The sequence below is a fragment of the Pseudomonas zhanjiangensis genome (assembly GCF_041027545.1).
In the GTDB taxonomy this organism is placed as follows: Bacteria; Pseudomonadota; Gammaproteobacteria; order Pseudomonadales; family Pseudomonadaceae; genus Aquipseudomonas; species Aquipseudomonas zhanjiangensis.
In genome coordinates this window covers 221532-278683 of record NZ_JBFTEG010000004.1, presented here as the reverse complement: position 1 = coordinate 278683, position 57152 = coordinate 221532, and the positions used below count along the sequence as shown (strand labels likewise).

At 67.2% G+C, this 57152-nt stretch carries 47 protein-coding genes (2 of these 47 cut by a window edge); 24 read left to right on the top strand and 23 right to left on the bottom strand.

Going from position 1 to position 57152, the window contains the following annotated elements:
- Positions 1-771 carry the 3' end of a dihydrolipoyl dehydrogenase family protein gene (locus tag AB5S05_RS08230; protein WP_369287019.1) on the top strand. 1371 nt of this gene lie to the left of the window's left edge, so 771 of the gene's 2142 nt are visible here — the last part of the coding sequence; its start codon lies off the left edge, out of view; the stop codon is at positions 769-771.
- On the top strand, positions 771-1487 hold the full coding sequence (locus AB5S05_RS08225) for a DUF3047 domain-containing protein (protein ID WP_369287018.1): 717 nt from the start codon (positions 771-773) through the stop codon (positions 1485-1487). Before AB5S05_RS08230 ends, AB5S05_RS08225 begins: the two co-directional genes overlap by 1 nt.
- A 1-nt stretch (position 1488) precedes the next feature.
- Here AB5S05_RS08225 and AB5S05_RS08220 read toward each other — a convergent pair whose 3' ends face one another.
- Genes AB5S05_RS08220 through AB5S05_RS08210 form a run of 3 tightly spaced genes read right to left on the bottom strand, consistent with a single transcriptional unit; the run spans position 1489 to position 3495 of the window.
- The gene (locus tag AB5S05_RS08220; RefSeq protein ID WP_369287017.1) at positions 1489-1653 is read right to left on the bottom strand and encodes a rubredoxin; all 165 of its coding nucleotides are present in this window, start codon (positions 1651-1653) and stop codon (positions 1489-1491) included.
- Positions 1650-2369, bottom strand: a complete 720-nt coding sequence (locus tag AB5S05_RS08215) for an NAD(P)H-dependent oxidoreductase (protein ID WP_369287016.1) — start codon at positions 2367-2369, stop codon at positions 1650-1652. The genes AB5S05_RS08220 and AB5S05_RS08215 overlap by 4 nt, the downstream gene beginning before the upstream one ends.
- Before the next feature lie 55 nt (positions 2370-2424).
- A complete protein-coding gene (locus AB5S05_RS08210) occupies positions 2425-3495 on the bottom strand; it encodes a fatty acid desaturase (RefSeq protein ID WP_369287015.1) in 1071 nt (356 codons plus the stop codon).
- A 103-nt stretch (positions 3496-3598) separates the two neighbouring features.
- Here AB5S05_RS08210 and AB5S05_RS08205 point away from each other — a divergent pair, with 103 nt between their 5' ends.
- From AB5S05_RS08205 to AB5S05_RS08190, 4 genes are all read left to right on the top strand, one after another.
- Positions 3599-4612, top strand: coding sequence for an AraC family transcriptional regulator (locus tag AB5S05_RS08205; RefSeq protein ID WP_369287014.1), 1014 nt, complete (start codon positions 3599-3601; stop codon positions 4610-4612).
- On the top strand, positions 4609-5688 hold the full coding sequence (locus AB5S05_RS08200) for an FAD-dependent oxidoreductase (RefSeq protein WP_369287013.1): 1080 nt from the start codon (positions 4609-4611) through the stop codon (positions 5686-5688). The genes AB5S05_RS08205 and AB5S05_RS08200 overlap by 4 nt, the downstream gene beginning before the upstream one ends.
- A gap of 130 nt (positions 5689-5818) precedes the next feature.
- Complete coding sequence (locus AB5S05_RS08195; RefSeq protein ID WP_438943554.1) at positions 5819-7480, top strand: methyl-accepting chemotaxis protein; 1662 nt, start codon at positions 5819-5821, stop codon at positions 7478-7480.
- Between the two features lie 472 nt (positions 7481-7952).
- Entirely contained in the window at positions 7953-9266 is a 1314-nt protein-coding gene (locus AB5S05_RS08190; RefSeq protein WP_369287011.1) for an NAD(P)/FAD-dependent oxidoreductase, read from the top strand.
- A 103-nt stretch (positions 9267-9369) separates the two neighbouring features.
- On the opposite strand, the gene AB5S05_RS08185 is transcribed toward AB5S05_RS08190, so the two are convergent.
- Together AB5S05_RS08185 and AB5S05_RS08180 are read right to left on the bottom strand one after the other, a co-directional pair.
- Positions 9370-10113 (bottom strand): hypothetical protein, encoded by a 744-nt coding sequence (locus AB5S05_RS08185; RefSeq protein WP_369287010.1) that lies wholly within the window; start codon positions 10111-10113, stop codon positions 9370-9372.
- Positions 10114-10254: 141 nt separating this feature from the next.
- Positions 10255-10881 carry a class I SAM-dependent DNA methyltransferase gene (locus AB5S05_RS08180; RefSeq protein WP_369287009.1) on the bottom strand — a complete coding sequence of 209 codons (627 nt, stop codon included), beginning with the start codon at positions 10879-10881 and terminating at the stop codon, positions 10255-10257.
- A 152-nt stretch (positions 10882-11033) separates the two neighbouring features.
- On the opposite strand from AB5S05_RS08180, the gene chrA reads away from it, so the two are divergent.
- Positions 11034-12383: a chromate efflux transporter gene (chrA, locus tag AB5S05_RS08175; RefSeq protein ID WP_369287008.1), complete on the top strand. Its 1350-nt coding sequence runs from the start codon at positions 11034-11036 to the stop codon at positions 12381-12383.
- Positions 12384-12413: 30 nt separating this feature from the next.
- Here chrA and gfa read toward each other — a convergent pair whose 3' ends face one another.
- The 12 genes from gfa to AB5S05_RS08115 all read right to left on the bottom strand — a co-directional run bounded on the left by gfa (position 12414) and on the right by AB5S05_RS08115 (position 32587).
- Positions 12414-12992 (bottom strand): S-(hydroxymethyl)glutathione synthase, encoded by a 579-nt coding sequence (gene gfa / locus AB5S05_RS08170; protein WP_369287007.1) that lies wholly within the window; start codon positions 12990-12992, stop codon positions 12414-12416.
- A gap of 86 nt (positions 12993-13078) precedes the next feature.
- The gene (locus AB5S05_RS08165) at positions 13079-14431 is read right to left on the bottom strand and encodes a glutamine synthetase family protein (RefSeq protein WP_369287006.1); all 1353 of its coding nucleotides are present in this window, start codon (positions 14429-14431) and stop codon (positions 13079-13081) included.
- Between the two features lie 22 nt (positions 14432-14453).
- Positions 14454-15011, bottom strand: a complete 558-nt coding sequence (locus AB5S05_RS08160; protein ID WP_369287005.1) for a helix-turn-helix domain-containing protein — start codon at positions 15009-15011, stop codon at positions 14454-14456.
- 71 nt (positions 15012-15082) lie between these two features.
- Positions 15083-16372, bottom strand: coding sequence for an NAD(P)/FAD-dependent oxidoreductase (locus tag AB5S05_RS08155; RefSeq protein WP_369287004.1), 1290 nt, complete (start codon positions 16370-16372; stop codon positions 15083-15085).
- A 108-nt stretch (positions 16373-16480) separates the two neighbouring features.
- A complete protein-coding gene (locus tag AB5S05_RS08150; protein ID WP_369287003.1) occupies positions 16481-18139 on the bottom strand; it encodes a diguanylate cyclase in 1659 nt (552 codons plus the stop codon).
- Positions 18132-18518, bottom strand: a complete 387-nt coding sequence (locus AB5S05_RS08145) for a response regulator (protein WP_369287002.1) — start codon at positions 18516-18518, stop codon at positions 18132-18134. The genes AB5S05_RS08150 and AB5S05_RS08145 overlap by 8 nt, the downstream gene beginning before the upstream one ends.
- Positions 18511-21426: a CHASE domain-containing protein gene (locus AB5S05_RS08140; protein WP_369287001.1), complete on the bottom strand. Its 2916-nt coding sequence runs from the start codon at positions 21424-21426 to the stop codon at positions 18511-18513. Before AB5S05_RS08140 ends, AB5S05_RS08145 begins: the two co-directional genes overlap by 8 nt.
- Entirely contained in the window at positions 21423-23411 is a 1989-nt protein-coding gene (locus AB5S05_RS08135) for an ATP-binding protein (RefSeq protein WP_369287000.1), read from the bottom strand. Before AB5S05_RS08135 ends, AB5S05_RS08140 begins: the two co-directional genes overlap by 4 nt.
- Complete coding sequence (locus AB5S05_RS08130; RefSeq protein ID WP_369286999.1) at positions 23408-25339, bottom strand: ATP-binding protein; 1932 nt, start codon at positions 25337-25339, stop codon at positions 23408-23410. The genes AB5S05_RS08135 and AB5S05_RS08130 overlap by 4 nt, the downstream gene beginning before the upstream one ends.
- Positions 25336-29115 (bottom strand): PAS domain S-box protein, encoded by a 3780-nt coding sequence (locus AB5S05_RS08125; protein WP_369286998.1) that lies wholly within the window; start codon positions 29113-29115, stop codon positions 25336-25338. The genes AB5S05_RS08130 and AB5S05_RS08125 overlap by 4 nt, the downstream gene beginning before the upstream one ends.
- A 38-nt stretch (positions 29116-29153) precedes the next feature.
- Positions 29154-30287: an HDOD domain-containing protein gene (locus tag AB5S05_RS08120; protein ID WP_369286997.1), complete on the bottom strand. Its 1134-nt coding sequence runs from the start codon at positions 30285-30287 to the stop codon at positions 29154-29156.
- A gap of 11 nt (positions 30288-30298) precedes the next feature.
- The gene (locus AB5S05_RS08115) at positions 30299-32587 is read right to left on the bottom strand and encodes a putative bifunctional diguanylate cyclase/phosphodiesterase (RefSeq protein ID WP_369286996.1); all 2289 of its coding nucleotides are present in this window, start codon (positions 32585-32587) and stop codon (positions 30299-30301) included.
- A gap of 163 nt (positions 32588-32750) precedes the next feature.
- Between AB5S05_RS08115 and desA the strand changes: the two genes are divergently transcribed.
- The 9 genes from desA (at position 32751) to AB5S05_RS08070 (ending at position 41078) form a co-directional block, all read left to right on the top strand.
- Positions 32751-33935, top strand: a complete 1185-nt coding sequence (desA, locus tag AB5S05_RS08110; protein ID WP_369286995.1) for a delta-9 fatty acid desaturase DesA — start codon at positions 32751-32753, stop codon at positions 33933-33935.
- A gap of 186 nt (positions 33936-34121) precedes the next feature.
- On the top strand, positions 34122-35093 hold the full coding sequence (locus AB5S05_RS08105; RefSeq protein WP_369286994.1) for a GGDEF domain-containing protein: 972 nt from the start codon (positions 34122-34124) through the stop codon (positions 35091-35093).
- A 487-nt stretch (positions 35094-35580) separates the two neighbouring features.
- Positions 35581-36840 carry an OprD family porin gene (locus AB5S05_RS08100; protein WP_369286993.1) on the top strand — a complete coding sequence of 420 codons (1260 nt, stop codon included), beginning with the start codon at positions 35581-35583 and terminating at the stop codon, positions 36838-36840.
- A gap of 227 nt (positions 36841-37067) precedes the next feature.
- Positions 37068-37394, top strand: coding sequence for an ArsR/SmtB family transcription factor (locus tag AB5S05_RS08095; RefSeq protein ID WP_369286992.1), 327 nt, complete (start codon positions 37068-37070; stop codon positions 37392-37394).
- Positions 37391-37822: a YeeE/YedE family protein gene (locus AB5S05_RS08090; RefSeq protein WP_369286991.1), complete on the top strand. Its 432-nt coding sequence runs from the start codon at positions 37391-37393 to the stop codon at positions 37820-37822. Before AB5S05_RS08095 ends, AB5S05_RS08090 begins: the two co-directional genes overlap by 4 nt.
- Before the next feature lie 2 nt (positions 37823-37824).
- Positions 37825-38244, top strand: coding sequence for a DUF6691 family protein (locus AB5S05_RS08085; RefSeq protein WP_369286990.1), 420 nt, complete (start codon positions 37825-37827; stop codon positions 38242-38244).
- A gap of 13 nt (positions 38245-38257) precedes the next feature.
- Positions 38258-38449 (top strand): YgaP family membrane protein, encoded by a 192-nt coding sequence (locus AB5S05_RS08080; protein ID WP_369286989.1) that lies wholly within the window; start codon positions 38258-38260, stop codon positions 38447-38449.
- Between the two features lie 47 nt (positions 38450-38496).
- Positions 38497-39363 carry an MBL fold metallo-hydrolase gene (locus tag AB5S05_RS08075; RefSeq protein ID WP_369286988.1) on the top strand — a complete coding sequence of 289 codons (867 nt, stop codon included), beginning with the start codon at positions 38497-38499 and terminating at the stop codon, positions 39361-39363.
- Entirely contained in the window at positions 39360-41078 is a 1719-nt protein-coding gene (locus AB5S05_RS08070; RefSeq protein ID WP_369286987.1) for a SulP family inorganic anion transporter, read from the top strand. Before AB5S05_RS08075 ends, AB5S05_RS08070 begins: the two co-directional genes overlap by 4 nt.
- 43 nt (positions 41079-41121) lie before the next feature.
- Here the strand turns inward: AB5S05_RS08070 and aguA are convergent, their stop codons facing one another.
- The 5 genes from aguA to AB5S05_RS08045 form a co-directional block, all read right to left on the bottom strand.
- Positions 41122-42219, bottom strand: coding sequence for an agmatine deiminase (gene aguA, locus AB5S05_RS08065; RefSeq protein ID WP_369286986.1), 1098 nt, complete (start codon positions 42217-42219; stop codon positions 41122-41124).
- A gap of 77 nt (positions 42220-42296) precedes the next feature.
- A complete protein-coding gene (gene aguB, locus AB5S05_RS08060; protein WP_369286985.1) occupies positions 42297-43175 on the bottom strand; it encodes an N-carbamoylputrescine amidase in 879 nt (292 codons plus the stop codon).
- 253 nt (positions 43176-43428) lie between these two features.
- Positions 43429-44070, bottom strand: coding sequence for a TetR/AcrR family transcriptional regulator (locus tag AB5S05_RS08055; RefSeq protein WP_369286984.1), 642 nt, complete (start codon positions 44068-44070; stop codon positions 43429-43431).
- Between the two features lie 80 nt (positions 44071-44150).
- Positions 44151-45236 (bottom strand): extracellular solute-binding protein, encoded by a 1086-nt coding sequence (locus AB5S05_RS08050; RefSeq protein ID WP_369286983.1) that lies wholly within the window; start codon positions 45234-45236, stop codon positions 44151-44153.
- 164 nt (positions 45237-45400) lie between these two features.
- On the bottom strand, positions 45401-46780 hold the full coding sequence (locus AB5S05_RS08045; RefSeq protein WP_369286982.1) for a glutamine synthetase family protein: 1380 nt from the start codon (positions 46778-46780) through the stop codon (positions 45401-45403).
- A gap of 276 nt (positions 46781-47056) precedes the next feature.
- On the opposite strand from AB5S05_RS08045, the gene AB5S05_RS08040 reads away from it, so the two are divergent.
- The 8 genes from AB5S05_RS08040 to AB5S05_RS08005 all read left to right on the top strand — a co-directional run bounded on the left by AB5S05_RS08040 (position 47057) and on the right by AB5S05_RS08005 (position 56509).
- Positions 47057-47839 carry a gamma-glutamyl-gamma-aminobutyrate hydrolase family protein gene (locus AB5S05_RS08040; protein ID WP_369286981.1) on the top strand — a complete coding sequence of 261 codons (783 nt, stop codon included), beginning with the start codon at positions 47057-47059 and terminating at the stop codon, positions 47837-47839.
- A gap of 15 nt (positions 47840-47854) precedes the next feature.
- On the top strand, positions 47855-49213 hold the full coding sequence (locus AB5S05_RS08035; RefSeq protein WP_369286980.1) for a glutamine synthetase family protein: 1359 nt from the start codon (positions 47855-47857) through the stop codon (positions 49211-49213).
- A gap of 63 nt (positions 49214-49276) precedes the next feature.
- Complete coding sequence (locus tag AB5S05_RS08030; protein ID WP_369286979.1) at positions 49277-50650, top strand: aspartate aminotransferase family protein; 1374 nt, start codon at positions 49277-49279, stop codon at positions 50648-50650.
- Positions 50651-50813: 163 nt separating this feature from the next.
- Complete coding sequence (locus AB5S05_RS08025) at positions 50814-51908, top strand: polyamine ABC transporter substrate-binding protein (RefSeq protein ID WP_369286978.1); 1095 nt, start codon at positions 50814-50816, stop codon at positions 51906-51908.
- A gap of 551 nt (positions 51909-52459) precedes the next feature.
- Positions 52460-53602 carry a polyamine ABC transporter ATP-binding protein gene (potA, locus tag AB5S05_RS08020; RefSeq protein WP_369286977.1) on the top strand — a complete coding sequence of 381 codons (1143 nt, stop codon included), beginning with the start codon at positions 52460-52462 and terminating at the stop codon, positions 53600-53602.
- On the top strand, positions 53599-54510 hold the full coding sequence (locus AB5S05_RS08015; protein ID WP_369286976.1) for an ABC transporter permease subunit: 912 nt from the start codon (positions 53599-53601) through the stop codon (positions 54508-54510). The genes potA and AB5S05_RS08015 overlap by 4 nt, the downstream gene beginning before the upstream one ends.
- A complete protein-coding gene (locus AB5S05_RS08010) occupies positions 54507-55406 on the top strand; it encodes an ABC transporter permease subunit (protein WP_369286975.1) in 900 nt (299 codons plus the stop codon). Before AB5S05_RS08015 ends, AB5S05_RS08010 begins: the two co-directional genes overlap by 4 nt.
- 311 nt (positions 55407-55717) lie before the next feature.
- Positions 55718-56509 (top strand): gamma-glutamyl-gamma-aminobutyrate hydrolase family protein, encoded by a 792-nt coding sequence (locus AB5S05_RS08005; protein WP_369286974.1) that lies wholly within the window; start codon positions 55718-55720, stop codon positions 56507-56509.
- Positions 56510-56633: 124 nt separating this feature from the next.
- On the opposite strand, the gene AB5S05_RS08000 is transcribed toward AB5S05_RS08005, so the two are convergent.
- A protein-coding gene (locus tag AB5S05_RS08000) for a penicillin acylase family protein (protein ID WP_369286973.1) crosses the window boundary here: on the bottom strand, positions 56634-57152 show its 3' end. It continues 1872 nt past the right edge of the window; only the last 519 of its 2391 coding nucleotides appear in the window; its start codon lies off the right edge, out of view; its stop codon occupies positions 56634-56636.

Below are 57152 nucleotides of genomic sequence, written 5' to 3'. Positions count from 1 at the left end.
GTCGACCTGCGCCTGGGCTACCAGGCCGAGCGCATCGAGCAGGCCGGCGGCGAGGCGCGGCTGATCGCCCGCCGCCGCGACAACGACGAAGAGGTGGCCATCGGCTTCGACTGCCTGCTGCTGGCCCTGGGCCGGGTGGCCAACGTCGAGGGCTACGGCGCCGAGGAGCTGGGTCTGACGGTGCGCGACAACGGCACCCTGGAAACCGACGACTACCTGGCCACGCGCTTTCCCAACATCTATGCGGTGGGCGACGTCACCGGCCCCTACCAGTACACCCATTTCGCCAGCCATCAGGCCTGGTACGCCGCGGTCAACGCCCTGTTTCGCGGGTTCAGGCGCTTCAAGGCCGACTACCGAGTGATCCCCCACTGCACCTTCACCGCCCCCGAGGTGGCGCGGGTCGGCCTGTCCGAGGGCGAAGCGAAACAGCAGGGCATCGACTACGAGGTGACGCGCTACGACCTCGAGGATCTGGATCGGGCGATCGCCGACGAGGCCGCCCGGGGCTTCGTCAAGGTCCTCACCGACCCGGGCAAGGACCGCATCCTCGGCGTCTGCATCGTCGGCGAGCAGGCCGGCGAACTGCTCGCCGAGTATGTGCTGGCGATGAAGCACAAGCTGGGCCTGAACAAGATCCTCGGCACCATCCACAGCTACCCGACCCTGGCCGAGGCCAACAAGTACGCCGCCGGCCAGTGGAAACGCGCCCATGCGCCCGAAGCTCTATTGCGCTGGGTCGCGCGCTTTCACCAATGGCGCCTGGGCTGATGCGTGCGCTCTGGTTTGCGCTGTTATTGACGGCGCCCTTGGTTCAGGCGGCAGCGGACAATGCCCTGACGCCCTGGATGGCCGGACCGCCGGCCGGCGACTGGTCGGCGCCGTGGCACGTCGCCGACATTCCTGGGCTGGCCGCGCCGAGGCGCCAGCTGGTCGAGCAGGACGGCCGCCTGGTCCTGCACATCGAGGCCGATGATGCCGCCGGCGGCCTGCTGCACCCGCTGGACCTGCCCGGCGACCGACCCTGGGTTCTGAGCTGGCAGTGGCGCACCGAGCGGCGTCTGGAGCAGGCACGCTTCGCCACTCGCGAGGGCGACGACTATGCCGCGCGGGTCTATGTGCTGCTCGACTACCCGCTCTCCAGCCTGGCCTTCTTCGCCCGCCAGAAGCTGCGCCTGGCGCGCACCTTCTATGACCCCAAGCTGCCGGCCAAGACCCTGACCTATGTCTGGGACAATCGCCAGCCGCCTGGCAGCCAGGCGCCTAGCGCCTATGCCGAAACCGTCGAGATGCTGGTACTGCGCGGCCCCGAGGCGCCGCTGGGGCAGTGGCTGACGGAGAGCCGCGACCTGCGCAGGGATGCCATCGCCGCCTTCGGCAGCGCGCCGCGGCGCATCCTCGGCGTGGTGTTCGCCGCCGACAGCGACAACACCGGCGAGCGCGCCGACAGCTACTTCGCCGCGCCGCGCCTGGTCGAGGCGCCCTAGCTCAGAGCTCGCGCATCTCGAAGTCGGCCTTGCATACCCCGCAATCCGGGCACAGCCAGTCGTCCGGCACCTCGCTCCAGGGCGTGCCGGCGGCGATGCCCTCGTCCGGCCAGCCGCTGGCCTCGTCGTAGATCAGGCCGCAGACGATGCAGATCCAGGTCTTCATGCCGGTACCTCATGGTGCAGGGGGTGAAGGTGGTGGTCGAAGTCGGCCAGCGACGGCATCGCCAGCGGGGTCAGCCGGTCCAGATCGAGCAGGTGCTTACGGTACTCATCGAGGAGCTGGCGGCGCGCCGACTCGTCGATATAGGGCACGTGGTAGGCGGCGAACGGCGGCAGCACGCTGAGGCCGGTGTAGGCCAGGGTGCCGCGTAGCAGCGGGCGCAGCATCAGCTCCAGTTCGCCATGCACGGCGGTTTCACCGGCGAACATATGCGCCTGGGCGCCAAGGGTGAAGCTCAGCAGCGCGCGTTTGCCGGCCAGGCCGCCGCGATCGTAGAAGCGTCGGCCGCCGTAGCAGGCGCCGGAGACCAGCACCCGGTCGATCCAGCCCTTGAGCAAGGCCGGCACCGAGCACCAGTACAGCGGGAAGTTGAGGATCAGCAGGTCGGCCCAGAGCAGCTTGTCCAGCTCGGCGGCGATGTCCGCTGCCAGCGTGCCGTGCTCGACGGCATGGCGCTGTTCGAGGGCGTAGACCAGGTAGTCGGGGTCGCTGCGCTCAAGGAAGTCGGTGGCCGAGGCCAGCGGGTTCCAGTGCATCGCATGGAGGTCGGAGCACTGCACCGCATGGCCGGCATCGCTCAGCGTGGCGACGGCCAGGTCCTTCATGGCGCTGCAGAACGACCGAGGTTCGGGGTGGGCGTGGACGATCAGGACGTTCATCGGCAAATTCGCGTAAAGGCTGGGGGAGGGCGCGGCCGCGCGGCCGCGCCGCGGTTCAGGCGGCCTGGGTCTGCGCCGCCGGTTGCGCTTCGCTGGTGCGGGTCCAGCGGTTGGCCCGGGCGAAGGTGCCGACGTCGTTGAAGCGCACGCCCATCTCGCGCATTACCCGGTGGGCGAAGGGCACCGTCAGCTGGCGAATGTAGAAGGGCTCCTTGACCACGAAGTGGTGGATCGCGTGGCTGCTGCCGAAGTTGAAGCAGAACGCCTGCAGCGGCCACAGCCACCAGGGATTGAGCACCTGGGTCTGCTGGATCACGTTGCCCGGCTCGACGTCGCCGTAGTAGTGCATGTTGGAGCTGACGAAGTGCAGGCAGAAGGTGCGCAGCACGTTGGGCCCGACCAGCACCACCACGGCGCTGTCGACGATGTTCATGGTCTCCAGGGTGCTCGCCGACCAGGCGATAGGCGCGCCTAGGGCGCCAGCGGCGAAGTCGACCAGGTGGAAGCCGAGGAACAGATACCAGGTGCCCCAGTTGAGCAGCGCCAGCGGCGCATAGACGCGCAGGGTGCGCCACAGGATGGCGCGCTTGTGCGCCCAGGTCGGCGCCCGCAGCGTGCGGATCAGCGAGGCCATGACGTTGTCGCCGACCATCAGCAGGCGCGCCAGGCCCCAGGGCTCGCCGTTGGTGATGGCGCGCTCCTCCAGGTCCTGCTCGCTGCCGGAGACCTTGTGGTGGTTGAGGTGCAGGTGGCGGCGGATCCACGGGTTGATGGTGCTCGGCCGCGCCAGCCAGACCAGCGCCAGCATCAGGTTGTGCGGCACCCGGCGCTTGCGGAAGTACATCGAGTGGATCAGGTCGTGCTCCAGCTCGTGGGTCAGCGAGGCGAAGAAGGCATTGAGCAGCAGGCACGCCCACCAGGCCAGCACGCCGCCCAGGTACAGCGCCGCCGAGCCGAGCATGCCGGCCAGGGCGAAGGCCAGGATGCCGGCGCCGAGGGCGTCCTGATGCTGCAGGAGGGGGTAGCGCCGGCGCAGTTCGGCGCCGTGGGCCATCACCGTCTGGCGAATATGCGCGGATCGCTGCGCATCATTCATCGCGGCAACACTTGCGGGGGAAAGGGACATGCCTACATCCTCTGGTTCTTGGACAGTGACGCCACTGTGCCGCGCCGGCCGCCGTCGCGCCCGACCGAGCACGCCAACCTGTTGACCGGATGCGCCAACCTGCATGACTGCCGAACCCACCACCCTGGCCAGCTGGACCCGCGCCCTGCGCAAGCAGCTCGACGCCCTCGGCCTCGATAGCGCCGCGCTGTGCCGCCAGGCCGGGCTCGAGCCGGAGCTGCTCGATGCGCCCAACGCGCGCTGCCCGCTGTCGGCCACCACCCGCCTGTGGCAGCTGGCGGTGGCGGCCAGCGGCGATCCGGCGCTGGGACTGAAGACCTCGCAGTTCGTCAGCGCCACCACCTTTCACGCCCTCGGCTACGCGCTCAACGCCAGCAGCAGCCTGCGCGAGGTGTTCGAGCGCATCGTGCGCTATCACCGGGTGGTCAGCGATGCGATGGAGCTGGAGTTGCGCGAGTGCGCCGACTGCTACGAGTTCCGCTTCCGTGCGCCGCCCGGCAGCCCGCCGCCGGCACCCGAGGCGCTGGATGCCTTCGCGGCGATCTACGTGCGCAGCTGCCGCAACCGCCTGGGCCGTGATTTCGCCCCGTTGGCGGTCTACCTGCAGCGCCTGGCGCCTGCCGACCCGGCGCCCTGGCACGCGGTGTTCCGCGCGCCGCTGCACTTCGCCGCGGCGGAAAACCTGCTGCGTTTCCCACGCGCCGCATTGGAGCAGCACCTGGACGACGGCAACCCGGAGCTGGCCGAACTCAACGAGGCGGTGCTGGAGCGCAACCTCGCCCAGTTGCAGGCGGCTTCCTGGGCGCAGAAGGTGCGCGCCTGCCTGCAGGCGCAGCTGCCGGACGGCGAGCCCTCGGCCGAGCGGGTGGCGCAGAGCCTGCACCTGAGCCTGCGCAGCCTGCAGCGCCACCTGGCCGACGAGCAGTGCAGCTACGAGAGCCTGCTGGCCGACACCCGCCAGAGCCTGGCGCTGCAGCACATGCGCGATCCGCGCTGCTCGATCAGCGAGATCGCCTACCTGCTCGGTTTCGCCGACACCAGCAGCTTCAGCCGCGCCTTCAAGCGCTGGACCGGCCAGGCGCCGAGCCAGTACCGCGACGGCCTGGAGCAGCCATGAGCGACTTCGACCTGCTGCTGCTCGGTGCCGGCCACGCGCACCTCGGCGTGCTGCGGCGCTGGGCGCTGAACGAGCGCCCGCCAGGACGCATCGGCCTGCTCAGCTCCGGCTGGGAAGCCTGGTATTCGGGGATGCTGCCGGGCCTGCTGGCCGAGCGATTCAGCGCGGCGGACTGCCAGGTCGAGTTGCAGCCGCTGTGCCGCGCGGCCAAGGTCGAGCTGCTGATCGGCCAGGCCGAAGCGCTGGACACGGCGCAGCGCCGGGTGCGCCTGGCCGATGGCAGTACCCTGGCCGCGAGCTGGCTGTCGCTGAATGTCGGTGCCGACGTCGCCCGCCCGCCACAGCAGGGCGAGGCCATGCAGCTGCTGGCGGTCAAGCCGTTCGCCGACTTCCTCGCCGGCTGGCAGGCCTGGCAGGCCGATCCACAGCCGCTGGCGATTCTCGGCGGTGGCGCCGCCGGGGTCGAACTGGCCCTGGCCCTGGCCGACCGGGTGCCGCAGCTGGCGCTGTTCTGCGCCGGCCCACTGCTGGCCGGGCACAATGCCGGCCTGCATCTGCGCGCCCTCGGTCATTTGCGTCAGCGCCGGGTGCAGGTGCGCGAGCACTGCCCAATCGAGCTGATTGACGGCGACCAGCTGCTCAGCGGCGGGCAGCCGGTGTGGCGCGGCTCGCGCCTGCTCCTGGCCAGCGGCGCCGCGGCGCTGCCCTGGCTGGCGCAGAGCGGCCTGGACTGCGACGAGGGCGGCTTCGTGCGCATCGGTGCGACCCTGCAGAGCCTGTCCCATCCGCAGATCCTCGCCGTCGGCGACTGCGCCAGCCTGCCCGGGGCGCGCAAGAGCGGGGTCTATTCGGTGCGCATGGCGCCGGTGCTGGCGGCCAACCTCGGCGCCTTGCTGCGCGACCTGCCGTTGCGCCACTACCGACCGCAGCGGCACGCCCTGGCGCTGCTCGCCACCGGCGACGGCGGGGCCCTGCTCGGCTGGCGCCAGTGGAGCGCCGGCGGTCGGCTCTGCGGGCGCTGGAAGGACTATCTGGACCGCGGCTTTATCCAGCGTCACCGCCTTTGCGGTCAGTGATCTGCGACCAAAGTGTCATGGCCCCGGAGCGGTTTGCGTGATCGAATCGGCTCCTGCGCGAACCCTTTCCCCCGGCTTATCGCTCTGCTGAAACCGCGGCCCGGCGGCCAGCCGCGCGCTGGCATCGGTCATGCGCGCCCAGGGGCGCAGCGGCCGTTTGGCCGCCCCAAGAATAACGAGGTCTGCCATGAATTCTGCCTTTTCTCGCATCCCGATGGCCTGCCTGCTGCACGCGTTCGGTCTGGCCGCGTTGATGGCGGCCTATCAACAGCTGGCGCTGCCGGGATACGTGAGCATCCCGTCGTTCCTGCTGCTGGCGCTATGGCCCTGGTTCGGTCCCTGGCGCGCGCGCGCGGCCTGCGGACCGCAAGGGCAGGCCGAGGAGGCGGACTTCACCCGCCTGAGCCGCAGCCTGTCCCAGCACACCTGCCATAACGCCCTGTCCGCGGCCCAGGTCGGCGGCGCGGTGCAGCAGCTGGCCGACAAGCTCAAGTCGCAGCTGCTGGCGGTGGAGCAGATCAGCCAGGGCGCGGCGGCCATCACCGATACCGAGCAGGACAGCGCGCTGCGCGCCGAACAGACCCTGGCGGCGGCGCAGAGCGTGCGTCAGAGCAGCGCCGCCGGTCAGCAGGCGCTGCAGCAGACCATCGCCCGGATGCAGCAGCTGAGTGCGCAGACCGCCGCCAGCCGCGAACTGATCGACGGCCTGAGCAGTCGCACCGAGCAGATCGAGCAGGTCACCCTGGTGATCCAGTCGATCGCCAGCCAGACCAACCTGCTGGCGCTCAATGCCGCCATCGAGGCGGCCCGCGCCGGCGAGCAGGGCCGCGGCTTCGCGGTGGTCGCCGACGAGGTGCGCAGCCTCGCCGCGCGCACCGCCAGCGCTACCGAGGAAGTCGGCCAGATGGTCAGCGATATCCGTCAACAGAGCGCGGCGGTGGTGGCGCATATCCAGGAGCAGGCCCGCGAGCTGGATGCGGCCGCCCAGCAGGTCGAGCAGACCGGCGCGCAGTTGCACGGCATCGCAGAGCTCGCCGTGGATGTGGAGCAGCAGGTGGCGCAGATCAGCGCCGGTACGGCGAGCAATCACGAACGTCTGGCCGACCTGTCCGTCGCCGTCGGCCAGCTGCGCGGCGACGTGCACGCCAGCGAGGAACAGACCCGTCAGCTCGGCGTCGCCGCCGCCCAGTTGGTCGACCAGGCCGAGACGGTGAGCGAGAAGCTCGCCGAGGTGGGCCTGGACGACTATCACCAGCGCGTCTATGACCTGGCCCGCGAAGGCGCACAGGCCATCGCCGCACAGTTCGAGGCGGACATCCAGGCCGGACGCACCAGCCTTGGCGACCTGTTCGATCGTCACTACCAGCCCATCCCGGGCAGCTTCCCGGCCAAGTACAAGACCCGTTTCGACGGCTATGCCGACCAGGTCCTGCCGGCCCTGCAGGAGCCGCTGCTGGCGCGCCACGAAGGCCTGGTATTCGCCATCGCCTGCACCCCGGAAGGCTACGTGCCGACCCACAACAACGCCTTCAACCGGCCGCCCTGCGGCGACCGCGCCGTGGACACCGCCAAGAGCCGCGGCAAGCGCCTGTTCAACGACCGCACCGGGATCCGCTGCGGCAGCCACCAGAAACCGCTGCTGCTGCAGACCTATATGCGCGACACCGGCGAGCTGATGCATGACCTGTCGGTGCCGATCCATGTGCAGGGCCAGCACTGGGGCGCGCTGCGGGTGGGCTACAAGCCCGAGCCACAGCGGATGGTCGGGCAACGGCCCAGGAGCGCCGCCTAGGCCGAATGTTTAGCGCTCTATAAACTGAGCATGTGAGAAATACGATTTAACGCATGCATGGCGCTGTGCGAGCCTCCTGCTTCATGAACTTGCCAGCGCCAGTTTCCCCGTCTTTTCTCGTTCGCCCTGTCCCCCGGCGGCTGCGCAGTCGCCTCGGCGCCAATCGGCTCAACCCCCTGCTGACCATCATCCTCGCCTTCTGGGCCCTGTGGCACTGCCGCCATGCGCGCCCGCCGGATGCCGCTCTCACCGCCATCTGAATAGTCCGGCGGCCCGTTTGCCGCCGCCGATCCGATAGCCGTTGCCCCGTGTCGGCGGCAGCGAGAGTCGCCCTGTCATTCGCTGTCTCGCAGGGCGCCGAGGAACCTCTCGCGCGCAACCCCGTTATCGAAACGCCTGGCACACCCGAACATTTTCCCGGGCGGCTGCGCGCCCATCGGCGCGCAGCCGCCGCAACCACAAGGACAAGACGATGAACGCCATCACTTCACCGGTCATTGCCGCCGCCGAGCGCAGCCCCTCCTACTACAGCGCCAGCCTCAACCAGGAAACCGACTACCCGACCCTGCAGGGCGAGGTCAGCGTCGACGTGGCGATCATCGGCGGCGGCTTCACCGGCGTGGCCACCGCGGTGGAACTGGCCGAGCGCGGCCTCAGGGTGGCGATCGTCGAAGCCAACAAGATCGGCTGGGGCGCCACCGGGCGCAATGGCGGCCAGGTCACCGGCAGCCTGTCCGGTGAAGGGGCGATGCACAAGCAGATGCGCAAGACCCTCGGCGCCGAGGTCGAGGACTTCATCTGGCACCTGCGCTGGCGCGGCCACCAGATCATCAAGAGCCGGGTGGCCAAGTACGGCATCCAGTGCGACCTCAAGCATGGCCACCTGCACGCGGCGATGAAGCCGGCGCACATGGACGAGCTCAAGGCCTCCTACGAGGAGGCGCTGCGCCGCGGCATGGGCGACGAGGTGTGCCTGCTTGACGCCGCCGGCATGCGCGCGCACCTGGACAGCGACCTCTACTGCGGGGCGATCAAGAACAGCCGCAACATGCACCTGCACCCGCTCAACCTGTGCATCGGCGAGGCCAAGGCCGCCGAAAGCCTCGGCGCGCTGATCTTCGAGCACTCCGAGGTGCTGGAGATCGTCCACGGCGCCAAGCCGGCGGTGGTCACCGCCCAGGGCCGGATCAATGCCAGGCAGGTGCTGCTGGCCGGTGACGTCTACCACAAGCTCGAGCCGAAGAAGCTCAAGGGCATGATCTTCCCGGCCATGGGCGGCATCGTCACCACCAGGCCGTTGGGCGAGCTGGCCAGGCAGATCAACCCGCAGGACCTGGCGGTGTACGACTGCCGCTTCGTCCTCGACTACTACCGTCTGACCGCCGACGGCCGCCTGCTGTTCGGCGGCGGCGCCAACTACTCGGGGCGCGACTCGCGCGACATCGCCGGCGAGCTGCGCCCGGCCATCGAGCGCACCTTCCCGGCGCTCAAGGGCGTGGAGATCGAGTTCCAGTGGAGCTGCGCCATGGGCATCGTGATGAACCGCATCCCGCAGCTGGGCAAGCTGTCGGACAACGTCTGGTACTGCCAGGGCTACTCCGGCCACGGCGTGGCCACCACCCACATCATGGGCGAGATCATGGCCAACGCCATGAGTGGCGACCTGGAGAAGTTCGACACCTTCGCCGCCTGCAAGCACATCAAGGTGCCGCTGAGCGACCAGCTGGGCAACCCGATGCTGGCGGTCGGCATGTGGTACTACGGCCTGCTGGAAAAGCTGCGCTGAGCACGCGTCTTTGCTCGGCCTGCGGCCGAGGCCGAGGGGAGGCGTCGCGCTGTCGGCGCGGGCGCAAAACCGCGCCTGAGCGCCCGTCAGCGGTTCCGTGGCGCTAGTACATCGCCATCCATTGGCTGGTCATGGCGCGGCTGTGACGGTCCACGGTGGTCGGCGCGAAGGGCCGGCCGGAGACGCTGGCCAGGGTGTTGCTCTTGCTGTTCATGTCGCTCAACGCCGCCTTCAGGTATTCCCAGCGCATCTTCAGCTTGGCGATGCGTGGGTCCTGCTGATCGTCCAGTAGCGCCAGCTCCTGGTCGACCGCCGGCACCAGCAGGCGCTCGTCCTGGCCGAGGTAGGTGTCGGGCTGTTCGCGGGCGATCTCGAAGGTGCCGATGTAGGAGCGGCTGAGGTACTGCACGGCCAGGTATTCGATCTTCGCCGACAGCTCGCTCTCGCCCTCGCGTGGCAGCTGGCGGGCGGCATGCAGGAAGTCGCGCAGCGCCTTGCTCAGCTCCTGGGGGTAGCCCCAGGGAACGTCTTCCTCATTGGGGCCGAAGGAAACACCACGGCGCAGTTGGGTAACAAGCTGCAGGTGGCTGCTGCGCAGCGCGTCACTGCTCTGCGCCAAGCCCTGCAGCGCGGCGGCCAGGGTCTGGATGTCGCTCTCCAGGCGTGCCTGGTGGTTCTTCTGGAAACCCTCGCCACGTAACAGCAGCAGGCTGCTAGTGGCGCGGCTGGCGTAGACCTGGACCTGCTCCTGGGGGCTCACGGCCTCGGCGTAGGCCAGCGGCGCGAGGCTCGCCAGCAGTCCAATCGTCCAGACAAAGAAATTTCGAATCAAAGACTTACAACACATTCCGGTGCGCTCCTGATTTTTATTGTGAGCAGTGCGGATCAAAGTCAGTGGCCTCGATGGACCGGCTACAGGGTACTGCCTCGTGGCCGCACGGAAATGACCCGAAAGAGTGATTTCGTCGCGACCCGCCGGCGAGTCGCGCTAGGGGCGGCGCCAGACGCTGGCCAGCCAGGGCTGTTGGGCGCGCGGCAGCCCAGGCGGGCGGTAGTAGTGCGCCAGCTCGTCGAAGCCGGCGTCGTTGAGCAGCGCGCGCCAGTGCGCCAGGTCGTAGTAGGCGCCATAGCGGTCGCCGTTGAAGCCCTCCTGGTTGGCGCCGCGCGGGTTGGAGCTGAACAGCACGCCGCCGGGCTTGAGCGTGGCGTGCAGCTGGCCGAGCACCCGCGGCAGCGCCTGGCTGGGAATGTGGAACAGCGAGGCGTTGGCGAAGACGCCGTCGAAATACGTCGGCGGCAGTTCCAGGGCGAGGAAATCCTGCTGCCACACCTGGCAGCCACTATCTTGTCTGGCCATTTCGACGAAGCGCGGGCAACCGTCCAGGCCGATCGGCTCGTGACCCAGGGCCTTGAAGGTACGCAGGTCGCGGCCCGGGCCGCAGCCGAAATCGAGGATGCGGTAGGGCGCCTCGCCCTGGATGGCGTCGAGCAGAGCGGCGATGTTCTGGCTGACGTCGTGATCGCCGGTGCCCGCGCGGAACGCCTGCGCGTGGTCCTGGTAATGGGCCAGGGTCAGGCTGCTGATCTGGGCGAGCTGGTCGGGGCTGAGGGGCATGGGGTCTGCCTGATGAAGAGGGCCAATGGCCCATTAGACCCCATCTCGGCGCCGCTGGCTGGGCTCTGGTGGCGCCGGCGCCGCTGTCATCAAGGGACGCTGCGCTCGGGTTATAGTGCGCCGCATTGTTCAACTCAGCGGACTGGCCAGCCATGCCCCCGAACCCTCCACCAGCACAAACGCCCCCTGCCGTCAGCCTGTTCGAGGCCTTCGTGTTCTGGCTCAGGCTCGGCTTGATCAGCTTTGGCGGGCCGGCCGGACAGATTTCGATCATGCACCAGGAGCTGGTGGAGAAGCGTCGCTGGCTGTCCGAGCGGCGTTTTCTGCACGCGCTGAACTACTGCATGCTGCTGCCGGGGCCGGAAGCGCAGCAACTGGCCACCTACATTGGCTGGCTGATGCACCGAAGCTGGGGTGGGGTGATCGCCGGCGTGCTGTTCGTGTTGCCCTCGCTGCTGCTGCTGATCGGCCTGTCCTGGGTGTATATCGCCTTCGGCGAGGTGCCGCTGGTGGCCGGGATCTTCTACGGGATCAAGCCGGCGGTCACTGCCATTGTGGTCCAGGCGGCCTCTCGCATCGGCGCCCGGGCATTAAGGAACCACTGGCTGTGGGCCATTGCCGCAGCCGCCTTCGTCGCCATCTTCGCCTTCGACCTGCCCTTCCCGCTGATCGTCCTGGGCGCGGCGCTGCTCGGCTACTTGGGCGGGCGGCTGTTGCCGGAGCAGTTCAGCGTCGGCGGTGGCCATGGCGCGGCAGCCAGCCGCCATGGTCCGGCGCTGCTCGACGATGACAGCCCGCCGGCACCGCATACTCGCTTTCGCGCGTCGCGCCTGGCCCTGCTGGTGCTGGTCGGCGCGCTGCTCTGGCTGTTGCCGATGGGCCTGCTGTGCGGCCTGTATGGCTGGCAGGGGACGCTGACGCAGATGGCCTGGTTCTTCACCAAGGCGGCGCTGCTGACCTTCGGCGGCGCCTACGCGGTGCTGCCCTATGTCTACCAGGGCGCCATCGGCCACTACGGCTGGCTGAGCCCGAGCCAGATGATCGACGGCCTGGCCCTGGGCGAGACCACGCCGGGGCCGCTGATCATGGTGGTGGCCTTCGTCGGCTTCATCGGCGGCTATGTGCAGCAGCTGTTCGGGCCCGAGCAGGCGTTCCTCGCCGGTGCGCTGGCGGCCTGCCTGGTCACCTGGTTCACCTTCCTGCCCTCGTTCCTGCTGATCCTCGCCGGCGGCCCGCTGGTGGAATCGACCCACAACCAGTTGCGCTTCACCGCGCCGCTGACCGGCATCACCGCCGCGGTGGTCGGGGTGATCCTCAACCTGGCGCTGTTCTTCGCCTACCACGTGCTCTGGCCGCAGGGTTTCGCCGGCGCCTTCGACTGGCCGTCGGCGCTGATCGCCCTGGCCGCCGCCGTCGCGCTGCTGCGCTACAAGCGCGGGGTGATCGAGGTGCTCGGCGCCTGCGCCCTGGCCGGGCTGCTGGTGCACCTGACGCTGGCCTGAGCCGCGCCAGCGCGGCCCAGGACATCCGCTTCAGGGCTTCAGGGTGCCCTTGGCCTTGGCGGTGTGGGTGGCGATGGCGTCCATCAGCTCCGGCGACAGGCAGTCGTAGGGCTCCAGGCCCAGGGTGCGCAGGCGTGCCCGCACCGCATGCATCAACGCCGGATCGGTGCCGGTCTCGATGATCGAGGAGACGAAGGCGGCGAACTGCGGTTCCGACCAGCCCTGCTCCGACGACAGTTCGGTGTGGATGAAGTCGAGCCCGTAGAAGGGGTGATCGGGGTTTTCTATACGGCCAAACATATGCACGCCGCAGCGGCTGCAGGCGTGGCGCTGGATGGTCGCCTTGGGGTCGACCACCTCGAGCTTGTCGGCGTTGTCGGTGACCCTCACCTTGTCGCGCGGCACCACCGCCACCATGGAGAACAGCGCACCGGCCGGCTTCCAGCACTTGGTGCAACCGCAGGCGTGGTTGTGCGCCGACTGGGCGTCGACCCGGACCCGCACCGGGTCTTGGCTGCAATGGCAGACCAGGGTGCCACCGGTGAAGTGCTCCGCGGCCGGCTGGATGCCGTTGTCCACCGCGGGATGAATCGAGAATGCGTTGCTCATGTCCCACCTCCCTCGTTGATCCCTCGAGAATAGATCAAATCCCGGCGCCGACTGGCTGGCCAGGCGCCGGGGAGGCACCGGCCCGCTCAGAGAAACCAGCGGTACTCGCGGGCACTGACCTCGTGGAGGAAGGCCAGGTGGTCCTGGCGCTTGTTCTCGCAGTAGACCATGACGAACTCGCTGCCCAGGCCCTGGTTGACCACCGGGTGATCGCGCATGGCCGCCACGGCGCCGAGCATGTCCTGGGGGAAGTCGATGCCGCTGCTGCGATCCTGGTTGAGCGGGGCGATCGGCTCGCGCTGCGCGTCCAGGCCGTGCTCCAGGCCGCTGAGGATGGCGGCCAGGACCAGGTAGGGGTTGGCGTCGGCGCCAGCCAGGCGGTGTTCGATGCGCAGGTTGTTGCCGTCCGACTCGGGGATGCGGATGCACGCGTCGCGGTCCTCGAAGCCCCAGCTGGCGCGGCTGGCGGCGTTGACCATGGCGCAATAGCGGCGGAAGGCATTGTGGTTGGCGGCGAAGATCGGCATGCAGTGCGGCAGCAGCTCCAGGCAGCCGGCCACGGCATGGCGCAGCGGGCGCTGCTGGTCGGCGGCCAGCAGGTTGTGGCCATCGGCGTCGTAGAGGCTGACGTGCACGTGCATGCCGCTGCCGGGGGCGTCCAGATAGGGCTTGCTCATAAAGCTGGCTCTATACCCATGTTTCAGCGCCACGCCACGGCTGCTGCGGCAGAACAAGGCGGCCCAGTCGGCGGCGCGCAGGCCGTCGTCGCAGTGGCCGAAGTTGATTTCGAACTGGCCGGGGCCGAGCTCGGCGGTGATCACGTTGGCGTCCACGCCCTGTTCATTGGCCGCCAGCACCATCTCGTCGAGCACGTCGGCGAAGCGCGACAGGCGCTCGATGTGCATGTTCGGCTGGTCGTCGGCGTCCTCGCTCAGCGGGTCGCGGGGAAACTGTGGCAGGCCGTTCTCCAGCTTGCGGTCGAACAGGTAGAACTCCAGTTCGAAGGCCACCACCGGGCGGATGCCGCGCGCGGCCAGGCGCTCGATCACCCTGGCCAGCACCGCGCGCGGCTCGAACTCGATGGGCGCGGCGGTGCCGTCGGAGCTGATCAGCATCTGCCCCAGGGGCTGGCTTTCCCAGCGCACCGGCTTGAGGGTGCCGGGGATCAGCCGGCGCGGGGCGTCAGGGTCGCCGTCGGCGAAGCAGTAGTCGCCGATCGGGTAGAGGCCGCCCTGGACGCCGAGCAGCACGCAGTTCTGCGGCAGCTTGAGGGGGCTGCCGGCGGCGACCTTCTCGAGCATGGCGATGGGGTAGCGCTTGCCGTAGAAGTGGCCGGGGATATCCAGGCAGATCAGGTCGACGTAACGCACCGTCGGGTGCTGGGCGCGGAAGGCGCGTACTTCGCTGAGCAGATCGGGGAAGCTGTTGCCGGTGGTCATGCTGGCAGTCCTGCGGGCGGGGTCAACGGAACACCCAGAGCACCCGGGTCGGTTGGTCGGTCAGGTTGGCGTAGCGGAACTGGCTGTGCGGCGGCAGCTGGAAGCTGTCGTTGGGGCCCAGGGTCACCGGTTGCTCGGCATCCTCCAGCCAGATGCTCAGTTCGCCCTCGAGGACGAAGCCGCCCTGTTCGTCGCTGTCGTCCAGGTGCCCTTCGCCGCTGGTCGCGCCGGGCGCCAGGTGGCTCTCGAGCATGGAGAAGCCGGCCGACATGCTCGGCGAGACCAGCACGTCGGTGATCCCGCCGGCGTAGTAGAGGGTGCGCCGCTCGCCGGGGCGGGTCACCCAGGGCAGTGCGCGCGGCTTGCTCAGGCTGTAGAAGTAGGTGGTGGGTACGCCCAGGGTCTCGCTGATGGCGGTGAGGTCGGCCACGGTCGGCTTGGACAGGCCGCGCTCGACCTGGGAGAGAAAACCCACCGAGCGGCCGATGCGCTCGGCCAGCTCGCCGAGGGTGAGGTTCTTGTGCTTGCGCAGGTCGCGGATCAGGATCGCCAGACCTTCGACTTCTTCCTGCATGTCCATGCCGGTGTCCTCGCTTCGGTTGTAGGGTGGATGGCGTCTTTTCCATCCACCGAGGGTCGCTTCGCGATGGTTCAGACGATATCGCGCAGGCGGTACCAGGCCTTGCCGGCCGCCTCCAGCGGCGCCGCCAGCAACGAGCCGCCGGGGAAGCGCGGGTTGTCGATGGCCTGGTACAGCGCCAGCAGTTCGTCGTCGCCGAGGATCGCATCGCTGACCGCGCGGGCGCCAGCCAGGGTCGGCAACACGCCGTGGCCGGAGAAGCCTTGCAGCCAGTAGCGCTGGCCCTGGCGGCCGATGTCCGGGGTGCGCCTCATGCTGACGTCGATATGGCCGCCCCAGGCGAACTCCAGCTCGATCCCGCGCAGCTGCGGGAACACCCGTTCCAGGTAGGGCCGGGTGGCCTTGGCGACGTCCGCCGGGATGCCGCCCAGGTAGGTGCAGCCGCCGCCGAACAGCAGGCGCTGGTCCGGGGTCAGGCGGAAGTAGTCGGGGACGAACTGGTTGTCGATCACGCAGCTGTTGCGTGGCAGCAGCGAGCGCGCCAGTTGCGGGTCCAGCGGCGCGGTGGCGACCTGGTAGGAGCCGACCGGCAGCAGGCGGGCGGAGAGCTGAGGGTCGAGGCGGTCGACATAGGCGTTGCAGGCCAGCACCAGCACCTGGCTGCGCACCTCGCCCTGGTCGGTGCGGGCGAGGTAGCCGCCGGCGGTCTCGCGGTAGTCGAGCACCCGGCTCTGCTCGAAGATCTGCCCGCCGGCCCGCTCGATGGCGCTGGCCAGGCCCTGGGCCAACTTGAGCGGGTTGAGGTGGGCGCCCTCGGGGTCGTAGAGGGCGGCCTGGTAGCGCGGGCTGGCGATCCACTCGGGCAGCTCCTCGCGACCGATCAGGCGCAGGGCGTCGTAGCCCCACTTCTGCGCCGCTTCCTCCTGGGCTTCTTGCAGCACGGCGACCCGGCGCGGCTGCACCGCGGTCCACAGGCTGCCCGGCCGGTAGTCGATATCGAAGCCGTGGCGGCCCGGCAGCGCGCGCAGCTCGGCGGCGGCCCAGCGCATGCTGTCCCACAGCCGGCGGGTGCGCTCCTGGCCCAAGGCCTTCTCCAGCGGCGGCATGTCGCACGACCAACCGAGCAGGGCCTGGCCACCATTGCGCCCGGACGCGGCCCAGGCCACCCGGCTGGCCTCCAGCAGGCACACCCGCTTGCCGGCCAGGGCCAGGCGCAGGGCGGTATGCAGGCCGCTGAAGCCGGCGCCGATGATCAGCACCTCGGTGTCCTGGGTACCGCGCAGGGTCGGGCGCAGCGGGATGGCGTCGGCGAAGGTGCCCGCGTAGTAGCTGGCTACATGCTGGGCAGATTGCTTGAACATGGCGGCCTCATGAAATTAACTAAAACAATTTCATGAAAATATACGCCTAAAATTTCACATGTCCAGGCCGCTAGCTGACGGACGCCCGGCGCGGCGCCCGTCAGGCTGTCAGTCGGCCAGCCTGACGTTGTTGCGTCCGCCGTCCTTCGCCGCGTAGAGCGCACGGTCGGCGCGCTCGAGCAACTCACCGGCGCCGGCGTGGCTGGTGGTGCTGGCGATGCCGGCACTGAGGGTGACGGAAAAGGCGTTGCCCGCCACCGTGAAGCGCAGTTCGGCGAAGCGCTGGCGAATCTCGTCGATCACCCGCCGCGCCTGCTCCGGTTCGCAATCCGGCAGCACCGCGAGGAACTCCTCGCCGCCGTAACGACCGAGGCTGTCGACCCGGCGCAGGCGCTGGCGCAGCAGGTTGGCCAGGGCGCGGATGACGTTGTCGCCGGCGGCGTGGCCGTGCTTGTCGTTGACCTGCTTGAAGTGGTCGATATCGAGCATCGCCACGCTGGCCGGTTTGCCGCTGCGCTGGGCGCGCTCCAGTTCGATGGTCACCTGCTCCTTGATGTCGGCGTGCTTGAGCAGCCCGGTCAGGCTGTCGCGGGCCAGGGCGTTGCTCAGCAGGCGGGCGCGCTGGGCGCGGGAGAACACCGAGGTGACCAGGGCGTTGTCGGAGATCGGCTTGGTCAGGAAGTCATCGCCGGCCTTGAGCAGGGCATCCATCTGTCGGGTGATGTCGGTTTCCGCCGACAGGTAGATGATCGGCACCCGCAGCCAGTCGTCGTTGAAGCGGATGATCTGCGCCAGTTCCGGACCGCTGCAATCGGGCATGTTGACGTCGAGCAGGACCACTTCCGGATTGAAGCTGCTCATGCACTCGAAGATGTCCGCCGGATTCTGCAGCTTTTCCACCAGCATGTTGGCGCCGCGCAGGACCAGGCTGTAGCGGCTGGCGAGGTCGTCGTCGTCGTCGACCACCAGGACCCGGTAGGGTTCGCCGCTCTGCTGGGTGAAGCAGCGCTCCAGGCGGTTTTCCAGTTGCGGCAGGTCCACCGGCTTGGTGAAGAACCCCATGGCGCCGGCCCGCACGGCCTCCAGGTGGGTGGCGAAGTCGTCCTGGTTGGTGATCACCAGCAGCGGCAGCGGCTGCTCCAGGCGCTGTTGCAGGGCCGCGGCATAGGCCAGTCCGTTCTGCGCATCACCGCCGAGGTTGACGTCGACGATCAGCGCATCGGGCAGGCGTCGTTGCAGCGCGGCATCGAGTTCGGCGCTGCTGCTGAAGTGTTCGGCGTGGTAGCCGAAGGTGTCCAGGGTCAGGCGCATGTTCTCGCCGATGTCGAGCTGATCCTCGAGGATGTAGATGCAGTGGGCATCGGCCTCCGGCTTGGCGGCTTCCTGGGGCGGCGGCGGATTGTCCTGGGGCGCCGGGGGCTCGACCCTTTGCTCGCCGAACTGCTGCAGCGCCTGGATGAACTCGTGCAGGCCGCTGCCCTGATCCTGCAGGTAGTCGAGCCAGTGCAGGGCCTGCTGTTCCAGTTCGCGGGCGCGCGCGCCGAGTTGGGCGAAGCCGAAGGTGCCCGCGGCGCCGGCCAGCTTGTGCAGCTGGTCGCGCAGTTGGCCCAGTGTCTGGCGCTGCTCGGCCGGGGAGCCGCCCAGGCCTAGCTGGCGGGCCTTGGCGGCCAGCTCCGGCAGCTCCAGTTGCAGGCGTTGGCTGAATGTGGCGCTGAGCAGTTGCAGCTGGCGCTCCAGTTCGCTGGTGGGGGCTAGGGGTTCAGCCATGGGCGCGCTTCCATATTTCCCGCACCTGAGTGGCCAGTTGCATCGGGTCGAAGGGCTTGATGATCACGTCCAGGGCACCGAGGCTGCGATAGTGCTCGATCTCGTTCGGTTGCACCTTGGCGGTCATGAAGGCCACGGGTATCTGCCCGATATCCAGGCGTTCGCCGAGTTTGGCCAGGGTTTGCGGGCCGTCCATGCCCGGCATCATCACATCCAGCAGGATGAAGTCAGGGGCGAAGCCCTGGACCTGATCCAGGGCCTCCTGGCCGGACGAGCAGCTGAGGACGGTGAAGCCGCCCACGGCCTCCAGGGCGACCTTGGCCACCGCCTGGATCGAGGGATCGTCTTCCACGTGGAGGATGCGGTTCAGTTCAGGCATGTTGACGCTCCTTGGCAGGCAGCAGGCGGCCGAGTAATTGCAGGAAGTGTTGCGCATCGGTACGCGATTTGGCCAGCGCCGCTTCAACCCGGGCCAGCTGCTCGCCGTCCAGCTCATGCGCAGACAGTACCACCACGGGCAGCGCCGGATGATGCTGGTGCAACTCTTCGAGCAGCTCCAGGCCGTTGCCGTCGGGCAGGCCGATATCCAGCAGGATCAGGTCATAGTCGCCCTCGTTCAGCAGGCGGCGGGCCTGGGCCAGGCTGCTGGCGGCGACGAAGTCGGCCAGACGCCGGCCCTGCTCGGCGATCACCTGGCGCAGATCGGCGTCATCCTCGATGTGCAGCACCCGGGGCTTGCTGGCCAGGCCATGCAGCGCCTGACGCAGGCTGCTGAGCAGGCGCTGCTGATCGATCGGCTTGTCCAGCCAGTCGACGGCCTGGAAGCCGCCGCTCAGCCCGGGCGGCGGCTGCTCGGTCGCGCCGGAGATCACCAGCACCGGCAGGGTCTCGGTGAGTGGATTGCCGCGCAAGTCGCGCAGCAGTTCCAGGCCGTTGCCGTCGGGCAGCAGCAGGTCGAGGGTGACCGCGGCATAGCCGCCCAGGGCAATTTCACGGCGCGCCGCGGTCAGCGTCGTGGCCACGACCACCTCGTAGCCCGACGCGCTGAGCAGCAGGCGCAGGTAGTCGGCGGTCTCCGCTACATCCTCGACCACCAGCAGCCGAGGTCGCACCTGCGCGGGGAGGGCAGGGTCGGCAGCCTGCACCGGCAGCTCGAACCAGAAGGTGGCACCCTGGTCCTTGACCGAGTCGAAGCCGACTCGCCCGCCCATGCGCTCGATCAGCTCCTTGCTGATCGCCAGGCCCAGGCCGGTACCGCCCTTCTGCCGGTTGTCGCCACCGTCGGCCTGGGAGAACTTCTGGAATATCCTCGGGCGGAACGCCTCCGGCACCCCCGCGCCCTGATCGCAGACGCTGACGCGCACCCACTGCCCGTGCAGGCTGGTGCGCAGCTGCACTTGGGCAGCGCTGGGCGAGAACTTGATGGCGTTGGAGAGGAAGTTGGCCAGTACCTGCTGCAGGCGCATGGCATCGACCTTCACCCGGATGGGCGGACAGTCGGCGCGTTGCAGCGTCACCTGGTGCTTGTCGGCATAGGCCTGGTTGCTGGTCAGGGCCTCCTCGAGCAGGGCGTCGAGCGGGTGGCTGGCCAACTCGAAGGTCATCTTGCCGGCCAGCAACTTGTCCATGTCCAACAGGTCGTTGATCAGGCAGCCCAGGCGCTGGCTGTTCTGCTGGGCGATATCGAGCATCCGGCGCATGGCGGCCGGCACCTCGCCGAGCGCGCCGCCGTTGATCAGGCCAAGCGCCCCGGCGATCGAGGTCAGTGGCGTGCGCAATTCGTGGCTGACGGTGGAAACGAATGCGTTCTTCATCTGCTCGATACGCTTGAGCTCGCTCAGGTCCATGGTCGTGCCGCTCAGGCGCAGCGGCCGGCCGTGCTCGTCGTACTGGATGTAACCGCGCAGCAGCACGGGCAGCGGGTGACCGTCCCGATGCTGCAGGCGGCATTCCAGGGTGAAATGGGTATGAGCCTGGCCCAGGGTCTGCTGCAGCACGCTCTGGGCCTGGGCCAGGTCCTGCGCTACCACCAGTTTTTCCCAGGTCGCCAGGCCGCCGACCAAGCCCTGTTCCGAATAGCCGAGCATCTGCGCACCGCGGGGTGAGTAGAACAGCGTGTCGGCAACTAGGTCGAGGTCCCACCAGCCGTCGTTGCTGCCTTTCAGGGCCAGGCCCAGGCGCTCTTCGCTCAGCCGTAGCGATTGTTCCTGCTCGCGCAGCTTCCCGGTCATCTGCCTGGCCAGTTCCTGGGCCCGTTCGCGGCGCTGGCTGAGGCTGCTGACCAACGAGAACAGCAGCAGGCTGATGCAGGCGCCAAGGCCCAGCAGCGGGCCCTGGCCCTGGACGAAGCGGGCGGCGAAGGCCGGAGTCTGGTGGAAGTTCAGGGTCCAGGTTTGCCCATACAAATGCAGTTGCTGGCGGTTTTCGGCCGGGCCGACGGGGTCGATCTGCTCGCGGGTGCTGAACAGCAGCTGCTCGGGGGCCTCGCGGGTGCCGGCGTAGAGCTCGAAGTCGAGCGGCAGCGGGCCGTCGCCAAGGATGCCGGCCATCAGGTCGTTCATCCGGTAGGGGCTGTAGACGAAGCCGCGCAGGGCTTGCAGGCGCTCGGCCGCAGTGTTCAGGGGGCGGCCCGGGTGGTAGATCGGTACGTACATCAGCAGCCCGGCCTGAACCTTGCCATGGGTTTCCTGCAGCAGGGTGACCCGGCCGCTGACCCGCGTCTCGCCGCTTTCGGCGGCCGCCAGCATGGCTGCCTGGCGGGTCGGTTCGGACAGCATGTCGTAGCCGAAGGCCGCCAGGTTGCGCCCGCTGAACGGCTCCAGGTAGAGAATCGAGCTGTACAGCTGGCGCTCGCCGGGCGGGTGCACGCGAAAATCGCCGAAGCCCTCGGCGCGCACCCCGGCCTCGAACGGCCCGAGCTGTCGGGGGGCCAGTACCTGGCTGAAGCCCACGCCGAGGATGCCCGGGTAGCGTTCGGCCAAGCGCAGGCGGGTGATATAGGTGCGCCACTCCTGGCGGCTGACCTCGCGGCTGGCATCGAACAGACCGGCGCCGCCCAGGAGGATCTTCTCGTGATCGGTCATGCGTACCCGAATGGCCTTGCCGATGTCCTTGGCCAGCAGGTCGAACTGTTGCGCGGCGGCGCTGGCCTGACTCAGACGCAGGTTGTTCCAGGCCAGCAGCACGGCGCCCAGGCTCACCAGCAGCACGCCCCAGGCGAGCAGGTTGCGGCGTCCCCACAGGTGGGCCAGGGCGCTGCGCCAACTCGACGGCAGGCTAGGGTTCATTCGCTGGCTCCGCTTGGCAGCGTGGGTAGTTCGCACCAGAAGGTGGCGCCTTGGCCTTCTATCGAGTCGAAGCCGATGCGTCCGCCCATGTGTTCGACCAGTTCCTTGCTGATCGCCAGGCCCAGTCCGGTGCCACCCTTCTTGCGTGTGGCGGAGGCGTCGGCCTGGGCGAACTTGTGGAAGATTCGCTCGCGAAAGGCGAGGGGAATCCCCGGGCCATGGTCGCCGACCTGGATCCGCACGCCGTGGGCGCAAGGCTGCACCTCGACCTCCACGGTCTGCCCGGGTGGCGAGAACTTGGCGGCGTTGGACAGCAGGTTGGCCAGCACCTGGGCCAGACGCTGGCTGTCGACCCTGACCCGGAACGGCTGGCTGATCGGCTGCAGGACCAGTTTGACCCGGTACTGATCGGCGTAGGGCTGGTTGTGCTGCACCGCCAGCTCGAGCAGGGGCTGCAAGGCATGATCGGCGAGGTCGAAGTGCATCTTGCCGGCCAGCAGCTTCTCCATGTCCAGCAGGTCGTCGATGAGCAGGCCCAGGCGCCGGCAGTTCTGCTGGGCGATCGTCAGCATCCCGGCCATGGCGCTGGGCACCTCGCCGAGGGCGCCGCCATTGATCAGGCCGAGCGAGCCGGACACGGCGGTCAGCGGGGTGCGCAGCTCATGGCTGACACTGGCGATGAACTCGTTGACCAGCTGCTCGTGCTGCTTGCGCTGGCTGATGTCGCTGATATAGCCGTGCCAGAGCACGTCGCCGTTGGCCAGCTGCTGCGGGTTGGCAGTGCCCTCGACCCAGATCGGGCCCTTGATCGGGTGCTGCACCCGGTACTCCTGATGCCAGGTGCTCAATTGCTCGGCCGACTGGCGGATCGCGGCGGCCACCAGCGGCAGGTCGCGCGGGTGCAGGCGGCTGAACGCCGCGCTGGCGTCCTCCTGTACTTCGTCCGGAGACAGGCCGTAGATGTCCTGCAGGCCCTGGCTGGCATAGGGGAAGCAGCTGCTGCCGTCGCGCCGCTGGAGGTACTGGTAGAGCATGCCGGGGAGCTGGGCGGCGAGCCGGGTCAGGCGTTGCTGGGCCTGCTCGCGCTGACTGAGGTCGTGGGCGAGGACCAGGTAGCCCTGGACCTGCTGGTCCTGGCTGCGAATCTGCGACAGGGTCAGCAACAGCGGGATGTGCCGGCCGTCCCGGCCCAGGTAGGTCCATTCGCGCACTTCCGGCAGGCCCTCGCTGGCCCGTCCGATGATGGTTTCGAAGGCCCCGACACTGCTCATGCCGCGGGACTCGGCGAGCTCGCGCATGCGTTGGCGCAGCTGCTCGGGCTCGTGCAGCAGCTCGCTCAGCGCGCGCCCCTGCAGCTGTTCGCGGGGGTAGCCGAGCAAGGCTTCGCTGGTCGGATTGGCGCGGAGCACCAGGCCCTGGCCATCGGTGATCAGCATCGCGCTGCCGGCATTGTCGAGCATGGCCTGGTGCAGCGCGGCCTGCTCGGCCTGGCGTCGCGCCTGCAGGCGCAATTCGAACAGGCGCATGGCCTGGCGGGCCAGGGCCTGCAGGGCGCTGCGCTGCGCCGCGTCGAGTCGGTGAGGCTCGCGGTCGATCACGCACAGGGTGCCCAGGTTGCAGCCGTCGGCAGCGCTCAGTGGCATGCCGGCGTAGAAGCGGATGTCCGGCGCGCCGGTAACCAGCGGGTTGTCGCAGAAGCGTGGATCCTCGCTGGCGTTGGCCACCTCGAACAGCTCGCTGCCCTGGATGGCGTGGGCGCAGAAGGCCACTTCCCGCGGGGTCTGTTCGACGTCCAGGCCGACCCGGCTCTTGAACCACTGGCGTTCGGCATCGATCAGCGAGATCAGGGCAATCGGCGTGCCGCAGATCTGCGCCGCCAGCGCGGTGATGTCATCGAACATCGCCTCGGCCGGGGAGTCGAGCAACTCGAAGGCCTGCAAGGCAGCCAGGCGCTGTGTCTCGTTGGGCGGTAACGGGCGGCTCATGTCGCGGCTCCTGAGGCAGAGGTGGCGGGCTGGACCTGGGGCAGCTCGAACCAGAAGGTTGCGCCCTGGCCGGCGGGCGAGTCGAAGCCGATGCGCCCGCCCATGCGCTCGATGATTTCCTTGCTGATCGCCAGGCCCAGGCCGGTACCGCCCTTCTGCCGGGTATCGGAGGCGTCGGCCTGGGCGAATTTCTGGAAGATGCGCGCCTGGAAGTCGGCCGGAACACCGCTCCCCTGGTCGCGCACGCACAGGCGCAGGTGCGCGCCGCGCTCTTCGGTGAACAGCTCCACGTCGGTGCCCGGTCGGGAGAACTTGGCGGCGTTGGCCAGCAGGTTGGCCAGCACCTGCTGCAGGCGCTGCTCATCGACCCGCACCCAGGCGCTGCAACTGCCGAGCTGGCGCAGTTGCACCCGATACTGCGCGGCATAGGCCTGGTTGTGCCTCAGGGCCTGCTCGAGCAGCGGCTGCAGCGGGCACGGCTGCAGGTCGAAACGGACCTTGCCGGCCTCCAGCTTGCCGATGTCGAGCAGGTCGTTGATCAGCAGGGCCAGGCGCTGGCTGTTGTGCTGGGCGATCTGCAGCATCTGCCGCAGATGCTCCGGCACCTCGCCGAGTGCGCCGGCGTTGATCAGCTCCAGCGGCCCGCTGATGGCGGTCAGCGGGGTGCGCAGCTCGTGGCTGACGGTGGATACGAACTCGTTCTGCAGGCGCATCAGGCGCTTGCTCTCGCGAATGTCCTGGATATGCAGGATGCAGCTGTGTGCCAGCCCCGCCTCGCCGCTCAGGGTCGCCGCGCTGAGTTCCACATCGATCGGCCTGCCGCCGGCATCGAGCAATTGTGCCTGGCACGCCGCCGCTCCTGTCGTCCCTGGCAGGCCGCGCAGCCGATCCGCCGACTGCGGGGTGCCGAGACTGGCCAGCGACTGGCCGAGCAGCTCCTCTGGCTGGCGTTGCAGGAGCCTGCTCAGGGCCTGGTTGACCGTGCTCAGGCGGCCGCCGGCGTCGAGCAGGGCCAGCCCCTGGGGCGCCGCCTCGAAGGCCAGGCGGAACTGCCGCTGACTGCGGTTGAGGGCCAGCAGCAGGACGGCCTGGCGATGCTGGGCGTGCAGGCTGAGGCCGATCGAGGCGCTGACGATGAGCGCCAGGCCCCAGCCCAGCAGGCGCAACCAGCCGAGCGGCGTGGGGTGCGGCGTACGTTCGCGGGCCAGCAGCTGCCAGTGGGCCCCGGCGATCTCGACCGGCAGGCTGACCACGGGATGCCCCTCTGCCAGCGGTTCGTCGGGGCCGGCGGCGCTGCGCTGGATCTGGACGCTCAGGCCGAGGCGCTCGGCCACCGCCTGGATATGGGCATAGAGCCGGTCGTAGTCGATCACGGTGCTGATCATGCCCCAGTAGCCGTTGTCCTGGACGAATACCGGCACCCGGTAGATCAGGCCGTTGCCACCCTGGATCAAGGGCAGGGGGCCGTCCAGCAGGGGCGTGCGGCTGGCGATGATCCGTTGCACCGCGGGCCACTGCGTGGGGATATCGGGGTAGTAGAGGCCGAGCACCCGCTCGTTGCCGGCCAGGGGATAGACCTGGCTGATGCGGTTGCCCGGTGCCAGGCCGATGTTGCGGATATAGCGGCCCTGGTTCAGCAGCTCCTCCAACCAGGGCTGCAGCTCGGCGTCCTCCAGTTGGCCATCGCGGGCGCGGATATAGGAGGCCAGGCCGGTGGCCAGGTGCAGGCTCGCGCTCAGCTCGACCAGCAGCGCGGCGCGCACCTCGCCGGCGCGGTTGCCGATACGTTGCTCGGTGGCCTCGAACTGGCGCAGGGCGTATTGCTCCAGCAGCAGCTCGACGCCCAGGCCGAGCAGCAGCAGCAGGGCCAGGCTGATCCCCCAGTTCAACAGCAGGCGCCTGGGCGCCGGGACCCTGGCCGCGTTCATGGCGCGCTCACCTGGGGCAGCTCGAACCAGAAGGTCGCCCCCTGGCCCTCGAGCGAATCGAAGCCGATGCGTCCGCCCATGCGCTCGATGATTTCCTTGCTGATCGCCAGGCCCAGGCCGGTGCCGCCCTTGTCCCGGGTGTTGGTGGCGTCGGCCTGGGAAAACTTGCTGAAGATCCGCGCCTGGAAGGCAGCCGGCACGCCGATCCCCTGGTCGCGCACGCTGACCCGCACCCGCTCGGCGTGCCGCTGCACGCCGACCGCCACGACCTGGCCTGCGTGGGAGAACTTGGCCGCATTGGACAGCAGGTTGGCCAGCACCTGCTGCAGGCGCGGGCCGTCGACCCGCACCCGGGCGCTGTCGGCGCGCTCGTTCAGGCGCAGGTCGACGTCGAACTGCTGGGCGTAGGGCCGGTTCTGCTCCAGGGCCTGCTCGATCAGCGGCATCAGCGCCTGCTCGGCGAGCTCGAACTGCAGCTTGCCGGCCTCCAGCTTGTCCATGTCCAGCAGGTCGTTGATCAGCAGGCCCAGGCGCTGGCTGTTGTCCTGGGCGATGGCCAGCATCTGGCGCATGGCGGCCGGCACCGTGCCCAGCGCGCCGCCGTTGACCAGGCCGAGTGCGCCGGCAATGGCCGTCAGCGGCGTGCGCAATTCATGGCTGACGGTGGAGACGAAATCATCCTTCAGTCGCTCGATGCGCTTGCGCTCGCTGATGTCGCGAATCACCGCGATGAAGCGGCGCTGGCCCTGGTGGCTGATCTGCGAGACAGCCAGCTCCATGCTGAAGGTCTCGCCGCTGCGGCGCAGCCCGGAGAGCTCGCGACTGCTGCCGATCAGCCGCGATGCGCCGGTCTGGCGGTAGCGGGCCAGGTAGCCGTCATGGGCCGAGCGATGGGGCTCGGGCATCAGCTGGTTGACGTTGAGCCCGGCCACCTGCGCCTGCTCGTAGCCGAACAGCAGTTCGGCGGCGCGATTGAAGGTCTCGATGCGGCCCATTTCGTCGATGGTGACGATGGCGTCCAGCACGTTGTCCAGCACCGTGCGCAGGTAGTGCTCGCGCTCGCGGATCGCCCGCTCGGCCGCGACCCGGTCGCTGAAGTCCTGGATCTGCGAGACGAAGTGCAGTGGCCGGCCCTCGCCGTCGCGAACCAGAGACACGCTGAGCAGCGCCCAGATGATTTGCCCGGCCTTGTCCAGGTAGCGTTTCTCCATCTGGTAGGCGTTGATCCGCCCGCCCAGCAGCTGCTCGACGTTCTCCAGGTCGGCGGCCAGGTCGTCGGGGTGGGTGAGGTGCTGGAAGTCACCGCGCAGCATTTCCTCGCGGCTGTAGCCGAGAATCCGGCACAGCTCGTCGTTGACCTCCAGGAAGTGGCCCTCGGGCGATACCAGGGCCATGCCCAGGGGCGCGGTGCTGAAGGCGCTGCTGAAGCGCTGCTGGCTGACCTTGAGTTCGTCCTCGATGTGCTTGCGCTGGCTGATGTCCCAGATGAAGCCGTCCAGCCACAGCAGCTCGCCGTGGCTATTGTATTCGCCGCGGCCCTTCTCCCGTACCCAGACGTCGTGGCCGTCGGCGTGGCGCAGGCGGTAGGTCAGCTCGAAGCTCTGCTGCTCGAGCAGCTGTTGCTGAACCCGGTAGGTATGGGGCCGGTCGTCCGGATGGATCACGCTGGCATAGCTGCGCACGCGGTTGTCGATGAAGTCGCTGGCCGGATAGCCGCACAGCCGGACGATCTCCTCGCTCATGTAGCGCATGCTCCAGTCGGCATCGTTGCGGCAGCGATAGACCACCCCCGGCAGGTTGGCGACCATGCCGCGAAAACGGCTCTCGCTCTTCTGCAGGGCGCGGGTGGCCTGTTGCAGCTCGCTGATGTCGCTGGCGATGCCGAGAAAGCCGCTGATCGCGCCCCCCCGGTCGAAAATGGGGCTCACCGTCAGGTTGACCCGGCAGTGCTCACCGTCCTTGCGCACATAGGTCCACAGGCGGGTTTCCGCTTCGCCCTGGCGGGTCTTGGCGACGAATGCCTCGAAGCCGGCGACCGGGCGGCCCAGTTCGGCGCTGAGCTGTTCGCCACGCGCCTGCACCTCCTGCTCCAGGTGGAACACCGCCGGGGTGCAGCGGCCGACCATTTCCTCGGCCCGGTAGTCAAGCAGGCGCTCGGCCCCTGGATTGAACAGGCTGATCAGGCCGTCGGCACCGGTGGCGATGATCGCCACCCCGGTGGCCGAGTCGAGGATCGCCTGGAGGAAGGCCCGCGCCTGGCGGATCTCTTCCTCGCGTTGCTTGGTCGCGCTGATGTCGGCCAGGGTGCCGTACATCAGCAGTGGCTGGCCGTCCTCGCTCCGGCGCTCCAGCCGACCGCGCTCATGCACCCAGACCCAATGGCCATCCTTGTGGCGCATGCGGTACTGGCAGTCGTGGTGGGGCGTCTCGCCGCGGAAGTGGGCCTGCAGCCGCTGGTCGGCGCCGGTCAGGTCGTCCGGGTGGATATGCTCGCGCCAGCCGTCGCGGTCGATCGGCTCCAGCTCATCCAGGCGGTAGCCGATGATCTGCGCCGCTCGCTCGTTGAGCGCGCTGGTGCCGCTCGGCACATGCCATTCCCAGGTGCCGAAATCGGTGCCTTCGATGATGCTCGCCAGACGCAGGCTCTGCGCCTTGTAGGCCGCCTTGGCCTCGGCCTGGGCGGTCACGTCCTGCACGGTGCCGCTCAGGCGGGTCAGCCGGCCCTGGGCGTCCGTCTGCCCCCGGGCCAGCTCGTGGACCCAGCGGATCTGGCCGTTCGGGCGGACGATGCGGTGCACCACATCATGCACGCCGCCGCTCGCCACCCGCTGTTCGCTGGCCTCGACCAGGACCCGGTCATCGGGGTGCACGCGGTCTCTGAAGGCCGCCACGCTCGGGGTGAAGTGGCGGGCGTCGAGGCCGAAGATATCGAACACGGTGCTCGACCAATAGAGCTCACCGCTGGCCAGGTCGGCCTGCCAGTGGCCCAGCTGGGCGATCTGCTGCGCTTCGTCGAGTTGCTCCAGCAGCCGCTGCCGGGCCTGCTCCTGCTGCTGGCGTTCCAGGGTGGCGCCGACCCAGCGGGCGAACAGGCGGAGGAATTCGCGCTCGCCTTCGCCGAACGGCCGCCGGCGTGCCTCGGGGGAGGCGAAGCACAGGGTGCCGTAGCGGCGCCCGGCGACCCAGACGGCGATGCCGATATAGCTCTCCAGGGCGAACAGGGCATAGCAGGGGTGGCGGGCATGGGGCGAATGCGCCATGCGCTCGATGGCCAGCACCTCATCACTGTGCAGGCAGATGCTGCAGTAGGTGTTGCCCAGGGGAAAGCGCTGGCCATCGCTGAGGCTGTCCGCGGGTGAAACCTGGACCCGCACCCGGTAATCGTCGCCATCGATCTGGCTGATGATGCCGAGCGGCGTGCCATAGAAATCGGCGCCCACCTGCAAGGCCTGGCGCAGCTGCTCCTGGGTGTTCAGGGTGGGCAGGGCGGCGATGCTGTTGAGCGCCTGCAGGGCGCCCTGCTGGCTGCGCCTGTCAGCTGCGTCCGCGCTGGTGCGGCGCCACGTTGCGCGCAGGAACCAGAGGCTGGCCAGCAGCAGGGTCTGCGCCGCCAGCCAGGCCGCCACCCACTTGCCGAGCAGCCAGCCAGTGGGCGGCGGGCCGCCCGCGGACAGGTGGGCGTCGACGCTGCCGAGGCCGGCGCACAGCAGCGCCAGGCCCAGGCTGGCGAGGCCGGTTATCCAGCGGGTCGCGATGTGATCATCGCCTGCTCTCATGGGGGCTTCCTAGTCGTTCATGGCCGGGCGCTGGTGGGTCAGGACAGTCCCGCGAGGCGGCGCAAGCGTGCCAGCAGCGCCTGGTCGGGTGTCGCGGCCAGCTCGCTGGCGGCCAGGAACATGATCGCCAGTTCGCGCTTGATGCTGGTGTTGGGCAGACCATAGCAGGCACCGATCAGTTCGCGTAAGGCCATCGGCAGCTGCCAGCGCGCCTTGATGGCAACGGCGAAGGGACCGCTGAAGCGGGCGATGGCCTGGCTGATCTGGCTGGTATCCGGATGCTGGCCCCGGTCTGCCCATTCCTGCACCTGGTACAGCACGCAGAGCTCGCCCATGCGGTGGAGCAGGGCGGCGCTGTGCAGGGGCGCCGGATTGAGGCCGCACTGGCGGGCCAGCTGCACGCTCCTTTCCGCCAGACGCTCGCTGGCATCCAGATGGGCCTCGGCCAGCGTGCGCAGCTGCGCGTTTTCCAGCGAACTGGTCTGGCGCAGGGCCAGGCCGGTGGCCAGGTTGAGGCTGGTGGTGGCGCCGAGGCGCTGCAGGACTTCGAGCAGGCTGGTACATGGGCGTGCGTCGCCGCTGTAGGCGCTGCTGTTGGCGGCGGCGATCAGCCGGGCGCCGAGGGCCGGGTCGTGCCGCCAGTCCTCGGCCAGCTGGCGCAGGTCCAGGGGCGCGCCCTTGAAGCTGTCGAGCAGCCGGTCCCTGACCGCCTGGCTCAGCGGCAGGTCCAGCTGGGCGGGCGACAGTGTCGCCAGGTGCGCCAGCAGGTCCTCCTCGCAGGCGCCGGTGCTCGAGTCGGGGCGCTTGTGTACCGGCGGCAGCAGCTTGTCCAGGCTGGTGGCGACGTGGCTCATCTGGAATGGCTTGCTGATAAAGGCCTTGATGCCCAGGGCGCGCACTTGCATGACACTGGCGCGGTCGGCGCGCCCGGTAATCATCACCAGCGGCAGTTCATGGTCGTCCAGGCGTACCCGTTCCAGCAGGCGGGTGCCCGGGCCATCGGGCAGGTTCCAGTCGCTGATCACCAGGTCGGCGCCGTGCTGTTGCCAGTCGGCCAGGGCCTCGGCCACCTGGTCCAGGCAGCTGACCTCGGCGCCCGAGCGCAGGCTGAGGACGATCTGCTTGAGCAGGTCGGCAATCCAGAGGTCGTCTTCCAGGATCATCACACGCATGGCGGGGCTACCTAATCATGGCCTGAGCTGCAGCAGACCGGCTGAGGGCCGGGCGCTGGTGCCACGGCCGGTTGCGGACGGCCGAAGTGGTAGCCCTGGCCATAGTCGCAGCCGATCTGGCGGAGAAATTTGACCTGCTCGGGCTGTTCGATGCCTTCGGCGAGCACCTTGAGCTCCAGGCTGTGGCCCAGGGCAACCACGGCGCGGGTGATGGCGACGTCGTCGGCGTCATGGGGCAGGCCACGGACGAAGCTCTGGTCGAGCTTGAGCTTGTGCACCGGCAGGCGCTTGAGCCGGGCCAGGGAGCTGTAGCCGGTGCCGAAATCATCGATCGCCAGGCGCACGCCCAGGGCACGCAAGCGGTGAAGCAGGCCCAGCGCCGCATCCGGGTTGGCCATGATCGCGCTTTCGGTGACCTCCAGCTCCAGGCGGCCGGGGTCGAGGCCGGTATCGTTCAGCACCTTGGCCACCTGGCGATCCAGGCCCTCGCGGCCGAACAGGCGGCTGGAGACGTTGACGGCGACGAAGCGCGGTACCTGCTCCTGGGCCTGGGCCTGCCAGCGGACCATCTGCCGGCAGGCCTGCTCCAGCACCCAGGCGTCGATGGCGCCGATCAGGCCGCTGTCCTCGGCGACCGGAATGAATTCGCCGGGGGGCACCAGGCCACGCTGCGGGTGCTGCCAGCGCACCAGCGCCTCGGCGCCGATCAGGGCGCCGTCGGCCAGGTCATGCAGCGGCTGATAATGCACGCGCAGCTCGTCGTGCTCCAGGGCGTGGTGCAGGGCACTGACCAGCTCGATGCGCAGGCGGGCGAACTCGGTCAGTTCCTCGGCGTAGAAGGCGTAACTCTCGCGTCCGCTGCTCTTGGCCTTGAACAGCGCCGAGTCGGCATCGCGCAGCACCCGCTCGAGGCTGTCGCTGTCCTTGGGGAACAGGCGGATGCCGATGCTGGCGCTGAGGTAGAGCTCGTGGCCGTTGAGCTGGTACGGCTTGCCCAGGCAGCTCAGCAGTCGCTGGGCGACTCCGGCCGCCTGGGCCGGGTCTTGGCAGTGTTCGCAGAGCAGACCGAACTCGTCGCCGCCCAGGCGCGCCAGGGTCATGCCCTTGCTCAGCAGGCCGCTGAAGCGTTCCCCCACCGCCTTGAGCAGCAGGTCGCCGACATTGTGGCCAAGGCTCTCGTTGATGTGCTTGAAGTGGTCCAGGTCGATCAGCAGCACCGCCCCAGGCTGCTCGGGGCTGGCGCGTTCCAGGGCGTGCTCCACCCGTTCGGTGAACAGCAGGCGGTTGGGCAGGTTGCACAGCGGGTCATGGTGGGCGAGATAGTCCAGTTCGTTCTGCGAGCGCTTCAGTACGCTGATGTCGGAGAACACCGCCACGTAGTGGCTGATCTGTCCCGACTCATCGCGAATGGCACGGATGCTTTGCCATTGCGGATAGATCTCGCCGCTCTTGCGCCGGTTCCAGACCTCGCCACTCCAGGCGCCGCGGCTCTGCAGGGCGTTCCACAGGGCGTGGTAGAAGGCTGAGTCGTGACGCCCGGACTTGAGCAGCGAGGGCTGCTGGCCGAGCATTTCCTCGGCGCTGTAGCCGGTGATGCGGGTAAAGGCCGGGTTGACGTGAACCACCACCTGGTCGCGGTCGGTGACCAGCACCCCCTCGTGGGTGGCGTCGAACACCGCGGCGGCCTGGCGCAGACTTTCCTCGTCGGCGCGGCGCTGGGTGATGTCGCTGGCGATACCGAGGAAGCGGTAGGGCTGGCCCTGGCCGTCGAGCAGCAGGCGGCCGCGCGCGAGGATCCAGCGATAGCTGCCGTCACGGTGGCGCAGGCGGTGGGTGTCCTGGTAGTGGCCGTGACGATCGAGCGCCAGCAGGGCATGCAGGGCGTTCTCGCAATCGTCCGGGTGCAGGCGCGCGGCCCAGGCCTCGCGGGTAGTGCCCAGTTCGGCCTGGCTGAGGCCGAGCAGTGCGGCATAGCTGGGCGAGAAAAATACCTGGCGGCGGCCCGGATCCCAGTCCCAGAGACCGTCCTGGGCGGCGTCCAGGGCCAGGTTCAGGCGTTCGGTATTAGCCTTCAGCTTCAGCCAGCTCTGTTCGCGGGCGAGCGCATGGCAATGCAGCAGCAGGTACAGCCAGATACCGGTCACCGCCACGAAGGCCACCCCCTTGAGCGACTGCAGCTGCTCGAGCCGCTCGACGGACAGGTCCAGGCCGGCGAGCAGTCGATCGCTCAGCAGCACCCAGAGCGTGGCGAGCAGCAGGTAACCGAGGGTCAGGCGCAGCGCGCCGGCATCCATGCGCATGGCTGGAGTACTCGAAAAAGTCTGTGGATTATAGAGGTACAGAAAGCCGCGGCAGTCTTATCTAAAAGGCCAACTGGTTTTTTGTCTTCGGTCAGGGATAATACTTTTAGGCCTGCTTGTTGGAGCCGGGCCGCGTGTTTCTTTGCAAGAGGCAGCAGCATCCATGTGGTACAACGGTTTTCTCGATCTGTCGGCCTGGCAGGTGATCGCGGCTGTCTTGCTGATGACGCACGTCACCATCGTCAGCGTCACGGTCTATCTGCATCGCTATTCTGCCCATCGCGCCCTGGAATTACACCCGGCGCTCAAGCATTTCTTCCGCTTCTGGCTGTGGCTGACCACCGGGCAGAACACCCGCGAATGGACGGCCATTCACCGCAAGCATCACGCCAAGTGTGAGACCGTCGAGGATCCGCACAGCCCGGTGATCAAGGGTCTGGGCACGGTGCTGCGCAAGGGCGCGGAACTCTACCAGGAAGAGGCGAAGAACCCGGAAACCCTGCGCATCTACGGCAAGAACTGCCCGGACGACTGGGTCGAGCGCCACCTCTATTCGCGCTATCCGACCGGCGGTATTGCCCTGATGGCCCTGATCGACCTGGCCCTGTTCGGCGTCATCGGCATCACCGTGTGGGCCATTCAGATGATGTGGATCCCGGTCTGGGCGGCGGGGGTGATCAATGGACTAGGCCATGCGGTCGGCTATCGCAACTTCGAGTGCCGCGATGCCGCGACCAATCTGCTGCCCTGGGGCATCCTGATCGGCGGCGAGGAGCTGCACAACAACCATCACACCTACCCCAACTCGGCCAAGCTGTCGGTGCGCAAGTGGGAGTTCGACATGGGCTGGGCGTGGATCCAGCTGTTCCGCCTGCTGGGCCTGGCCAAGGTGCAGCGGGTGGCGCCGATCGCCCACCGGGTCAGCGGCAAGCGCAGCCTGGACATGGACACCGCCATGGCCATCCTCAACAACCGCTTCCAGATCATGGCGCAGTACCGCCAGCTGGTGATCGCGCCGCTGGTCAAGCTGGAGCTGGCCAAGGCCGACGAGTCGGTCCGCCACCTGTTCCGCCGGGCCAAGCGCCTGCTGGCGCGCGAGACCAGCCTGCTCGACGAGCAGCACCAGCGGCGCATCGACGCCATGCTGGCGCAGAGCCAGGTCCTCAAGGTGATCTACGAGAAGCGCCTGGCACTGCAGCAGATCTGGGTCAGGACCAGCTCCAACGGCCACGAGATGCTCGAGGCGATCAAGCAATGGGTCCACGAGGCCGAGGCCAGTGGCATCCAGTCGCTGCACGACTTTGCCGAGCAGCTGAAGACCTACTCGTTGCGCCCCACGGCCGCCTGAGCCGCCAATGCCCCGACTGGTTCGGGGCATTTTTTTGCGCCGGCGCTTTGCGGCGCAGGGGCTCTAGGTCGAGGCAAACAGGCTCGCGGACGGCTACGCTCACCAGCTAGTGGGCGTCCCGTGCATTGCGCTGGCGACCCACTATGCTGCGTTTATCGCCCCGGTCTTCGTCAGGAAATCGATGTAGTGGTCGAGCACAACAACATTCCCAGCGAACTGGAAGACTTGACCCTGGCCTTGTTGCATTGCCGCGGCGAGGTCGAGCGCCTGCGCGAGCGCGAGTGGCTGTTCAGCACCCTGCTCGGCAGCGTCAATGCCGTGCTCTGGGCCTTCGACTGGCAGGCCCAGCGGGTGATCTATGTCAGCCCGGCCTACGAGCGGATCTTCGGCCGCTCGGCGGCGCTGTTGCTGGCCGACTACGCCGAGTGGCGCAACAGCATCTATCCGGATGACCTGGACTTCGCCGTCGAAAGCCTGGCCAAGGTGCTGGAAACCGGCGCGGTCGAGTCCCGCGAGTACCGCATCATCCGTGGCGACGGGCAGCTGCGCTGGCTCAACGACAAGTGCTTCGTCAGCCGCCACTGCGAGGCCGGTCGGCCATTGGTGGTGGTCGGTATCGCCGAGGACATCACCGAGAAGAAGCAGCTGGAAGGCGAGTTGCAACGCCTGGCGACCACCGACGTGCTGACCCAGAGCAGCAACCGCCGGCATTTCTTCGAGTGCGCCCAGCGAGAATTTTTGCTCGCCCGGCAGTTCGGCAACCCGCTGGCGTTCCTCCTGCTCGACCTGGACAACTTCAAGCAGATCAACGACAGCTATGGCCACCAGATGGGCGACCAGGTGCTGCAGCAACTGGCCAAGTGCGGCGCCTCGGTGTTGCGCCGCGGCGACCTGTTCGGGCGTATCGGTGGCGAGGAGTTCGCCGCCCTGCTGCCCGGCTGTGAGCCGGTGCTGGCCGAGCAGATCGCCGAGCGCCTGCAGCGCGAAGTGCAGCGGTTGAGCTTCAGTCATGAAGGCAAGCAGTTCGGCGTCACCGCGAGCCAGGGCTTGACCAGCCTGCGCGGCGACGATGCCAGCCTGGATGCGCTGTTCGCGCGCGCCGATGCGGCCATGTACCAGGCCAAGCGCCAGGGCAAGAACCAGATCGTCTACGCCTGAAAGAGAGTTACCGGGTTGGCGATTTGCCGCCGTTGTCGCCTGCCAACTCGGCGAAATTCCGCCTATTGCGGCGGGTGCGCTTGACCGCGATCCCCTTTCGTTTCCCCACCGCCATCGGGATAGAGCGCCCGCCGCCTGCCGGCGGGCGCTTGGCACACTAACTGCTCATGGCTCGTCAGCCCATTTCGACGAAATGACAAAAACAAGTCGAAAAAACTGTCGAGGCCTCTCATGCCAGTCCTGACTGCGAACCTGCTCGCATCCGCATCCGCATCCGCATCCGCATCCGCATCCGTGGCGGCCATGCCCGCCTGGCGTGTCTGCTCCGGCAGGCCGCCGCGGCTGAAATTCCGCTCCCCCCGCCCGTTGCCCGGCAGGCCCGATCTGCGCGAGTGAGCCCACCGAATTCGTTGCGTGCCTGCCGCTTCGTTGCCGAAGCCGGTGCCCGTGTCGAAGTGCCACCCTCAACACACTGGAGAAAACCATAATGAGAAAGACCTCCCTGGCGCTGGCCGTAGCCGCCGGCACCCTGGGCTTGTCCCTGAGCCAAGTCGCCAACGCCGAGTTCATCAAGGACAGCAAGGCCAGCCTGGAAGCCCGCAACTTCTATTTCAACCGTGACTTCCGCCAGCCAGGCGGCAACAAAGGCCAATCCAAGGCTGAGGAGTGGGCCCAGGGCTTTATCCTGCGCATGGACTCCGGCTATACCGAGGGCACCGTAGGCTTCGGTATCGACAGCATCGGCATGCTCGGCTTCAAGCTGGACTCCGGCGATGGCACGGCGGGCAGCGGCCTGCTGGTGCCCGACCGTTCGGGCGGCTCCCAGGACTACTCCTCGGACCTGGCGGTGGCCGCCAAGGCCAAGCTGTCCAAGAGCACCCTGCGCGTGGGCAGCATGCAGTTCAAGAACATGGCCATCGCCTCCAGCGACAGCCGCCTGACCCCGCAGGTGTTCAAGGGCGGCCAGCTGATCTCCCAGGAAATCGACGGCCTGACCCTCGATGGCGGCTACCTGCGCGAGGTCAACAACCGCAACTCAGGTGACTTCGAAGACCTGTCGATGACTATCGGTACCAAGAGCGACATTAAGGTCACGGGCGACAAGACCACCGACTCCTTCCAGTTCCTCGGCGGCAACTACAAGCTGACCCAGGACCTGACCGCCGGCTACTACTATTCCAACCTGGAAGACCTGTACAAGCAGAACTCCTTCAACTTGGTGCATGTACTGCCGCTGGGCGAAGGCCAGAGCCTGAAGGCCGACCTGCGCTATGCCCGTTCCACCGACGACGGCCGCAGCAACGTCGACAACAAGGCCCTGGGGGCGATGCTCACCTACGGCCTGGCCGGCCATAGCCTGGGGCTGGGCTACCAGAAGATGAGCGGCGACACCGGTGCCGCCTACCTCGCTGGTACCGACCCGTTCCTGGTCAACTACGTGCAGATCGGCGACTTCGCCAACAAGGACGAGACTTCCTGGCAGGCGCGCTACGACTTCAACTTCGCCAGCATCGGCGTGCCCGGCCTGACCTTCATGACCCGCTACCTCAGCGGCGACAACGTCGATCTGGGCGCGGCCGGCAACGGCAAGGAATGGGAGCGCGATACCGAGTTGATGTACGTGTTCCAGCAGGGCGCGCTGAAGAACCTCGGGGTGCGCTGGCGCAACGCCATGGTGCGCTCGAACTTCACCAACGACATCGACGAAAACCGCCTGATCCTCAGCTACACCCTGCCGCTGTTCTGATGGCAGCCCCCACTCAGGGGGAAGGCGCAGTCGAGCAGTTGCATCCTGCTCGACCGCGATGAAACCGTTGAGCCCGGACCCTGTTCCGGGCTTTTTTCTGCCTGCCGCGAGGGCGTACCTCACGCCGCGGTGGCCGCTGGTCGGGATCCGGGCAATGCCGGCGGCCGGGGCTTGCCAGTCACTATATGAAAACATATATTGTTTTTAGTTTAATTGAGGCTGTACTCATGAATGCTTCCGAACAGGCGCTGGATATCCAGCAGCTGCGCGCCAATGCCGATGCGGCCGGGCAATTGCTCAAGGCTCTGGCCAATCCAGACCGGCTGTTGCTGCTCTGCCAGCTGTCGCAAGGCGAGCGCAACGTCAGCGAGCTGGAATCCCTGCTGGGGATCCAGCAGCCGACCCTGTCCCAGCAACTGGCGGTGCTGCGTCGCGAGGGCCTGGTGGCGACCCGCCGCGAGGGCAAGCAGATCTACTACAGCATCAGCAGCCCGGCCGCCCTGGCGGTGATCAACACCCTGTATCAACTGTTCTGCGCAGGGGAAACCCCGTGAGCGTTGATTGGCTTCACTTCACCCCCTGGACGTCGCTGGCCGGCGGCGCCCTGATCGGCCTGGCCGCCGCCCTGTTCGTGTTATGCAACGGGCGCATTGCCGGGATCAGCGGCTTGCTCGGCGCCGTGCTGGAGGGGGGCGAGGGGCGTGGCGAGAAGGCGATGTTCCTGCTCGGCCTGCTCCTGGCGCCGCTGCTCTGGGGGCTGTTCGCGGCGTTGCCGCGGATCGAGTTCCAGAGCGGCTGGCTCGGCCTGCTGGTGGCCGGCCTGCTGGTCGGCCTCGGCACCCGCTACGGTTCCGGCTGCACCAGCGGCCACGGCGTCTGCGGGGTGTCGCGGCTGTCGCCACGCTCGCTGGTGGCGACGCTGGCCTTTATGGCAGCCGGATTCGCCACGGTGTTTGTCCTGCGTCATCTGCTGGGAGGTTGAACATGCGCAAACTGATGGCGTTGCTGGCCGGACTGATCTTTGGCCTGGGCCTGCTGCTTTCGGGCATGGCCAACCGGAGCAAGGTGCTCGCCTTTCTCGACCTGGCCGGGGCCTGGGATCCGTCGCTGCTGCTGGTGATGGCCGGCGCCATCGGCGTCGCCGCCGCCCCCCTGGCCTGGGCCAAGGGACGGTCACGCTCGCTGCTAGGCGCGCCCATGCAGCTGCCGGTCAAGCGCGAGCTGGATCGGCGACTGATCGTCGGCAGCCTGGTGTTCGGCATCGGCTGGGGTATTGCCGGTATCTGTCCGGGCCCGGCGCTGGCCATCCTGCTCGGCGGCCACTGGCAGATCCTGTTGTTCGTGCTGGCCATGCTGGCCGGAATGCTGCTGTTTACCGCGCTGGAATCTCGGCGCAACCACTGACCTGGAGGTCATTATGAAACGCAATGTGGGAACCCTCGATCGCGGCCTGCGCATCGCCGCCGGCCTGATTCTGATCGGCCTGAGCCTGAGTGGGACGATCGGCCTGTGGGGCTGGATCGGTCTGGTGCCGCTGGCCACTGGCGTCTTGCGCGTGTGCCCGGGCTACTCGCTGCTGGGCATCTCCAGCTGCAAGGCAAAGGGCTGAGGTCAAGTTCGCCGGCGGCCTGCGGGCCGCCGAGTGGAGGAGTTGTTATGTCGCCTGAAATCGTCGCCTTCTTCGATGCTGCCACGTCCACCTACAGCTATGTGGTCAGCGATCCGGCCAGCGGCCGCTGCGCCATCATCGACCCGGTGCTGGACTACGATCCGGCAGCGGGGCGCACCTCGCATGTCGGGGTCGACCGCCTGGTCGCCCACGTCCGCGCGCAGGGCTTGACGCTGGACTGGGTACTGGAAACCCACGTGCATGCCGACCACCTGTCGGCCGCCGCCTACCTCAAGCAAGAGCTGGGCGGCCGGCTGGCGATCGGCGAGCGGGTCACCCAGGTTCAGGAGACCTTCGGCAAGCTATTCAATGCCGGCGAGGCATTCGCCACCGACGGGCGTCAGTTCGACCGGCTGCTGCGCGACGGCGAGCGCTTCGCCGTCGGCGGCCTCGAGGCCCAGGCGCTGCACACTCCGGGGCACACCTCGGCGTGCATGACCTACCTGATCGGCGATGCCGCCTTCGTCGGCGACACCCTGTTCATGCCGGACTACGGCACCGCCCGCTGCGACTTTCCCGGCGGCGACGCACGGGCCCTGTACCGCTCGATCCACAGGCTGTTCGCGTTGCCCGATGACACGCGCCTGTACATGTGCCACGACTACAAGGCGCCGGGACGCGATCACCACCTGTACCAGACCACGGTGGCCGAGCAGCGCGCGCATAACGTGCAGGTGCATGAGGGCGTCGACGAGGAGAGCTTCGTCGCCATGCGCCGCGCCCGCGACGCCGAGCTGGACATGCCGGCGCTGATCCTGCCTTCGGTGCAGGTCAACATGCGCGGCGGCGAGCTGCCGCCGGCCGAGGACAACGGCACGCGCTACCTGAAGATCCCGCTGAACGTGCTCGGATGAACTGGCGTCCGAGCTGGTTGCACGGCTATAACCGCTGGCAGGCCGGCCAGGACGGGCTGGCCGCGCTGATCGTCAGCCTGATGCTAATTCCGCAGAGCTTGGCCTATGCCATGCTCGCCGGCCTACCGCCGGTCAGCGGGCTGTACGCGAGCATCTTGCCGCTGCTGGGCTACGCCCTGTTCGGTTCCAGCCGCACCCTGGCGGTGGGGCCGGTGGCGGTGGTGTCGCTGATGACCGCGGCCACCCTCGGGCCGCTGTTCGCCCCGGGCAGCGCCGAGTACGTTGGCGCGGCCATGCTCCTGGCGCTGCTGTCCGGGCTGTTTCTGGTGGCCATGGCCATGCTGCGCCTGGGTTTCGTCGCCAACTTCCTCAGTCACCCGGTGATCTCCGGTTTTATCAGCGCTTCGGGGATTCTGATCGCGGTGGGGCAGCTCAAACATATCTTCGGGGTCGCCATCGGCGGCGAAACCCTCTGGCAGCTGCTGCCCGCGCTGTTCGGCCAGCTGCCGGCGCTGCACGGGACGACCCTGGCCATCGGCGCCGGCAGCCTGCTGCTGCTGTGGTGGGTGCGCAGCTACCTCAAGCCCTGCCTGCTGCGTTGCGGCGTGGCGCCGGCGCTGGCCGGCGACCTGGCCAAGGCCGGGCCGGTGCTGGCGATCGTCGTTTCGATCCTGCTGGTGACCTGGCTGCAGCTGGATCAGGCCGGGGTCAAGGTGGTGGGGGCGGTTCCCCAGGGCCTGCCGGGGTTGCGCCTGCCGGTGCTGGACCTGCAACTGGCCCTGCAGCTGCTGCCGGCCGCGGTGCTGATCAGCCTGGTCGGCTTCGTCGAGTCCGTTTCGGTGGCGCAGACCCTGGCGGCCAAGCGTCGCCAGCGCATCGAGCCGGACCAGGAGCTGCTCGGCCTGGGCGCCGCCAACCTGGTGGCGGCGGTCAGCGGTGGCTTTCCGGTGACCGGCGGCTTCGCCCGCTCGGTGGTCAACTTCGAGGCGGGCGCGCAGACGCCCATGGCCGGGGTCATGACCGCGGCGGGCATTGCCGTCAGCGTGTTGCTGTTCACCCCGCTGCTGCACAACCTGCCACAGGCGGTGCTGGCGGCGACCATCATCGTCGCCGTGCTCGGCCTGGTCGACCTCGGCTCGCTCAAGCGCACCTGGCACTTCTCCCGGGCCGATGGCGCGGCCCAGGGCGCGACCCTGGGCGGGGTGCTGCTGCTCGGGGTCGAGAACGGCATCCTGCTCGGCGTCGGCCTGTCGCTGTTGCTGTTCCTCTGGCGCACCAGCCGGCCGCACGTGGCGGTGGTCGGCCAGCTGCCGGGCAGCGAGCACTTTCGCAATGTCGAACGGCATTCGGTGGTGCAGAGCCCCAGCGTGTTGTCGCTGCGAGTCGACGAGAGCCTGTATTTCCCCAATGCGCGCTACCTGGAGGAGCGCATCGGCGAGTTGATCGCGGCGCGGCCGCTGGTGCGCCACCTGGTGCTGATGTGTTCGGGGGTCAATCTGATCGATGCCAGTGCCCTGGACAGCCTGGAGGCCATCGCCGAGCGCCTGCGCAGCGCCGGGGTGCAGCTGCACCTGTCGGAGGTCAAGGGGCCGGTGATGGACCAGCTCAAGCGCTCGGACTTCATCGAGTGCTTCGGCGGCCAGGTGTTCGTCAGCCAGTACCAGGCCCAGCAGGCGCTGGACCCGGAGAGTGCCCAGCGCGCCCTGGCACGCTGAGCGCTCCGGCGGTCCGGCGGTCCGGCGATCGGGCGCCTCGAGGTCAGGCCGCCGGCTGCTGCTGGGTGATGCAGTGGATGTTGCCGCCGCCGAGGAGGATCTCGCGGCCCGGCACCATGACCACGCGGTGCTCGGGGAACAGGCCCTGGAGGATGGCGCGGGCTTCCTCGTCCTTGGGGTCGTCGAAGCAGGGCGCGATGATGCCGCCGTTGACGATCAGGAAGTTGACGTAGGAGCCGGCCAGGCGCACCTCGGGGCTGCGCTCCTGGGTGCCGGCCACCAGGTCGACCCCGGCGCACTCCTCGGCGGTGGCGTGCAGCGGCCCGGGAATCGGCATCTTGTGCACGATCAGCTGGCGACCACGGGCGTCGCGGGCGCCTTGCAGCACCTGCATCGCCGCCTGGCAGCGCGGGTAGTTGGGGTCCTGCGGGTCGTCGGTCCAGGCCAGCAGCACCTCGCCGGGGCGCACGTAACAGCAGAAGTTGTCGACGTGGCCGTCGGTCTCGTCGTTGTACAGGCCGTCCGGCAGCCAGATCACGGTGTCGACTGCCAGGTACTCGTGCAGCATCTGCTCGATCGCCTCGCGCCCCAGGTGCGGGTTGCGGTTGCGGTTGAGCAGGCACTCCTCGGTGGTGATCAGGGTGCCTTCGCCGTCGACGTGGAACGAGCCGCCCTCGAGGACGAAGCCCTCGGTGCGGTAGCGCGCGCAGCGCTCGATCTCGAGGATCTTGCTGGCCACCTGGTCGTCGCGGTTCCAGGGGAAGTACAGGCCGCCGTCGAAGCCGCCCCAGGCGTTGAAGGCCCAGTCGACGCCGCGCACTTCACCCAGGCCATTGCTGACGAAGGTCGGCCCGGTGTCGCGGACCCAGGCGTCGTCGCTGCTGATCTCCACCACGCGGATGCTGGGATGGTCGAGGCGCGCGCGGGCGTTCTCATACTGGGAGGCAGAGACGCAGACGCTCACCGGTTCGAACTCGGCGATGGCCTTGGCCACCGCGGTAAAGGCGCTCTGCGCCGGCTTGCCGCCCAGGCGCCAGTTGTCCGGGCGCTCCGGCCAGACCATCCAGGTCTGGCTGTGGGTTTCCCACTCGGCCGGCATGCGAAAGCCGTCGGCGCGGGCTGTGCTGTTGAGGGTGGTCATTGCATATACCTGCATGGGCAGAGGCGGGCGCGGCTCGGGCTGGCAAAAGCCATCCGAGCCGCGCCCGCGGAAGAGGGTCAGGATTCCAGGTAGCCGTCCAGGGTCTTGATCGGGCCGTAGAGGTTCGGCCGGCGATCACGGAAGCTGCCCCAGGCGCTGCGGATGTGCTCCAGCTGGTCCAGGTCGAACTGGTGCACCAGCACGCCTTCCTCGGTCTCGTTCAGTTCCTCGACCTTCTTGCCGAACTGGTCGGCGATGAAGGAGCTGCCGTAGAAGGTGATGTGGTAGCCGTCCTGGTCTTCGCGGCCGATGCGGTTGCTGGCCACCAGCGGCATCAGGTTGGCGCCGGCGTGGCCCTGCTGCACACGCTGCCAGTGGTCGCGCGAGCTGATGCTCGGGTCGTGCGGCTCGCTGCCAATGGCAGTCGGGTAGAACAGGATCTCGGCACCGAGCAGCGCCATGCTGCGCGCGCACTCGGGGAACCACTGATCCCAGCAGATGCCCACGCCGATCTTGGCGTAACGGGTATTCCACACCTTGAAGCCGGTATCGCCCGGGTTGAAGTAGTACTTCTCGTGGTAGCCGGGGCCGTCCGGGATGTGGCTCTTGCGATAGATCCCGAGGTTGCTGCCGTCGGCGTCGATGATCGCGATGCTGTTGTAGCGCGCGCGCCCAGCCAGCTCGAAGAAGCTGATCGGCAGCACCACCTGCAGCTCCTTGGCGACGTTCTGGAAGTGGGCGATGGCCTCGTTGGTCTCGACCGTGGTGGCCAGCTGCAGGTAGTCCGGGTTGGGCTTCTGGCAGAAATACGGGGTCTCGAACAATTCCTGGATCAGGATGATCTGCGCGCCCTGGGCGGCGGCCTGGCGCACCAGCTTCTCGGCGTTGGCGACATTGGCGGCGCGATTCCAGGAACAGGCCATCTGGGTGGCGGCGACGGTGACGATGCGGGACATGGAACACCTCGTAAGAACGATGAGCGGTGGTCGTTACACGCTAGCAGACGAGCGGTGACGGTGGGGTGCCGGCGGACGCGGGGTCGTCGGCTACTGAGTGACTTTATAGCCGATAAAAATCCGCTTTGAAAGCCTGTTTTTTTTATATCAATGGTTATTTCGATAAAAACACGGATAAAAATCTGCGTTTTGTGGCGACAGGGGCGGCCATGGAAGCACTCCGAGGGGCCCGGCGGGTGTCGATGCGGCGGGGTCAGGCCAGGGGGGCGGCGCGCTTGGGCAGGCAGGGCGGCAGGTACAGGCCCAGGTAGGCGTCGAACACGCGCATGCCCTCCTCGGCCAGCCGCGGGCTGATGTGGCCGTGCAGCTGCACCGAGCGGGCGTAGACCCGGTCGCCCAGTTCCATGGCCAGGGCGAAGACATCGACATCGTCCGGCAGCGGCGGCAGGGCGAAGTGGCGTTCGAACAGGGCCTGCATCGCCTGGCCCAGTTCGATGTCGTGCTGGCGGTCGGCCTGGGTCACCTCGCTCAGGCCGTGCTGGGCCAGGATCAGCTGGCGCGCCGCGGCATCACGGGCGTAGATCGCCAGCATGCGCTGCTCGACGATACGCGACAGGTCACGCCAGTCGCGCAGTTCGGCATGGGCGACCGGCTCCTGCAGGCAGGCGCGGAAGGCCGCGTGGATATCCGCGGTGAGGCCCTCGAGCAGGGCCGGCACGCTGGCGAAGAAGTGGTAGACCGAGGACGGCGGTATGGCCGCACGCTCGGCCACGGCGTAGATCGACAGGCTGGCCACGCCCTGTTCGGCGAGCAGTTCGCGGGCCGTCGCCAGGATCACGGCGATGCGAGCCTGGCTGCTGGCGCGGGGTTTGCGGGCGGTGGCGGGGCGCGGCATGGCGATCATCTCGGCAAGGGATGCGCTATTGGACGTCAGCCGGCGCCCCGCAGGCAAGCCGGCAGACTCGGCCCGATGCTTCAGTCGGTGCCGCGAAAGCCTTTCCAGACGCCCTCGAGGGCCTCGCGGTGCTTGTCGGTCAGGTTTTCCAGGGCGAACAGGCGGCGCTTGGTGTCGCGGTCCGGATAGAGCCCCGGCTGGTCGCGCAGGGCTTCGCCGAGAAACGCCTTGGAGTCGGCGTTGCCATTGGGATAGAGGGTTTCCTCGGTAATCAGGGCGGCGACCTTGGGCTGCATCAGGTAGTCGATGAACTGGTGGGCGAGGTCGGCGCGGCGCGCGTTGCGCGGGATCACCAGGTTGTCGATGAACAGCACCGAGCCCTCGTTCGGCACCACGAAGCGTACCGGCTGGCCGGCATCGGCGGCGGCCAGGGCGTCGCCGACCCAGGCCATGGCCACGCACAGACTGCCGTTGTTGAGGTCGTCGATGTAGCGGTCGCTGGAGACATACTTGAGGTGCGGCCGCAGTCCGGCCAGCAGGCTGCCGGCGCGCTCGATGCGGCTCGGCGCGCTGCGCGCCAGGCGCCGACCCTGGTAATTGAGCAGCAGCGACAGGGTTTCATCCGGCGCGTCCAGCACGCTCAGGCCGCAGTTCGCCAGGCGCGCGCTCTGCTCGGCATCGAACAGCAGGCTCCAGCTGTCCGGCAGCGGCCCGCCGAAGGCCGCCTCGGCCTTGGGCGTATTGATTGCCAGGCCCACCGCGCCCCACAGGTAGGGCACCGCATGGCGATTGCTCGGGTCGACCGCGGCCAGCTTGCTCAGCAGTTCCTTGTCCAGGTGGCGACGATTGGGCAGGCGGGCGAAGTCCAGCGGCTGCAGGCTGCCGGCCGCGATCAGGGCGCTCAGGGCATCGTTGGAGGGCACGGCGACGTCGAAGGCCTCGCCATTGCTCAGGGCCTGGTTGAGTTCTTCGGCGGTGGTGAAGGTGCGGTATTCGACCCGCACGCCGGTGTCGGCCTCGAAGGCTTCGAGCACCTGGGGAGCTATGTAGTCGTTCCAGTTGTAGACCCTGATCTGTTCCTGGCCTGCTTCCGCCGGGACGGTCTGCGCGGCCTGGGTCAACAGCGGGGTCAGTGTGAGCAGCAGCGAAGCGATCAGGCGGGGCATGGGGCTCTCCCTGTGAGCAAAGGCGCCTGTGCGGCGCGCAGGCGGGTTGAGCACGGCAAGGTGTCGCCGGGACGCAGGCGAACGGGCGCGGCCAGAGTGTTCGGGCAGTGGACGGTGCCGGCTGGATAAAACGACGCCGGCTCGGGGCCGGCGTCGGGTCGTGCTTACACGGTGTGCAGGTACCAGTTGTACTCGAGGTCGGAGATGGTGGTCTCGAACTCCTCCAGTTCGGCCTCTTTACAGGCGACGAAGATGTCGATGTATTTCGGATCGATGTACTTGTTCAGTACTTCGCTGTCATCGAGTTCGCGCAGGGCGTCGCGCAGGTTGTTCGGCAGGCTCTGTTCGAGCTGCTCGTAGGAGTTGCCCTCGATCGGTTCGCCCGGCTCGAGCTTGTTGGTCATGCCGTGGTGAATGCCGGCGAGGATCGCGGCCATCATCAGATAGGGGTTGGCATCGGCGCCGGCGACGCGGTGCTCGATGCGTACCGCATCGGGGCTGCCGGTCGGTACCCGCACCGCCACGGTACGGTTGTCCAGGCCCCAGCTCGGCGCATTGGGCACGTAGAACTGGGCGCCGAAACGCCGGTAGGAGTTGACGTTGGGGCAGAGGAAGGCCATCGAGGCCGGCATGGTCTCCAGCACGCCGCCGATGGCGTGACGCAGCACGTCGCACTGCAGCGGATCTTCGGAGGTGAAGATGTTCTGCCCGGTCTTCTTGTCGAGCAGCGAGATGTGCACGTGCAGGCCGTTGCCCGCCTGGCCCGGGTAGGGCTTGGCCATGAAGGTCGAGTCCATCTCGTGGTCGTAGGCGATGTTCTTGATCAGGCGCTTGAGCAGCAGCGCGTGGTCGCAGGCCTTGAGCGCATCCTTGGTGTGATGCAGGTTGACCTCGAACTGGGCCGGGGCGCTTTCCTTGACGATGGCGTCGGCCGGCAGGTCCTGCTCCTTGGCGGCTTCGAGCATGTCCTGCAGGCAGTCGACATACTCGTCGAGGTCGTCGATCAGGTAGACCTGGGTCGAATGCGGACGCTTGCCGGAAATCGGTGAGCGCGGCGGCTGCGGACGGCCGTTCACGTTCTCCTGGTCGATCAGGTAGAACTCCAGTTCGAAAGCGGCGCAGATGGTCAGGCCTAGTTCGTCGAACTTCTCCACCATCTGCCGCAACACTTCCCGTGGGTCGGCGAAGAAGGGCGTGCCGTCCAGTTCGTGCATGGTCATCAGCAGCTGCGCGGTGGGGCGCTTCTGCCAGGGTTCATTGCACAGGGTGTTGGGGATGGGGAAGCAGATACGGTCGGCGTCGCCGATATCCAGGCCCAGGCCGGTGCTTTCCACCGTGGAGCCGTTGATGTCGAGGGCGAACAGCGAGGCGGGCAGGTTGATGCCTTTCTCGTACACCTTGTGGAGGCTGGCGCGTTCGATGCGCTTGCCGCGCACCACGCCATTCATATCTGCAATAAGAAGGTCGACGAACTGGACCTCAGGATGTTCCTTAAGGAACGCGTTCGCTTCATTAAGCTGAACGGCACGCGGGGGTACCGACATGATGCAACACCTTTTTTGTTAAAAATATCAATCATGCAATTGCACGGGTATGAGTCAATCTTAAACACCTGACGCTGTCAAGAGTGGCTCGTTCTGCCCCAAAAAGAGGCTGTGTGGCCAATTTAAGGGCATTTGCGCGGGTGCGAGGGTGGTGCGCCACCTTGCCTGGCGCGGTGCTCAGCGGGGTGTGTTCAATTTTTTACATGGCTATTGTGAAAAAAAATGAACAACGCTAAGCTCCGTCCAAACCCATAACAGCAATAAAACGGGTGTCCCATGTCGCGCCAGCCGTTAATCGGCGTCACCGCCTGCACCAAGATGGTCGGTGAGCATCTGCACCATATCACCGGCGATAAGTACGTTCGCGCCGTCGCTGTCGGCGCCGGCGGCTTGCCACTGATCATTCCGGCGCTGGGCGAGCTGCTCGACCCGCAGACCCTGCTCGCCAGTCTGGACGGCCTGCTGTTCACCGGCTCGCCCTCCAATGTCGAACCGCATCATTATAGTGGCCCCGCCAGCGTGGCCGGCACTGCCCATGATCCGGCGCGTGACCAGACCACCCTGCCGTTGATCCGCCAGGCGATCGCCGCCGGCATTCCGCTGCTGGGCATCTGTCGCGGCTTCCAGGAAATCAACGTGGCCTTTGGTGGCACCCTGCACCAGCGGGTGCACGAGGTCGCCGGGCTGATGGACCATCGCGAGCCGGCGCATGAACCGCTGCAGGTGCAGTATGCCCCGCGCCACCCGCTGCAGGTGCAGCCGGGCGGCCTGCTCGCCGGCCTCGGCTTGGCGAGCGAGATTCGCGTCAATTCCATTCATGGCCAGGGCGTTGAGCGTCTGGCGCCGGGCCTGCGCGTCGAGGCACTGGCGCCCGACGGGTTGGTCGAGGCTTTTTCCGTCGAAGGTGCACAAAGCTTCGCCCTGGGGGTGCAATGGCACCCCGAGTGGCAGGTAGCATCCAACCCAGATTATCTCGCCATCTTTCAGGCCTTTGGTGAGGCTTGCAGGAAGAGGGCGGGGCAACGCCGAACCGACTATAAAGAAGTCGGCTTTCTATAAACCCTTGAGGTCTCTATGAGTACCAAAATGGACCAGCTCACCAGCTGGTTGAAAGAACGCAAAATCACCGAAGTTGAATGCCTGGTCAGCGATCTTACCGGTATCGCCCGGGGCAAGATCTCGCCGACCAACAAGTTCCTCGACGAGAAGGGCATGCGCCTGCCCGAGAGTGTGCTGCTGCAGACCGTCACCGGCGACTACGTCGAGGACGACATCTATTACGAGTTGCTCGACGAGGCGGACATCGACATGTTCTGCCGCCCCGACGAGAACGCGGTATTCCTGGTGCCCTGGGCCCTCGAACCGACCGCCATGGTGATCCACGACAGCTTCGACAAGCAGGGCAACCCGATCGAACTGTCGCCACGCAACATCCTCAAGAAAGTGCTGAAGATGTACGCCGACCGGGGCTGGCAGCCGATAGTCGCCCCGGAGATGGAGTTCTACCTGACCAAGCGCTGCAGCGACCCGGACTTCCCCCTGGAGGCGCCGATGGGCCGCTCCGGGCGCCCCGAGGTCGGCCGCCAGTCATTCTCCATCGACGCGGCCAACGAGTTCGATCCGCTGTTCGAGGATGTCTACGACTGGTGCGAGCTGCAGAACCTGGACCTCGACACCCTGATCCATGAAGACGGTCCGGCGCAGATGGAAATCAACTTCCGTCACGGTGGCGCCCTGCACCTGGCCGACCAGATCACCGTGTTCAAGCGCACCATGCGCGAGGCTGCGCTCAAGCACGACGTGGCGGCGACCTTCATGGCCAAGCCGATCACCGATCAGCCGGGCAGCGCCATGCACATCCACCAGAGCGTGGTCGACGTGACGACCGGCAGGAACATCTTCTCCAACGAAGACGGCTCCATGAGCGAGCTGTTCCTGCACCACATCGGCGGCCTGCAGAAGTTCATTCCCGAGCTGCTGCCGCTGTTCGCCCCGAGCGTCAACTCGTTCCGCCGCTTCCTGCCGGACACCTCGGCCCCGGTCAACGTCGAGTGGGGCGAGGAAAACCGCACCGTCGGCCTGCGCGTGCCGGAAGCCGGCCCGCAGAACCGTCGGGTGGAGAACCGCCTGGCCGGCGCCGATGCCAACCCCTATCTGGTCCTGGCGGCGAGCCTGCTGTGCGGCTACATCGGCATGGTCGAGGGCATCAACCCGAGTGCGCCGGTCAAGGGCCGTGGTTACGAGCGGCGCAACCTGCGCCTGCCGTTGACCCTGGAGGCCGCGCTGGAGCGCATGGAGGCCTGCCAGGCCGCCGGCAAGTACCTGGGCGAGAAGTTCGTGCGCGGCTACGTGGCGGTCAAGCGCGCCGAGCATGAAAATTTCAAGCGGGTGATCAGCTCCTGGGAGCGCGAATTCCTGCTGTTGTCGGTCTGAGCGAGCGGGGGCCGGCGCCTGAGCCGTCCGGCCCCCGAGCAATGCATGCAATCTGAGGTGGCTATGAGCAAACCCGTGAACAACCCGAAAACCCGCGAATGGCAGGCGATGAGCCGCGAGCACCACCTGGCGCCGTTCAGCGACTACCAGCAGCTGGCGGAGGTGGGCCCGCGCATCATCACCAAGGCCGATGGCGTCTACCTGTGGGACAGCGAGGGGCACAAGATCCTCGATGCCATGGCCGGCCTCTGGTGCATGGCGGTGGGCTATGGCCGCGAGGAGTTGGTCGAGGCGGCAGCCACACAGATGCGCGAGCTGCCCTTCTACAACACCTTCTTCATGACCGCCCACCCGCCGGTGCTGGAGCTGGCCAAGGCGATCGCCGACATCGCCCCCAAGGGTCTGAATCATGTGTTCTTCACCGGTTCTGGCTCGGAAGGCAACGACACCATGTTGCGCATGGTTCGTCATTACTGGGCGCTCAAGGGCAAGCCGAGCAAGAAGGTGATCATCTCCCGGGAAAACGCCTATCACGGCTCCACCGTGGCCGGCGCCAGCCTTGGCGGCATGAAGGGCATGCACGAGCAGGGTGATCTGCCGATCCCGGGCATCGTGCACATCCCCCAGCCCTACTGGTTCGGCGAGGGTGGCGACATGTCGCCGGAAGAGTTCGGCGTCTGGGCCGCCAATCAGCTGGAGCAGAAGATCCTCGAAGTCGGGGTCGACAAGGTCGCCGCCTTTATCGCCGAGCCGATCCAGGGCGCCGGTGGCGTGATCATCCCGCCTGACAGCTACTGGCCGCGGATCCGCGAGATTCTCGCCAAGTACGACATCTTGTTTGTGGCCGACGAGGTGATCTGCGGTTTCGGCCGCACCGGCGAGTGGTTCGGCAGCGACTTCTACGGCAACGCGCCGGACATGATGACCATCGCCAAGGGCCTGACCAGCGGCTACGTGCCCATGGGCGGCCTGATCGTACGTGACGAGATCGTCGAGGTGCTCAACCAGGGCGGCGACTTCAACCACGGCTTCACCTACTCCGGGCATCCGGTGGCGGCGGCGGTGGCCCTGGAGAACCTGCGCATCCTGCGCGAGGAAAAGATCGTCGAGCGGGTCAAGACTGAAACGGCACCCTATTTGCAGCAACGCCTGCGCGAGCTGGCCGACCACCCGCTGGTGGGCGAGGTGCGCGGCGTGGGCATGCTCGGGGCGATCGAGCTGGTGAAGGACAAGGCGACCCGCGAGCGTTTCCCCAGCGAGCTGAGCGTGGGCATGGTCTGCCGCGGTCACTGCTTCAACAACGGCCTGATCATGCGCGCGGTGGGCGACACCATGATCATTTCGCCGCCGCTGGTGATCAACAAGGCCGAGATCGACGAGTTGGTGGCCAAGGCCCGCCAGTGCCTCGACCTGACCGCCGCCGAAGTACTCGGGTAAGGCACGGGGGTTGCAAGTTTTGCCAGGCAGTTATGCCTGGAAGTTGTAAAGAGTGCTGCGACATTGCCAGACTGCATCAGTGCGCAGGCCTGGCCCACCGGCAGGAGCGACAGCCAGGCTGTGCACCCACCGGATAACTTCTACAACAACAGGAGCTGTACGCATGAAACTATTCGGCAAAACCCTTCTCGCGTTGTCCTTGGCGAGCGCCTTCGCTGGTGCCGTGCAGGCCGAGGAGAAAGTGCTGCACGTGTATAACTGGTCGGACTACATCGCCGAAGACACCATCGAGAACTTCGAGAAGGCAACCGGCATCAAGGTCGTCTACGACGTCTTCGACAGCAACGAAACCCTGGAAGCCAAGCTGCTTTCCGGTGGCTCGGGCTACGACGTGGTGGTGCCGTCCAACCAGTTCCTGGCCAAGCAGATCAAGGCCGGGGTCTTCCAGAAGCTGGACAAGTCCAAGCTGCCGAACTGGAAGAACCTCAACCCTGACCTGATGAAGGCCCTGGAGAATGCCGACCCGGGCAACCAGTACGCCTTCCCTTACCTGTGGGGCACCACCGGCATCGGCTACAACCCGGAGAAGGTCAAGGCGGCGCTGGGCGTCGACAAGATCGATTCCTGGGACGTGATGTTCAAGCCGGAGAACATGGAAAAGCTCAAGTCCTGTGGTGTTTCCATGCTCGATGCGCCGGATGAGGTCTATGCCGCCGCCCTGCACTACCAGGGTCTGAGCCCGAACCCGACCAGCGTCGACGACGTGAAGAAGGCTGAAAAGCTGCTGCTGACGATTCGTCCGTACGTCACCTACTTCCACTCCTCCAAGTACATCTCCGACCTGGCCAACGGCAACATCTGCGTGGCCCTGGGCTGGTCCGGCGACGTGTTCCAGGCGCAGGCCCGTGCCGAGGAAGCGAAGAACGACGTACCGGTCGCCTATGCCATTCCCAAGGAAGGCGCCGCGTCCTTCTTCGACATGATGGCGATCCCGGCCGACTCCAAGCACGTCGACGAGGCCCACGCCTTCCTCAACTACATCCTCACCCCGGAAGTGATTGCGCCGATCTCCAACTACGTCGCCTATCCGAACGGCAACAGCGCCGCCACGCCGCTGGTCGACGAGGAAATCCGCAACAACCCGGGCATCTACCCGACCGAGGAAGCCTCGAAGAAGCTCTACACCTTCAAGGAGCTGAACCCCAAGGTTCAGCGGGCAATCACTCGTAGCTGGACCAAGGTGAAGTCCGGCCAGTAAGGCGACACCGCGTCACCCTGTTTCTGGCGGGCCCGCCCGCCAGAAACCCTAACAACAAGAAGGAAGTCTGCATGCGTAGTTCAATCTGTCCGCCCGGCCACGCGCCGGTACCCCCTGCGCCCACGGGCACCGCCGCGAGATCGAGCGTCGATTGCCGCGCCCACGGGCTGGCGGTGAACGGTTGACCGCCAGCAGTCTCTTTCGATAGGCAAGCAGCCCTCTTGCAGCTGGGCCGCCTATCAGGGCGCAAGCGGCCATTGCCCGCCAGGTGCTGCGGTCGTTCCCAGGCGCTTGCCAAGGTCGATGTGAGGCCCAGAAGGCCCCGACCAACGATTAGTTCCGCGACGCCGATCCTTCGCCGGGTCGGGCCGTACGCAACGACGTGGCAGCGAGCCCGTCACCAGCGGTTCTGGACAAGTTGTTTATCTCGGCGGAGTTGCCGACCACGCTACAAGGCCGCTGACCCGAAGCTGGATACGGGGCAGACCAGGCCAGTAATTCCAAACGCCCGACCACGGTGGAAGGGCGCTACTTTTGCGGGAGTTTTGGTAATGGCAGTTGCTTCCAGTGCCTATAAAAAGGTCCTCGAAGGCGATCAGCAACCCAAAGAGGTGTTGGTCAAGATCGAGCGTGTAACGAAGAAGTTCGACGAAACCATTGCGGTCGACGACGTGTCGCTGACCATCAACAAGGGCGAGATCTTCGCCCTGCTGGGTGGCTCGGGCTCGGGCAAGTCGACCCTGCTGCGCATGCTCGCCGGCTTCGAACGGCCAACCGATGGGCGGATCTTCCTCGACGGCGAGGACATCACCGACCTGCCGCCCTACGAGCGGCCGATCAACATGATGTTCCAGTCCTACGCCCTGTTCCCGCACATGAGCGTGGCCGACAACATCGCCTTCGGCCTCAAGCAGGACCGCATGCCCAAGGCCGAGATCGACGCCCGGGTCGAGGAGATGCTCAAGCTGGTGCACATGACCCAGTACGCCAGGCGCAAGCCGCACCAGCTCTCCGGTGGCCAGCGTCAGCGCGTGGCCCTGGCCCGCTCGCTGGCCAAGCGGCCCAAGCTGTTGCTGCTCGACGAGCCGATGGGCGCCCTGGACAAGAAGCTGCGCTCGCAGATGCAGCTGGAGCTGGTGGAGATCATCGAGCGGGTCGGGGTGACCTGCGTGATGGTGACCCACGACCAGGAAGAGGCCATGACCATGGCCCAGCGCATCGCCATCATGCACCTGGGCTGGATCGCCCAGATAGGCAGCCCGATCGACATCTACGAGACCCCGACCAGCCGCCTGGTGTGCGAGTTCATCGGCAACGTCAACCTGTTCGACGGCCAGGTGGTCGAGGACATGGAAGGCCATGCCCTGATCGACAGCCCGGACCTGGAACGCAACATCTTCGTCGGCCACGGCGTCAGCACCTCGGTGCAGGACAAGAGCATCACCTACGCGATTCGCCCGGAGAAGCTGCTGGTCACCACCGAGCAGCCGGGTCACGAGTACAACTGGTCGCGCGGCACCGTGCACGACATCGCCTACCTGGGCGGTCATTCGGTGTTCTACGTCGAGCTGCCCAGCGGCAAGATCGTCCAGTCCTTCGTCGCCAACGCCGAGCGCCGGGGCAGCCGGCCTACCTGGGATGACCAGGTCTACGTCTGGTGGGAGGACGACAGCGGGGTGGCATTGCGCTCATGAACATTTCCCGAAGCATCAGTCGTCGTCTACCCAGGGGCCGTCACTTCGTGATTGGCGTGCCCTTCGTCTGGCTGTTCCTGTTCTTCCTGCTGCCCTTCATCATCGTCCTGAAGATCAGCTTCGCCGAAGCAGACGTGGCCATCCCACCCTATACGGAGATCTACAACTGGGCCGATCAGCAACTGTCGGTCGTGCTCAACCTCGGCAACTACATCTTCCTCAGTGAGGACGAGCTGTACCTGGCCGCCTACCTCGGCTCGATGAAGATGGCCCTGATCAGCACCCTGCTGTGCCTGCTACTCGGCTATCCGATGGCCTACGCCATCGCCCGTGCCGACAAGGAGATGCAGACGGTGTTCCTGCTGCTGATCATGATGCCGACCTGGACGGCCATCCTGATCCGTGTGTATGCCTGGATGGGCATCCTCAGCAACAACGGCCTGCTCAACGGCTTCCTGCAGAGCCTGGGGTTGATCGACGAGCCGCTGCGCATCCTCAACACCAACCTCGCGGTCTATATCGGCATCGTCTACTCCTACCTGCCGTTCATGGTCCTGCCGCTCTACGCCAACCTGGTCAAGCATGACCAGAGCCTGCTGGAGGCGGCGTCCGACCTCGGCTCGAGCAACTTCAACAGCTTCTGGAAGATCACCGTGCCGCTGTCGAAGAACGGCATCATCGCCGGCTGCATGCTGGTGTTCATCCCGGCGGTGGGCGAGTTCGTGATCCCGGAACTGCTCGGCGGTCCGGAGACCCTGATGATCGGCAAGGTGCTGTGGCAGGAATTCTTCAACAACCGCGACTGGCCGGTGGCGTCCGCCCTGGCGGTAGTGATGCTGGCGATCCTGATCGTGCCGATCATCCTGTTCAACCGTAACCAAGCGAAAGAAATGGAGGGCAGAGCATGAAGCGTTACAGTTTCTCGACCATCATGCTGTGGGTCGGCCTGTTGTTCATCTACCTGCCGATGTTGATCCTGGTGATCTACTCCTTCAACGGCTCGCGCCTGGTGACGGTCTGGGGCGGTTGGTCGCTGAAGTGGTACGTCGGCCTGCTCGACAATACCCAGCTGATGAACGCGGTGGCACGTTCGCTGGAAATCGCCCTGTACACGGCGGTGGCGGCGGTGGCACTGGGGACCATGGCGGCCTTCGTGCTGACCCGGGTGACCCGCTTCAAGGGGCGTACCATGTTCGGTGGCCTGGTCACCGCACCGCTGGTGATGCCCGAGGTGATCACCGGTCTGTCGTTGCTGCTGCTGTTCGTGGCCATGGCCCAGCTGATCGGCTGGCCGGCCGAGCGCGGCATCGTCACCATCTGGATCGCCCACACCACCTTCTGCACCGCCTATGTGTCGGTGGTGGTGTCCTCGCGCCTGCGTGAACTGGACCTGTCGATCGAGGAGGCGGCCATGGACCTGGGCGCCAAGCCGTGGAAGGTGTTCTTCCTGATCACCGTGCCGATGATCGCACCGTCCCTGGCGGCGGGTGGCATGATGTCCTTCGCCCTGTCGCTGGACGACCTGGTGCTGGCCAGCTTCGTGTCGGGCCCCGGCTCCACCACCCTGCCGATGGAGATCTTCTCCGCCGTGCGCCTGGGGGTTAAGCCGGAAATCAACGCGGTAGCCAGTCTGATCCTGTTGTCGGTGTCGCTGATGACCTTCCTCATCTGGTTCTTCACCCGGCGTGCCGAAGACAGACGCAAGAAGGCCATCCAGCAGGCCATGGATGAGACCACCGGCGCGGCGCAGATGAAGGGCCCCGACAGCCGTCGCGACCCCTCACAGGTGCACGCCACGGCCTGATGTGCTCAGTCGCCAAAGAACGAAAAAGGGTCACCGCGGTGACCCTTTTTTGTGCCCCGCGTTCGGCGTGTGTGGGCCGATAGGGGCGAAGCGTTGGTCCGATATCTTTAACAAAATGAACCATTTTGTTTGACATATTTTACGGCCGAGGCACACTGGCTCCTGGTTTTGCCCGCCTGCCAGCAGCGCGCATCAGCGCCGCCGCAGTCGCTTGCGCGGGCGGCAATTCCGGTACCAACAGGCGGCCTCCAGGCCATGTGGACGCCGCCTGCAAAAAAAACGGCAGGCCCCAGCCTGCCCCAAGGTGATTTATGTCCAACAACAACACTGGCAATACCCAGAGCAATCCCCGCAAGCCCGTCGTCCTGATGTCCATGGGCATGCAAGAGCGCAAGGGCCATGAGTACCAAGTGATGACCCACAAGTACATGGCCCCGCTGGTCGAGTTCTCCGGCTGCGTCCCGCTGCTGGTTCCGACCTGCTTCGGCACCGCCGATCTCGAGCAATACCTTTCCCTGGCCGACGGCGTGTACCTGACCGGCGCCGGCAGCAATATCGATCCGAGCCTCTACGGCCAGGACAACCTCACCCCGGACAAGGCCCAGGACCGCGATCGCGACCTGTTCGACCTGCCGCTGATCAAGGCGGCCGTGCAGCGCGGGCTGCCGATCTTCGGCATCTGCCGTGGCATGCAGGAGATGAACATCGCCTTCGGTGGCGACATCCACCAGAAGCTCTATGCGGTCGAGGGGTTCAACGATCATCGCGAAGACAGCAGCACGCCGCCGGCCGAGCAATACGCCGACCGCCACAGCGTGCGCCTGGTGCCCAATACCTGGCTGGCCGAATTGCTGGGGCAGGAGGAAATCCCGGTCAACTCGCTGCACGGACAGGGCATCGGCACCCTGGGCGAGGGCCTGCAGGCGCTGGCCCATGCTGAAGACGGCGTGATCGAAGCCATCCATGCCCCGGACCTGCCGCAATTCACCCTCGGCGTGCAGTGGCACCCCGAATGGCTGGCGGCGCAGAACCCCCACTCCATTCGCCTGTTCGAGGCATTCGGCCAAGCCTGCCGACGCAGCGCGGCGCAGCGCGGCCGCTAGCTGTCGCCGGGCCGGGCGCCGGGGTTGCCCTGGCGCCCGGCTTCCCCGTCGCGAGCCGGCGGCGGGTCTGCCCTTTGACGTCTCTTGTGCCCCCCCGGCGCGCCGCCGCAGCGGGGCCTGGGCGCTATTGCGCCTGCCGGGGCGGCAGCAACCGCAGGGTGCTGCGGGTGTGCGCCGCCACATCCGCCGGGTCCAGGTGCTGTGGCTGGTAGCGCCCGGCAATATAAGCTTCGGCCTGGTCGCTGTAGTGCGCGTCGAAGGGCACGCCGCTCTGTCCCACCGGGTTGCTGCCCAGCGCCGTGCTGGCATCGGCGAGGTCGATCAGGCGCCGGGTCGAGGGGCCGTAGACCACCGACCAGGGCGCCGCACCGAGCTTGTGCGACAGGTTGTTCGGCGTCTCGTGGCCGCCGGGGGCGGCGAAGGGGCCGACGTTGAGCAGCCAGCTCAGCGGCTGCTGGCGCCCCAGCGGGTGGCCGTGGGTGAGGCTGTGCAGCGCTCCCCAGCGCCACGCGGCCGGGTTCTCGCCGAGGCTGCTGCTGAGTTGGGCGATGCTCGCCTGCCAGGCGGCGCGCACGATATCCGCGCGACGCTCCACCGCCTCGGTGCGACGGTCGTCCCACCAGGGCGAGGTGCGGTCGGCGCA

Bases quoted from the DNA above. Each gene is read 5' to 3' on its own strand.
- AB5S05_RS08135 (WP_369287000.1), bottom strand. From the start codon at position 23,411: ATGAGCCGCCCGTTACCGCCCAACGAGACACAGCGCCTGGCTGCCTTG.
- gfa (WP_369287007.1), bottom strand. From the start codon at position 12,992: ATGAGCAACGCATTCTCGATTCATCCCGCGGTGGACAACGGCATCCAG.
- AB5S05_RS08100 (WP_369286993.1), top strand. From the start codon at position 35,581: ATGAGAAAGACCTCCCTGGCGCTGGCCGTAGCCGCCGGCACCCTGGGC.
- aguA (WP_369286986.1), bottom strand. From the start codon at position 42,219: ATGACCACCCTCAACAGCACAGCCCGCGCCGACGGCTTTCGCATGCCG.
- AB5S05_RS08150 (WP_369287003.1), bottom strand. From the start codon at position 18,139: ATGGCTGAACCCCTAGCCCCCACCAGCGAACTGGAGCGCCAGCTGCAA.
- AB5S05_RS08010 (WP_369286975.1), top strand. From the start codon at position 54,507: ATGAAGCGTTACAGTTTCTCGACCATCATGCTGTGGGTCGGCCTGTTG.
- AB5S05_RS08005 (WP_369286974.1), top strand. From the start codon at position 55,718: ATGTCCAACAACAACACTGGCAATACCCAGAGCAATCCCCGCAAGCCC.
- AB5S05_RS08210 (WP_369287015.1), bottom strand. From the start codon at position 3,495: ATGTCCCTTTCCCCCGCAAGTGTTGCCGCGATGAATGATGCGCAGCGA.
- AB5S05_RS08205 (WP_369287014.1), top strand. From the start codon at position 3,599: ATGACTGCCGAACCCACCACCCTGGCCAGCTGGACCCGCGCCCTGCGC.
- chrA (WP_369287008.1), top strand. From the start codon at position 11,034: ATGCCCCCGAACCCTCCACCAGCACAAACGCCCCCTGCCGTCAGCCTG.
- AB5S05_RS08120 (WP_369286997.1), bottom strand. From the start codon at position 30,287: ATGCGTGTGATGATCCTGGAAGACGACCTCTGGATTGCCGACCTGCTC.
- AB5S05_RS08070 (WP_369286987.1), top strand. From the start codon at position 39,360: ATGAACTGGCGTCCGAGCTGGTTGCACGGCTATAACCGCTGGCAGGCC.
- AB5S05_RS08130 (WP_369286999.1), bottom strand. From the start codon at position 25,339: ATGAACGCGGCCAGGGTCCCGGCGCCCAGGCGCCTGCTGTTGAACTGG.
- AB5S05_RS08075 (WP_369286988.1), top strand. From the start codon at position 38,497: ATGTCGCCTGAAATCGTCGCCTTCTTCGATGCTGCCACGTCCACCTAC.
- AB5S05_RS08055 (WP_369286984.1), bottom strand. From the start codon at position 44,070: ATGCCGCGCCCCGCCACCGCCCGCAAACCCCGCGCCAGCAGCCAGGCT.
- AB5S05_RS08185 (WP_369287010.1), bottom strand. From the start codon at position 10,113: ATGTGTTGTAAGTCTTTGATTCGAAATTTCTTTGTCTGGACGATTGGA.
- aguB (WP_369286985.1), bottom strand. From the start codon at position 43,175: ATGTCCCGCATCGTCACCGTCGCCGCCACCCAGATGGCCTGTTCCTGG.
- AB5S05_RS08215 (WP_369287016.1), bottom strand. From the start codon at position 2,369: ATGAACGTCCTGATCGTCCACGCCCACCCCGAACCTCGGTCGTTCTGC.
- AB5S05_RS08035 (WP_369286980.1), top strand. From the start codon at position 47,855: ATGAGTACCAAAATGGACCAGCTCACCAGCTGGTTGAAAGAACGCAAA.
- AB5S05_RS08200 (WP_369287013.1), top strand. From the start codon at position 4,609: ATGAGCGACTTCGACCTGCTGCTGCTCGGTGCCGGCCACGCGCACCTC.
- AB5S05_RS08160 (WP_369287005.1), bottom strand. From the start codon at position 15,011: ATGGACATGCAGGAAGAAGTCGAAGGTCTGGCGATCCTGATCCGCGAC.
- AB5S05_RS08030 (WP_369286979.1), top strand. From the start codon at position 49,277: ATGAGCAAACCCGTGAACAACCCGAAAACCCGCGAATGGCAGGCGATG.
- AB5S05_RS08045 (WP_369286982.1), bottom strand. From the start codon at position 46,780: ATGTCGGTACCCCCGCGTGCCGTTCAGCTTAATGAAGCGAACGCGTTC.
- AB5S05_RS08165 (WP_369287006.1), bottom strand. From the start codon at position 14,431: ATGACCACCGGCAACAGCTTCCCCGATCTGCTCAGCGAAGTACGCGCC.
- desA (WP_369286995.1), top strand. From the start codon at position 32,751: ATGTGGTACAACGGTTTTCTCGATCTGTCGGCCTGGCAGGTGATCGCG.
- AB5S05_RS08145 (WP_369287002.1), bottom strand. From the start codon at position 18,518: ATGCCTGAACTGAACCGCATCCTCCACGTGGAAGACGATCCCTCGATC.
- AB5S05_RS08115 (WP_369286996.1), bottom strand. From the start codon at position 32,587: ATGCGCATGGATGCCGGCGCGCTGCGCCTGACCCTCGGTTACCTGCTG.
- AB5S05_RS08225 (WP_369287018.1), top strand. From the start codon at position 771: ATGCGTGCGCTCTGGTTTGCGCTGTTATTGACGGCGCCCTTGGTTCAG.
- AB5S05_RS08190 (WP_369287011.1), top strand. From the start codon at position 7,953: ATGAACGCCATCACTTCACCGGTCATTGCCGCCGCCGAGCGCAGCCCC.
- AB5S05_RS08140 (WP_369287001.1), bottom strand. From the start codon at position 21,426: ATGAACCCTAGCCTGCCGTCGAGTTGGCGCAGCGCCCTGGCCCACCTG.
- AB5S05_RS08095 (WP_369286992.1), top strand. From the start codon at position 37,068: ATGAATGCTTCCGAACAGGCGCTGGATATCCAGCAGCTGCGCGCCAAT.
- AB5S05_RS08195 (WP_438943554.1), top strand. From the start codon at position 5,819: ATGCGCGCCCAGGGGCGCAGCGGCCGTTTGGCCGCCCCAAGAATAACG.
- AB5S05_RS08155 (WP_369287004.1), bottom strand. From the start codon at position 16,372: ATGTTCAAGCAATCTGCCCAGCATGTAGCCAGCTACTACGCGGGCACC.
- potA (WP_369286977.1), top strand. From the start codon at position 52,460: ATGGCAGTTGCTTCCAGTGCCTATAAAAAGGTCCTCGAAGGCGATCAG.
- AB5S05_RS08025 (WP_369286978.1), top strand. From the start codon at position 50,814: ATGAAACTATTCGGCAAAACCCTTCTCGCGTTGTCCTTGGCGAGCGCC.
- AB5S05_RS08050 (WP_369286983.1), bottom strand. From the start codon at position 45,236: ATGCCCCGCCTGATCGCTTCGCTGCTGCTCACACTGACCCCGCTGTTG.
- AB5S05_RS08015 (WP_369286976.1), top strand. From the start codon at position 53,599: ATGAACATTTCCCGAAGCATCAGTCGTCGTCTACCCAGGGGCCGTCAC.
- AB5S05_RS08220 (WP_369287017.1), bottom strand. From the start codon at position 1,653: ATGAAGACCTGGATCTGCATCGTCTGCGGCCTGATCTACGACGAGGCC.
- AB5S05_RS08125 (WP_369286998.1), bottom strand. From the start codon at position 29,115: ATGAGAGCAGGCGATGATCACATCGCGACCCGCTGGATAACCGGCCTC.
- AB5S05_RS08080 (WP_369286989.1), top strand. From the start codon at position 38,258: ATGAAACGCAATGTGGGAACCCTCGATCGCGGCCTGCGCATCGCCGCC.
- AB5S05_RS08180 (WP_369287009.1), bottom strand. From the start codon at position 10,881: ATGCCCCTCAGCCCCGACCAGCTCGCCCAGATCAGCAGCCTGACCCTG.
- AB5S05_RS08085 (WP_369286990.1), top strand. From the start codon at position 37,825: ATGCGCAAACTGATGGCGTTGCTGGCCGGACTGATCTTTGGCCTGGGC.
- AB5S05_RS08040 (WP_369286981.1), top strand. From the start codon at position 47,057: ATGTCGCGCCAGCCGTTAATCGGCGTCACCGCCTGCACCAAGATGGTC.